The organism is Shimia sp., from assembly GCF_039969785.1.
Lineage (GTDB): Bacteria > Pseudomonadota > Alphaproteobacteria > Rhodobacterales > Rhodobacteraceae > Shimia.
In genome coordinates this window covers 1-55,648 of the sequence record NZ_JBDVNC010000014.1, presented here as the reverse complement: position 1 = coordinate 55,648, position 55,648 = coordinate 1, and the positions used below count along the sequence as shown (strand labels likewise).

Below are 55,648 nucleotides of genomic sequence, written 5' to 3'. Positions count from 1 at the left end.
ACCATTACGATCACTGGGCTCAGGTTCATGGAACGCCCCATAAGGCGCGGTTCCCAAAAATAGCCAATGCCAAACTGTGCAATGCTTAGTGCGCCAAACAATCCCATCGCCTCGATTCCAAGGCCATATTTGCCAATCGCAAACAACATCGGCAAGGCCATCGCGATCCAGCTGCCGACATAGGGAATGTAGTTGAATACCGCCGTCAACACGGCAAAAAAGGCCGCGAATTCCACGCCAAACACTGTAAAGATAACCCAACAAATCCCGCCTAACACGGCATTAATCAAGGTCTTGGTGGTGAAATAGGTGCCGATCTGTTCCGTGATCAGATCAATCGTATGCCAAACGGTTTTACGCGCGTCCTGATCCGGTACAATCGCGGCGATTTTCCCCGAAATGCTTTCACGCTCTATCAGGAACAAGATAGCGTACAAAAACACCAGCGCCATGTAACCCGCTGAATAGCTGACAGAGTTCAGAGTATATCGGATCACCGATTGTAAATCGATATTGTCAAAAACCACCCGATCCAGCGATTGCCATGTCAGCTCAACTTCGTAGTCAAACCGCGCTGTCAAGTTTGCCAACGTGCCGGACAGAGACTCGGCATATTGCGGAACCGCCCGCACGACAGGTTCCAAATTGCGGGCAAAGAACCCAACTCCTACCATCAGCACGACAAACAAAACAATGGTTGTCATTGTCATGCGCAGCCAGCCGGGAATGACCCTCGAATAAAAAGGAATACGCTCCAGCTCCCGGGAAATGCCCGCCATCAGGAATGCCAAAAGCGCACCAAGAATAATGGGGATCAGGATCGGTTCGGCCACTTTCAGAAACCAACCCACAGCAACCGTTGCGATCACCGCAAGACTGACGGCTGAAATGCGTGTCGATGTTTCCAATCTGTTCAAAGCCATGTCTTTCCTGCGGGTGCGCGGTCATCCTATCTGCTTGCCACCTCTCGGCAAGCGGCGAATGCCCATTATCCAAATAGCGCACGGCGGATCAGGTTCAATCCGGCCAATGTCAGAATGACCAATGTCGCCTTGCGAAACGTCGTCTGATCGATGCGATTGTGAATGCGGCCACCAAACCACATGCCCAGAATTGCGGGTGGCAGCAGCATCGCCGAAAACAGCGCCGTTTCGCCGCGCAATACACCTGAGCCGATATGGGCAAAGAACAAAAGCACCGCGCCAAGCCCATAAATCACGCCCTGAACGCGGACCTGTTCCGTTTTTTCGGTATCAAGGGCCGTCAGGTAGGCCACTGTCGGCGGCCCCCAGACGCCCGAGACGCCCCCGATCAGGCCAGCAATGGCGCCGATGACGGCCTCAATGCGAAATGAAGGCCGGGCCAGGCGCAGATTCACACCCAAAAGCTGCATCGCGGCAAATATGGTCACCGGCAAACCGATCACCAACAGAAACGCGTTTTGCGGTAAAAGACGCACAAACTGGGCGCTGATCACCAATGTTATGGCGCCCACGATCAAAAAGGTGCGAAACCGCACAACTGAATTCATGGCGGCACGCGGCCCTTGTCGCAATGCCTGAAACCAGTTCGAAACAATCGTAGGCAGGATCAGCCCGGCCAGTGCCCATTCCGGCGACAGAAACGTGCTCAGCCCGGACACCAGAACCATCGGCATGCCAAAGCCCACCATCCCCTTGATCACCCCGGCAAAAACCGCAATTGCCAAAGACACAAAGAACAGCTCGGCGCCAAGGTTGGTCAGAATAGCATCCATACTTTGCTATAGGCTGAAATTTCCCGCCCGGCAAAGTAATGACGCGCAATAAACTATCAAAGCATCCGCAGCATTCGTATTTATGTTGCGCTGCACCTGCAAAAGAATTATGTCACACTGCAGAAAAACGAGGATTATGATTCATGGCACATGATGGACAGGACCTGACGATGACACATTCTGTGATTCTTCCCGATTTGCTGGCGTTGACCGGTGCGGCGGTTGCCCCGGTTGAGGCTATTCTGGACACCGCAAAACAGCGGGTGCGCGAGACTGTATCAGACAATGGTAAAGTTTCCGGAAAGCTGATCGAAGAAAACCAAACCGCCGCGCATGGCCTGTCCTGGCTGGCCACATACGCCCAGTCATTGCGCCAAATGCAGGCTTGGGCTGAACGGCTGAAGGCCGACGGCAAGTTCGGCGAGATGGAACAACTGATCCACCAGATCGCATTTGGCGAATATCTTTGGCAGATCTATGGCGGCATTTCGATGAGCCAGAACGAGATTGTGCGCCTGCAGGATCTGGGTTTGGGTCAGGAAGAAATGCGCGGCCTGATGGTACCCGAGGTGATGTCCTTGTGTGATCAGGGCAATACGCAGGCAGCTCGTATGCGGCTGGTAGAGCTGATGCAGGGCAACGCAGGCCACGCCACATTTGGCGCAAGCGGGCTTGACGAAGAGCTGGAGATGATCCGCGAACAATTCCGGCGCTATGCCGACGAACGCGTGATCCCGAATGCGCATGACTGGCATCTCAAAGACGAACTGATCCCGATGGAAATCATCGAGGAACTGGGCGAGATGGGCGTATTTGGCCTGACCATTCCCGAAGAATATGGCGGGCTTGGGCTGAGCAAAGCATCGATGGTGGTTGTGTCCGAAGAACTGTCACGTGGCTATATCGGCGTCGGTTCGCTGGGCACACGGTCCGAGATTGCCGCCGAGCTGATCGAAGGCGGTGGCACAGAGGCACAAAAGGAACATTGGTTGCCCAAACTGGCCTCGGCCGAAATCCTGCCGACGGCGGTGTTTACCGAACCAAATACCGGCTCTGATCTGGGCAGCCTGCGCACGCGCGCCGTCAAGAATGATGAGGGAAACTGGGATGTTACGGGCAATAAAACATGGATCACCCATGCTGCCCGCACCCATGTAATGACGCTTCTGGCCCGCACGGACCCCAACACGACAGACCACCGTGGCCTGTCGATGTTCCTGGCAGAAAAAACCCCCGGCGATGACGAAAACCCGTTCCCGACAGACGGCATGACTGGTGGCGAAATCGAGGTTCTGGGTTATCGTGGCATGAAGGAATACGAACTGGCGTTTGATGGCTTTAAGGTCAACAAAGACAACCTTCTGGGGGGTGTCGAAGGTCAGGGCTTTAAACAGTTGATGAAGACGTTTGAAGCCGCTCGTATCCAGACCGCAGCGCGTGCAATTGGTGTGGCGCAGAACGCGCTTGAGGTGGGCATGCAATACGCCCAGGATCGCAAGCAGTTTGGCAATTCTCTGATACATTTCCCCCGTGTGGCAGGCAAACTGGCGATGATGGCTGTTGAGATCATGATCGCCAGGCAGCTGACCTATTTCAGCGCCTGGGAAAAAGACAACGGCCATCGTTGTGATCTTGAGGCCGGTATGGCCAAGCTGCTGGGCGCCCGCGTGGCATGGGCCTGTGCAGACAACGCCTTGCAGATCCATGGTGGCAACGGGTTTGCGCTTGAGTATCAGGTTAGCCGTATCCTGTGTGATGCGCGTATTCTGAATATCTTTGAAGGTGCTGCCGAAATTCAGGCGCAGGTTATCGCCCGACGCCTTTTGGACTAAAGCTTTCTCTGAGACTTTTGAACGCCCCGCACATTGCAAATGGCAAGTGCGGGGCGTTTTTGGTTGTCAGGTAAGCGTAAGCTAACTCGTTGATCTACAGCCGAAATCGCGGGTCGGCACCGCGTCGGTATTCCATCGGTAATGCGTCAGCATGAAACGCGCCAAAACCCCGCCAACTGTTACAACTGCCCACAAGCATTGATATGTGTCCGGCGCGCCCATACTTAACTAGAAAGTTAAACAGGATGGTCAATATGCGCTCAATCACAATCACATACCAATATGACGGCGACGAACTGGTCTGGCAGCAGGCGATTGACGGGTTCGTCAATGCGCTTGACGCCGATCCGGACGCCGCCCGGTTTTCCTATCAGGTGGCCGTGGCTGACGACGGGGTGACGCGCATTCACTGGGGCAGATGGGACACCCCGGAAACGCTCGAACATGTCCATGCGCAGGCATATTTCAAAACTTTTGCAGCAAAAGTCACAGAATTCTCCGGCGGAGCGCGAAACGTGACCGGAGCTGACATTAAAACCCGCACCGCCAACTGGTAGTTTTGCAACGCTGCACTGCAGCGTGACAATGCTGCACTTGCATAATGCGGATAAGCTCCGTAATTCTGCGGGCATGTCAGCAATGCGTCTCACCCCTGATCTTTGGATCGCTGCCGGTTTCAAAGCCCTGTTGGACCAAGGTCCCGCAGCCCTTAAGGCCGAGCCATTGGCGCGCAGATTGAAGACGACCAAGGGGTCTTTCTACTGGCATTTCAAAGATGTACCTGCCTTTCACGGCGCCATGCTGGCGCAGTGGGAACAACAGGCGCTGACCGATATTGAAACCGCGCTGGCAGGCGACACCACCCCTACACAAAAGCTGCGCCACCTCAGCCAGATCGCCACCAATGGCGTAGATGATTCGGTACTTGGTGCGCGGCTGGAACCGGCGATCCGGGCATGGTCACACAACGACCCAGCTGTGGCCGCTGCCGTGGCGCGGGTAGATCAGTTGCGGCTGGATCAGCTGACCACAGCATTGTCCGAAAACGGCCTGTCCAACCCGGAATTGTCGCGCATTTTATATGCGGCCAATCTGGGCATGGCGGAATTGTCGCGTCGTGACGGTCAGACAAATGACAGCGCGCTTGGCACTCTGGTAGATTTGATTCTGGCGCTATACGATTAAGGCATGCGCCTGATTGCCCTTTTACTGATTTTCCCGCTGACCGCCTGCTGGCAGGATGAAACGCTTGCCGGATACGGTGCCGCCGATCAGTTTTGGCATCTGTATCAAGTTGATGGCAACACGATCAGCGAACCGATTGAGCTTGTCTTTCATTCCAACGGCACAGTTGAAGCGACGGCCCCCTGTCACACCATGACAGCACGTCAAAGCGCGCCCTACCCGTGGTTCGTGCTTGAGAATGTGGAGATCGCGCGCACAGATTGCACCGCCCCGTCCGGGCAAGCTGCGGTTCTCAATGAGCTCCAGAAGATGACCTTGTCCGAAGTATCCGGCGACCGTCTTATCCTGAGCAACGAGGCCGGGCGCGAGATGTTGTTTACGGCTGTCCAAGGCGACGGGTGAACAGGTCAACAAACCGGCCCCGGACCTCGGGCAATGGTTTGTGGCCCATTTCCGGCGCCAGCTTTTCCGTCAGAAAATAGCCCGTTGTTCGAAATGCCTGAGCAACTTCGTCATCCGGGGCGGCGCCTTGTCCCAACATGCAAGGCAGCAACGGCAATAACCGATCGGCCCACGCACCGGCGCCTTGTTCCGACACCGCGCGTCCGGATTTGGGCGACACATAGGACAGCCCGTCACGCGCGCCTGTAACAGCACATTGCGTCAGGTCCAGACCAAACCCCATATCTTCTAATAGCGCCATTTCCCATTGCAGATATGCCAGCGGCCACACCTCGTTCTGCCCCAGCAAATCCAGCAACGGTACGGTTCTGGCATAAAGTGCGGCGTGGGCTTCGCGCTCTGGTAGGCAAAAAGACAAAAGACCGGTGACTGTGTTCAACCCGGCCAAAGCCAACCGGTCAGAAAGCGCCGCAGCCCGGCTGCGCAAAGGTTCAACCGTAAAAGATCCGATATGTTCCTCAAGCCGCGCCCGCCACGCCACATCAAGCTGTCCACCGGGTTGCAGAATGGGCGTCATCTTGCGGCTGATCCCGCCGCGCACAACCCCCGCATGGCGTCCGTGACGTTCGGTGAACATCTCAAGGATCACCGACGTCTCGCCATGTTTACGAGTGCTGAGAACAATGCCCTGATCGCGCCAGTCCAACTCACCTGCCCTTTTGCACCAGTGAACCGTGCCACCGGGTGAATTGCCAGCAAATTCCGACGTCTGGGGTCAGTCGGACAACCCGGGTTCGTCCAAAAGATGCCGACCGTTGCGGTCTTCGACCTCGATCACCCAGGCATCCGGATCAAAGCTGCGCTGACGGGCCAACGACGTGTCGACATCGGCCTCGGCCCCTTCTGACAAAACAACCCAGCGCCGCTCCCCGGTCATCAGATCAAAGCTGCGTTGAAAGACCTGCGCCTGTCCGTCCAGTGTGTTGAGCTTGATCAGCACGGCACCCGCCGTGTTGTCGCCACGCGCCACGACAAAGGCAGGGATCGTCTCAATTCGCAGGCGCGCCAGATAAGCCTGTACCCAGAATTCAGCCGTTAACTTCATAGTAACCATCCCTGATCGAAGATGATCCAAAACCCAAGAGCAGGCACGTCCGAGGCAAGGAGATTTTTATGCAGCACCAATTTCAGACGCCCAAAGGGACACGAATTCTTGTGCTATTAATGCTGGCGTTGGTTGCGTTGGACTTTAGCTGGGCGATCGAGCCTGCACAAAAGCTGCCGTTGCGCATGGCCATCGGATTGTGCGGCATCGGTGCGGTGACGTGGTTCCTGATGGCGTTCATACGTTTCCGTCTTTGAAATCCAGCCCCATCTCGGAATAGCGTTCGGATTCTTCCAGCCAGTTGGGACGCACTTTGACCTGAAGGAACAGATGTACCTTACGGTCAAGGAATTCGGTCAGCTCCTCGCGGGCCGCCTTGGAAACGGCCTTGATGGTTTCACCTTTGTTGCCCAGCACAATGCCTTTGTGCCCGTCACGCATTACATAGATGATCTGATCCACCCGAGCGGAACCGTCTTTGCGTTCTTCCCAGCTCTCGGTTTCGACCGTCAGCTGATAAGGCAGTTCCTGATGCAGGCGCAGCGTCAGTTTTTCGCGGGTCATTTCAGCGGCGATCATGCGCATGGGCAAATCGGCAATCTGATCTTCGGGGTAAAGCCAGGGTCCCTCCGGAAGTTCTTGGGCCAGCCACTGGCGCAACATGTTGCAACCATGGCCTTTTTCGGCGGAAATCATAAACGTTTCGGCAAATGGGAACCGGTCGTTCAGGTCCTTGGTCAGCGACAACAGGACTTCGGATTTAACGCGGTCAATCTTGTTGATCGCCAGCGCGATTTTGCGCCCGGATTCGATTTGTTCCAACCGTTCCAGAATAACTTCGACACCTTCAGTGATACCGCGATGCGCCTCGATCATCAGAACGATGACATCGGCATCTGCAGCGCCCCCCCATGCGGCGGCGACCATTGCGCGGTCCAGACGACGACGCGGACGGAACAGCCCGGGCGTGTCGACAAACACCAGCTGGCTGTCGCCTTCCAGCGCCACACCGCGAATACGCGTGCGGGTGGTCTGAACTTTGTGTGTCACGATCGACACTTTCGCCCCCACCATCTGGTTGGTCAGCGTGGATTTGCCCGCATTGGGCTCTCCGATCAGGGCGACGAATCCGGCGCGTGTGGTCATTGTGATTTCCTGTTTAACAGAGTCATGCCTTTAGGGCATTTGCAGGCAAAGAGCCAGCGTCGGTTAGCGCGCCAATTCGGATTGATGGCTTAACCTTTGGACAATTGCGCCAGCAGCGCCTTGGCGGCGGCCTGTTCGGCCTTGCGTTTGGAATTGTCCGACGCCTGCGCGCGTGCGCCGTTGGTCAGCACAGCAGCAATGGTAAAAACCGGCGCATGATCCGGGCCTGAACGCTCCAGCAATTCGTAAGCGGGTGGTTTCAGGCCGCGTCCCTGCGCCCATTCCTGAAGGCTGGTTTTGGGATCGCGGGCATCGTCTTCGACGGTGTCCACCCGTTTGGCCCAAAGTCGTATGACAAGGTCGCGCGCGACCTCGAAACCGGCATCCTTGTAGACAGCGGCAATCACCGCCTCCATCGCATCGCCCAACAGCGCTTGTTTGCGCCGCCCACCCGACATCATTTCGGATCGGCCCAGCTTCAGGGCATCGCCCAATTCAATGTCACGGGCCACATCGGCGCAGGTTTCTTTGCGCACCAACGCGTTGAAACGCGGTGCTAGCTGGCCTTCGCTGGCACCTTCATCGCTGGCCAGCAACGCTTCGGCCATCACCAGCCCAAGCACCCGGTCGCCCAGAAACTCCAGCCGTTGATTGTCTTCGCGCGTGGGCGAAGACATCGATGAATGCGTCACCGCGCGCAGCAATAGCTCTGGGCGGGAAAATGTGTGCCCAAGCCGCGCTTCAAGCGCTTTTAGTTCGGCCGAAAGCTTCAATTGACGCCTTTGAAAAACCTGTCAGAACGCCATGTCCAGAACGCGAACATGGATGTACCAGCAGAGGAGAACATGATGCGATCTGCGCGACCAATCAGGTTTTCATAAGGCACATAGCCAACCCCACGCGCAGCTTGCGCGACGCGGCTGTCGGTAGAATTATCCCGGTTGTCACCCATGAAAAAGTAATGGCCGTCAGGCACGGTATAGATACCGGTATGGTCAGACTGCTGATTGCCGATATTGAGAATGGAATGCGCAACGCCATTGGGCAGAGTTTCGATCTGACGTGATTTCACACAAAGACCGCCAGCACCAACCGGGCCGTTTTCACAGCGCGGTGACAAGCGTTGTGGTCCCTGAGGGCCAGCGGTTTCTTCAAACATCCCGCCATCTTCCAACTTTACCGCGTCGCCATTGATGTGCAGAACACCGGCAATCATCTGAATCTTATCTCCCGGCAAGCCGGTCAGACGCTTGATGAAATCCAACCCGGTGACTGGGTGGCGGAAAACAACAACGTCACCGCGTTCGGGGTCTCCACCCAAAAGACGCGTGTTGTCACCATCCAACCAACCGCAAAGATCCTTGGCGTCGATATTGATGCCAACCGCCGGAATGCGAACGGACGGGCAGGACGCATAGGAATATCCATAGGTCATTTTGTTGACGAACAGGAAATCGCCGATCAATAGCGTGTCCTTCATCGAACCGGAGGGAATCCAGAAAGGCTGAAAAAACAGGGTGCGGAATACGCCTGCGATCAACAGGGCATAGACGACTGTTTTGATCGTCTCGACGACGCCGCCGTCTTTCTTGGCCGTTTCTGCCATGTGTTTGTCTCTCCGGTTGTGACGGGCGTTACATGAGGGGCTGGTGGCTGGGTGTCAACCCGACGTCTGTGCAGCCGGACGCGCCTCGATCACGACAAAGGCCTGCGCCCAGGGGTGATCGTCGGTCAGGGTGACGTGAATGATGGCGTCGTGTCCGTCCGGTGTCATCTCGGCCAGACGTTTTTCGGCCCAACCAGTGACGTGCATAACTGGCTGCCCGGTGCGCAGATTGCTGACGGACATGTCCTTCCAGCTAATGCCCATAGCCAGCCCGGTGCCCAGCGCCTTGGAACAGGCTTCTTTGGCGGCCCAGCGTTTGGCCAGCGTACCGGCCTCATCACGTCGTCGCGCTGCTTTGGCCAATTCGGTTTCGGTAAACACCCGGTTGCGAAACCGGTCGCCGAACCGTTCCAGCGTGCGTGTCACCCGTTCGATATTGGCGAGGTCTGTGCCGATACCAACGATCATTGCAGGCGTGCCGTCAGGATTTTAAAGCTGGCCAGTCCAAAAAACCCGGCAAAGGCCAGATCGAACCAGCGCTGCGCACGCGCATAGGCCCGAACGGTCCGTTCAGACGAAAACAGAAACGCGTAGCCGATGAAGATTGTGATCGATCCGACATAAAGCATGGCGAAATAGGCGAAAAGCGTGGCTGGCGTGGCATTGGCGGGCGCGACAATGGCATAAATCGCCCCCCAGCTCAGGATTGCCTTGGGGTTGGTCAAATGGATCGCTGCGCCTTTGGCAAAGAGCGCGCGAAACCCACCTGAAAATGGCGTGCCCAGTGCTGCTGTATCGCCGGGCGCGACGGCGCGTTTTACCGCCTTAAGCGCCAGCCAGCCCAAATAGGCCGCCCCAATATAGCGCAACAGTTCAAACACCCACGCATTGGCCAGCATCACGGCTGACAGGCCCAGCGCGGCGGCGATGCCCCAGCTGGCCGATCCGGCAAGAATACCCGTTGCAAAGGCCAGCGCAGGTCGGCGCCCGCTGGTCATCGCCGTTCCTGCAATGCCCATTGTGGCCGGCCCCGGAGAGCCCCCGGCCAGCAACCACGCCACCCAGATGGCGGCAAACTCGGGCGTGATCATGCCCGCGCCTCGTCCATAAGGCTGCGCATTTCGTGAATGGCGGGTTCAAGCCCGGTAAAGATCGCCTCTCCGATCAGGAAATGACCAATGTTCAGTTCCATGACCTCGGGCAGCGCTGCGATGGGCTTCACAGTGTCAAAGGTCAGCCCGTGCCCTGCATGGACCTCGAGCCCCAGAGAATGCGCAAAACTGGCCATTTTGGTCAGACGCCCCAATTCGGCATCGCGTTCCTCAAACCGGCCTTCAGCGTGAAAATCGCAATAGGCGCCGGTGTGCAACTCGATCACCTGTGCCCCGATCCGGTTGGCGGCTTCGATCTGGGCCGGGTCGGCAGCGATAAAGATCGACACGCGACACCCAACGTCCCGCAAAGGTGCAATGAAATGCGCCAGCTTGTTTTCTTCGCGCGCCACTTCCAGCCCGCCTTCGGTGGTTTTTTCTTCGCGCTTTTCGGGCACGATACACACCGCGTGGGGTTTGTGGCGCAGCGCCATGGCCTGCATTTCGTCGGTTGCCGCCATTTCAAAGTTCAACGGCACGCTCAGGCAGCCCATCAGCGCATCAATGTCGCCGTCCAGAATATGACGGCGATCTTCGCGCAGATGCGCCGTGATCCCATCGGCCCCTGCCTGTTCTGCCAAAAGCGCGGCCCGCGCCGGGTCAGGATAGGCGCTGCCGCGCGCATTACGGATTGTGGCCACATGGTCGATATTCACGCCCAGACGCAACATGATGACAGCCTCTCAAACTTGTTTCCCTGCGCGACCCTATGACGACAATCCCACCAAGAAAACCGCTTTCTTAGGACTTGTCGTTTTCGGCGGCTGCAGCGCGGGCGGCTTGTTGAATGGCCTTAGCCCGGGCCTTGGCAATCTTTTTCTTAATCCGGTTCGCCCGACGTTTCTGATAGGCCCGGATCAGGGGCACAGACAGGTAATAGACAACCGTCGCCGTGATAATGCCCGGAATGATGCCGCCAATCATGTAGGGGAAAAAGACCTCGTCATAGAAAATCTTAAGCCCGCGCCAGTCGGCGGAATGACCGTCAAAGATCGACCACAGATTATGCCACAGATCGGCAAACGCATTGGCGAATTTGGCGGTAAGCGATTGATGCGCGCCTTCGTGAAATTCCGTGCCCAACAGAAAGTGCCCGGTTTTCAGCGAGACAATGCCAATCGGCAGATAGGTCAGCGGATTGCCAAAGAAGGTGCCCAAGAGCGCCGCAAGCATATTGCCGGACACAAGACGTGCCAAAACGATTGCGACCACAAAATGCAGGCTGAAGAACGGTGTAAAGGTTGTGAACACGCCGCACCAGATTCCGCGCGCGATGAATTCCGGGCTTCCCGGCAGACGATGCAGACGGTGGCGCACGTAATAAAACGCCCGCTTCCATCCGCCACGCGGATAGAAGAATTCTGCAACGATCTTGTGGATCGGCCTTCTATCACGGCGTTTGAATACCACCGGGGTGCTTCCTTTGCTGATCAGGCGTCGCTTGGTACACGAGCCTTTTCTGGGTTCCGACAGCGTTCGATTTCTGCCACATCGGTTTCTGCCTCAAGCGCCATCATCAACCGGTGCAGGTGTTTTGCATCCCGCAAGTCGACGCTGACCAGAAGACGATAGTAATCCGGCTTGCGGTCTACGAACTCTAAGTCTGAAATATTGGCCCCGTGCTCTCCGATCAATGTGCAAATACGTCCCAGTACGCCGGCATCGTTGCCAATCGTGATCCAGATCTGAACCGTGTAGATCGGACGATGCTGTCCGGCATGCCAATGCAGGTCCATCCAGCGTTCTGGCTGGTCCTCATAATCGCTAAGCACGTCGCAATCGATTGCATGCACAACCACGCCTTTGCCGCGATAGGTGATGCCCACAATCCGCTCGCCGGGCAATGGTTGGCAACAGGGCGCACGCTGAACGCTTTGATCCGGAGACAGCCCGATCACCGCACGTTCTGTTGCAACTTCGTCGGTTTGCGCAGGCGCCAGATCAGGATAGACCGCTTGCAAAACTTCACTGGCGGTGATCTCGGCCGACCCCAGACGGGCCAGAACTTCGCCTTTATCCTTCAATCTCAGATGCTTGGCTGCAACATCAAGCGCCTTGTCGGTTGATTTCTTTCCGACATGTTCAAAGGCGGACCGCGCCAGTTCCGCGCCCAGTCGCACAAACCGTTCCCGATCCATCTCGCGCAATGCCCGGCGAATGGCGGTGCGTGCCTTGCCGGTGATTGCGATATCCAGCCACGTAGCCTGAGGAGTTTGACCCTCGGCGGTGATGACTTCGACGGACTGTCCGTTCTTGATACGGGTCCAAAGCGGCACGCGCTGGTGGTCGATCTTGGCCCCAACACAAGCATGGCCAATACGGGTGTGGATGGCGTAGGCAAAGTCAATCGGCGTGGCCCCACGCGGCAATTTGACCACCTCCCCTTTGGGGGTAAAACAGAACACCTGATCCGAATACATCTCAAGCTTGACCGCTTCGAGAAAATCTTCGTGATCTTCTTCGGCGTCAAACTGTTCGCTCAGCCCGCTAATCCATTTGACCGGATCAACCGCAAACGGGTTTTCGCCACGCACACCGTCTTTGTAGGACCAATGTGCGGCCACACCGGATTCGGCGACATCATGCATTTGCTGCGTGCGTATCTGCACCTCGACCCGGCGCCCGTTTCGCCCCGACACAGTCGTATGGATCGAGCGGTAACCGTTCGATTTGGGTTGACTGATATAATCTTTGAAACGCCCCGGCACCGCGCGCCAACGTTGATGGATCGCCCCCAACACCCGATAACAGTCTTCTTCATTCTGCGTGATAATGCGAAACCCGTAGATGTCGGAAAGCCGGGAAAACCCCTGATCCTTGGTCTGCATCTTGCGCCAGATCGAATAGGGCTTCTTGGCGCGTCCGGCAACCACGGCGTCGATCTCGTGTTTGCGCAGCTCTTTCTTCATATCCGTGGTGATGCGCTCGATCACGTCACCAGCTTCTTTTTGCAGCGTGATAAAGCGGCGGATGATGGATGCACGGCCCTCGGCATTCAGCACTTTGAACGCCAGGTCTTCCAATTCGTCGCGCATCCACTGCATCCCCATGCGCCCGGCCAGCGGAGCATAGATATCCATGGTTTCACGTGCTTTTTGCACCTGTTTGTCGCTGTGCATCGCGCGGATTGTGCGCATGTTGTGCAAGCGGTCGGCCAGCTTGACCAGAATGACCCGCAGGTCCTTGGACATGGCCATAAACAGCTTGCGGAAATTCTCGGCCTGTTTGGTTTCAGTCGAGCTGAGCTGAAGATTGGTCAGCTTGGTCACACCATCGACCAGCGCGGCCACCTCTTCGCCAAACATCGTGGCGACCTCTTCGTAAGAGGCGTTGGTGTCTTCGATTGTGTCGTGCAATAGGGCGGTGATAATCGTGGCATCGTCCAGATGCTGTCCCGCAAGGATCATCGCCACTTCGATGGGATGCGTGAAATACGCCTCGCCCGAACGGCGAAACTGACCATCATGCATGTCGCGGCCATAATTATAGGCCGCGCGAATCAATGCTTGATTAGACTTGGGGTTGTAGGCGCTTACGAGCTCGACAAGGTCGTCTGCCGGGATCATGAATGTACCTGTTTTGGGAGGGCCTCAGCCCTGGCCTTGCGCTTCCATCAGGGCACGCAGCAGTTTTTCTTCGGACATGTCGTCCTCGGCAGGCGCATCGCTTTCGGCACCCATCAACAACGCCATACGATCTTCTTCGGGCTCGTCCACTTCGATCTGAGACTGGTTAGACTCGATCAGACGTTCACGCAGTTCATCGGCGGTCTGGGTTTCTTCTGCAATTTCGCGCAGAGCGACCACAGGGTTCTTATCATTGTCACGATCCAGAGTGATCGGTGTGCCGGACGAGATTTCGCGCGCACGGTGTGACGCGAGCATGACCAGCTCAAAGCGGTTCTGAACCTTGTCGACGCAATCTTCTACGGTAACGCGGGCCATGGGGCACTCCAGTTTTGAAGGATCGGATAAGAAGACGTGTATGTAAGGGGGTTTGCGGACCTTGACAAGCACTGAATCAAAGCGAAATCAAAGCGTCCCGGTCCGATTGTGGCAATTGCGCATACAATTCTTCAAAAGTCCTGCCCAGAAGCGGGTGACGCCACCCCTGCGCGATGTCACAGAGAGGTCCAAGGACAAAGGCACGGTCCTGAACGCGGGGGTGCGGCAGAATCAGTTCACCGGGCGATTGCTGTATCTGCTCCTCGATAGGAAGCGCGCGCCAGGAAGCCTGAGTATCGCGGTCCGGTAGCACCTGCTCACCATAGGCGATCAGATCCAGATCCAGTGTCCGCATGCCCCAGCGCTGAACCCGCTCACGCCCAAATTCGGCTTCGATCTCATGCAATCGTTGTAACAATTCTCGGGCAGATAACGCCGTTTTAATACATACGGCAGCGTTTACATAGTCTGGCCCAGCACCTTCCGGAAAACTGGGTGTCTGAAAGAATCGGCTCACCGCACAAAGCTGAATTCCGTTGCGATTCAGGGATTTCAACGCGCAAGCCAGAGTTTGAATTGGGCTTCCTGACGTTGACGTAAGGTTTCCGCCCATTGCTAACAGTCCAAATTCGTTCACTTTTTGTTAACCTACTCTCACGTATTGATGCAAAAGGGCCGCCATTCCCTTGAAGGCACGCCAAAATTCATTACCCTATACGGCCTGTTGCGCCTGCACTCTATTACACTCACGGGACCTTTTAAGACGCGACAGAATTAGAAAGGGCATTATTTATGTTTTACAAGGACGAGCGGCTCGCGCTGTTCATTGATGGCTCGAATCTGTATGCCGCTGCGAAATCGCTCGGCTTCGATATCGATTATAAACTCCTCCGACAAGAATTCATGCGTCGCGGTAAACTACTTCGTGCATTCTACTACACCGCTCTGTTGGAGAATGACGAATACTCACCGATCCGCCCTTTGGTGGATTGGTTGCACTATAACGGCTTTACCATGGTGACCAAGCCGGCCAAGGAGTACACAGACTCCCAGGGCCGTCGCAAGGTCAAGGGGAACATGGATATTGAGCTGGCTGTAGATGCTATGGAGCTTGCTCCGTTCGTAGATCATGTCGTGCTGTTTTCGGGAGATGGGGATTTCCGGCCACTTGTGGCGAGTTTACAGCGCAAAGGTGTACGGGTTTCGGTGGTTTCGACCATTCGCAGCCAACCGCCTATGATCTCGGATGAGCTGCGGCGGCAAGCGGACAACTTTATCGAGCTTGATGGTCTGCGAGAAGTGATTGGACGCCCACCGCGTGATCCAATCCCGGAACGCGAACCAGAGGTCGAGTTCAGCGGAGAATAAACCTTAAAGCCGGGGCCATGTGCCCCGGTTTTTCGTTATGCCGATCCGGGTGCGGCGGTTGCGGGCAGCTCGCTCTGGACCACACCAGCCGAAAGCCTTACCTATACGGTCAACAGGTTATGAGGCCCCGATCAATGTCCAACCCTCCTCTTACGATCCACCTTGCTGCGCCGCGCGGTTTTTGCGCAGGCGTTGATCGCGCTATTAAGATTGTCGAAATGGCCCTGCAAAAATGGGGCGCGCCGGTCTATGTGCGCCACGAGATCGTGCACAACAAATTTGTCGTGGATGGCTTGCGTGCCAAGGGGGCTGTGTTTGTTGAAGAGCTGGAAGACTGCCCCAATGACCGCCCGGTGATCTTTTCCGCGCATGGCGTTGCGAAATCTGTGCCCGCGGAAGCGCAAAGCCGCGAGATGGTCTATGTTGATGCCACCTGCCCCTTGGTGAGCAAGGTGCATATCGAAGCCGAGCGCCATTCAGTCGCCGGGTTGCAGATCATCATGATCGGCCATGCGGGACACCCCGAAACCGTCGGCACCATGGGGCAATTGCCCGACGGAGAGGTGTTGTTGGTTGAAACCGAAGAGGATGTGGCCAACATAGACGTGCGCAATCCCGACAAGCTGGCGTTTGTCACGCAAACCACGCTGTCTGTGGATGACACGATTGGCATTGTGGCGGCGTTGCAATCCCGGTTTCCCAAGATTGTCGGCCCGCACAAGGAAGACATTTGTTACGCCACCACCAACCGGCAAGAGGCAGTCAAAGCGATTGCACCCTTGGTGGATGCCATTCTGGTGGTGGGCGCGCCAAATTCGTCCAACTCGCGCCGGCTGGTCGAAGTTGGCGCCAAAAATGGCTGCGCCTATTCGCAATTGGTCCAGCGCGACACCGAAATCGACTGGCGCGCACTTGAGGGTATCCGGTCGGTCGGCATCACTGCAGGGGCAAGCGCACCTGAAGTGCTGGTCAACGAAGTCATCGACGCCTTTCGCGCACGGTACGACGTGACGGTTGAGTTGGTGGAAACCGCCGTGGAACGCGTGAATTTTAAGGTGCCGCGCGTGCTGCGCGATATTGAACTGGAGGCCTGAGATGATTTCTGCACAGTTTTTGCTGACCGCACTGGTTGTGGTGATCGCGCCCGGAACAGGCGTGATTTACACTTTGGCGATGGGTCTGGGTCAGGGCAGACAAGCCGCATTTTGGGCGGCACTGGGGTGTACCTTTGGGATTTTACCGCATCTGGCGGCGGCCACGCTTGGGCTGGCGGCCGTGCTGCACACGTCGGCAGTCTTGTTCAACGTGGTGAAATTCGCCGGTGTGGCCTATCTGCTGTATCTGGCCTGGCAGGCTGTGCGCGCGGGCGGCGCCCTGTCCGTCAGCGCCGAACGACAGGCACAGCCGGGATTTGCCATTGCCCGCCGGGGCGCGCTGATCAACATTCTGAACCCGAAACTGTCTGTGTTCTTTCTGGCGCTGTTGCCGCCATTTCTGTCGGGCAACCCAGCCAGTGCAACGCTGGAAATGACGCTTTTAGGGGCAATCTTTATGGCGCTGACCTTTGCCGTCTTTGTGCTGTACGGCGTGTTCGCCGCCAAAGCGCGCGATCTGCTGCTGGGCAGCGCGTCGGTGATGCGGTGGATGAACCGGGGTTTTGCCGCCATCTTTGTAGCGCTGGCCGGACGCCTCGCGCTGGAGCGCGCATGAGTGACAAGGAAACGCTGGACGCCTATGCCAAGGCCGCGCGCGCATATGCGGATGGGTTTGCCAAACCCGAAGACACGTTTCACGATCCTGACTTTGAAGCCTTTGTTGCGCTGCTGCCGCCGGGTGGGCATGTGCTTGATCTGGGCTGTGGCCCCGGGCAATGGGCCGCGCGGATGGTCGAACGCGGGCTTGTCGTAACGGCCACGGATGCGTCGCCCGAAATGGCGGCGCTGGCGTTGCAGGACTTTGGCATTCCGGTCAAAGTCGCGCCTTTTGACGCCCTGACGGATAAGGGCGTTTTCGATGGTGTCTGGGCCAATTTCAGTTTGTTGCACGCGCCGCGCGCCGATTTCCCGGCGCATTTGCAGCGGGTGCATCAGGCCCTGAAACCGGGCGGTGCATTTCACATCGGGATGAAGCTGGGCGCTTCTGAAGGGCGCGATTACCTGGGGCGTTTCTACGCCTATTACGGCGAGAGGGAACTGTGTGATTTACTGGTGCAAGCCGGATTCACAATTAAGGGCACAAGGCGCGGAAATGGCAAAGGTTTGGCTGGTGGTGTCGAGACCTTTGTCATAATAACCGCGCATGCCTGATTTGTTTGCTTATACCGATGGTGCCTGCTCTGGAAATCCCGGCCCGGGAGGATGGGGTGTTCTGATGCGCGCCTGCCAGAACGACGAAGTTCTCAAAGAACGTGAACTGTCCGGCGGTGCCGCAGACACCACCAACAACAGGATGGAGTTGATGGCGGCCATCATGGCGCTGGAAACACTGGAAACATCCAGCACCATCACGGTCATCACTGACAGCGCCTATGTCAAAGACGGCATCACCAAATGGATACACGGCTGGAAACGCAACGGTTGGAAGAAAAAGGGCGGCTTGAAAAATGTCGAGCTATGGCAACGGCTTGACGCCGCCCAGGCGCGCCATAACGTGACGTGGGAATGGGTCAAAGGCCATGCCGGGCACCCGGAAAACGAACGCGCGGACGAACTCGCCCGCGCGGGAATGGCACCGTTTAAACCCTGACCAAAAGCGGCTCTCTATTCGGCCGCAATATTCGCAGAGTCGCTCTCGGCCCAGCGCTGTTGATAATCGGTCTGATACACTTTGTCAGAGCCGTCTCCGGCACCTTCCAGCGGTTTGCGCACAGCATAGGTCAGGATCACTGGCCCCTCAGGCAGTTTGCCCTGAAGACGTGGGCGTACACCGGTTTTGTTTGGGTTCGACGTCGTCACAACCCGGTAGGCAAACATCGGCAACATCGGCTGCAACGCACATTGCAGCACCTCATAGCCCAACGTCTTTTCCCAGAACCCATAGACCATTTCCGGAGTCAGCTGATAGAACCCGTGATTGATCCAGTTGTTGCAGGGCGAATGCCCGATCAGCACCCCGCCCGGTTTCAGCATCCGGTGAATGTTGCGATAGGCGGTGGGCAGGTCGAACACATGCTCACACGTGCCCCCGTCATAGACGACATCAAAGCGCCCCATCAGATCGTCTGGCAATTCCCCGGCAAGATCCTGAACGATGGTTGCGTCTTCAAACTCCGACACATCCATGCTGTCGACCTGATCAAAGCCGATCTTGCGAAAGAACGTCTCAGAATACAGGTCATCCGGGTTTTTGAGGTCATTCTCTGTCACGTCCGGATAGAGCCTGCCCAGGGTCTCGTCAAACAGCGCTGCCGAGCGTTTGCGCCGTTTGCCAATCCAGCGCTGGCGCCCCAGCATGACAAAGTTGCCACCTAATTTGTGTTCGGCCACAACGTCCATAATGCGAACAGCAAGCGTATCGGAAATAGCCATGATTTACCCTGTAACAATCTGATGTGGTGACGTGGCCTCAGGCGGCCTTGTCCAGTTCAACGCGTTTCGCCAGATTGGCGAGAAAGTTTTTGGCCAGCGGTTGGCGACGTGCTTTGGCCGCCATGGTTTGCGCCCATTCCACAGCCTTAAGATGCTGGCGTGCCACGGCCTCGTCCCGCAACAACAGCTCTTTGATGGCAAGCGCCTTGTCAAAACGATTGGCCAGCGACAGGTCTTCGACATCATTGCGGTCGAATTTGTTCCAGTAACCCAGATCGATCTTGCCATTCACGTGGTTGGCACGGCCCCGACGCTGTTTGTTCAGAAAGGAATCCATTGACCGCAAAGCATAGTGATTAAGCTGTGCAACCTCGTAGCCGTAATCCCAGTTCACATGCAGCGCGCCCTTGATATGACGGTCGTCAAACCGCGTTCCGCCCGGCGTGATCCAGTTGATCGGCGCGGCGTCCTGCTGAATGAACGGGCGGTGCACACCCATGCGATTGAACTTGGTTTTGTCGTTCTTAAAGAGGGTCTTAAAGAACCTGTGTTCGCCCTCGCGCCCCTGGGCCGGTTGCGTGCGGGTAAATTGGTGCGGCACCGGTGTGTCGACCATCCCCTGCACGCCATCATTGCCAAATATCCGCCACACCAGCGAAATCGCGTCAACGCCGGGGAACGCATCGATCAGCGCCTGAAACGTGCCGTTGCCGACGTTGATTTGCAGGTATTCATCGACGTCCGCGACAAAGATCCAGTCGGCTTCTCGCACGACCGTTTCATGTTCGCCCCACATCAATGCACTTTTGTGCGGGCCACGTCGCATGACCCGGTTAAACCGGTGATGCACTTCGCCCATGCGGTTGAGGTTGCGCAGGATCAGGTCTGTCTGATCGCTGCAATCATTTGTAAATACGACAATATCTGTCGCGCCCAAAGCCCGATAATGCGCCACCCAGTCGAGGATATAGGCCCCCTCGTCTTTCATGGTGGTCACAACAGTTACTTTCGGCGCGGCTGTATCGCCTCCGAATCCGAAGAAAGCCACTGGTCTGCTGCCTCATATATGCTCTGCGGCTCATTTGTCGGCCGCGTTTATGAGGTCAGCTTAGCGTGCCCGGCCCGCTATCGTCTACATTTTTAAGCAATTTTTAAGAGGTGTGCCCGTGCGGACGCATCTGTGGCTATTTTCTGAAATGTGTCGGCACGATAATCAATGCGCCAACAGACGCGACAATGGCGTTCAATCCGGGGCTGCCAAAGCCGATATGGAACATGCGGCTGACCATAAAAAACAGGAATGCACCGCCCACACAGATGATGATCGACGGAATGTACCCGTTATGTGTGAACCGGCTGCGTTCGGACGCATAGCCGATGATCCCGGCGATAATCACGGTTCCAAAGAAAGCAAAAAACATCGCGCGTCCCTTTTAGAGTGTGCGGCCCGTTTCCAGCGGAAAGCCGCGCAAGAAGGTTTCGCCATCCTGAGCGCCTTTGCCCGCGCGTTGCAAGCGCAACAATTGCACAGCCCCGTCACCGCAGGCCACGCTCAGCGTATCGTCCAGGAGCGTGCCGGGGGCCGCGTTGCCTGTTGTCAGGCGCGAGGCCAGCAGTTTCACGCGCTGTCCGTCAATCTCGGTCCAGGCACCGGGAAAGGGCGACAGCCCGCGAATTTTGCGGTCAACGTCAGCGGCAGAGGCCGTCCAGTCGATCCGCGCCTCGGATTTGTCGATTTTGTGGGCGTAAGTCACGCCCTCTGTGGGTTGGGTTTGCGGCGGCAGATCGTCAATCTGCGTCAACGCCTGCACAATCAGACCGGCCCCCATATCAGACAGACGATCATGCAATTGCGCTGTGGTTTCTTCGGTCCCAATGGGCGTTTCGGCGCGCAGCAGAACCGGACCCGTATCCAGCCCGGCCTCCATCTGCATGATGCAAATACCGGTTTCAGCGTCGCCTGCCATGATCGCCCGGTGAATGGGCGCAGCACCGCGCCAGCGCGGCAGCAGGCTGGCGTGAATGTTCAGACAGCCGCGCGTCGGGGCATCCAGAATGGCCTGCGACAGGATCAGCCCATAGGCGACCACCACCGCGATATCTGCGTTCAGGGCAGCGAATGCGGCCTGCTCTTCCGCGGATTTCAGCGAAACAGGATGGCGCACCTCAAGCCCCAAATCCACGGCACGCGCATGCACCGGCGTGGGGCGGTCTTTTTTGCCCCGCCCCGCCGGGCGCGGGGGCTGGCAATACACCGCGACAATGTCATGCTCTGCGGCGACCAAAGCATCCAGCACCGGAACCGAGAAATCGGGCGTTCCCATAAAGACAATTCGCATCGGCTTTCCTATCCCAGTTTACGCGCTTTGCGCAGCAGCATGTCGCGTTTCACCTTGCTCAGGTGATCAAAATACATACGGCCATTGATATGGTCGATCTGATGCTGCACCGACGTCGCCCAGAGCCCGACAAAGTCCTTTTCGACTGTCTCGCCGGTCTCATCCATATACCCAACCGTCACCGCGCGGGGGCGTTTGATAAGGGCCGACATGCCGGGCAGATTTGGGCTGGCCTCTGCGTGCGGGCGCAGCTGGACGCTGGCATGCAAAATCTCAGGGTTGGCCATACGCACCACCTGTCCCCGGTCTTCGCTGGCATCAACCACAGCCAGTCGCAGCATCACACCAATCTGGTTGGCGCCCATACCGACACCGGGCATTGCCTCCATCGTGTCGATCAGATCCCGCCAGACCTGACGCACCTGATCGGTAATTTCTGTGACCGGTTCAGCGGCGGTGCGCAGGCGTTTGTCAGGCCATTTCAGGCAGGGTTGTACAGTCATGGAGCCTCGTATCCGGCCAGCATGTCGGCCCTGTCTGTTTCACCGAGATGATCAAGTGTCACACGCCCGTCCAGATGATCAATTTCATGTTGGATACAGCGCGCTTCGAATCCATCGAAATCACGCATGTGCATGTCCCCACGCGCGTCGCGCCATGCCAGCGTGACTGCAACCGGGCGTTCCACCGGAACCATTAGACCCGGCAAGGACAGGCAGCCCTCTTCGATGCTTTCCACGCGGGTTTCGCGCACAGTGATGACAGGGTCCAAAAACGCCTCGGGTGATGGATCGCCGTCCTTCCAGCCGATATCCATGACAAACAAACGCCGCATCACGCCAACCTGTGGCGCTGCCAGCCCGCGCCCTTTGGCAGCGTACATCGTGTCAAACATATCGCGCACCAGCGCCTCGTGATCCTCTTCGCCCACCGGCGCGCAGGCCTGAGCCAAGCGTGCGTCGGGCCAGAAGACAATCGGCAGCGCGCTCATCCCCGGGCGCGCTCGCGTTTCATCTTTTGCGACTTGCGGGTCATCATTTGGCGCTTCATCGGCCCCAGATAATCGATGAAAAGTTTGCCGTTCAGGTGGTCAATCTCGTGCTGCACACACGTGGCCCAAAGCCCGCCAAAATCGCGTTCCTGCGGATTGCCGTTCAGATCGATCCACGCAACACGCACATCTGCGGGCCGGGTGACTTCGGCAAATTGTTCCGGGATCGACAGGCACCCTTCTTCATAGGTGTTCAGATCGTCAGAGCTATGCAGCAACTCGGGATTGAACATCACCAGCGGTTCGGGGTCTACGTCTTTGACGCAGTCCAGCACAATAAGCCGTTCCAACACGCCAACCTGCGGCGCCGCAAGGCCGATGCCGGGGGCGTCATACATGGATTGCAGCATATCGTCGGCCAGCGCACGACGTTCGTCTGACAGATCATCAACAGCATCGCAGATCTTTTTCAGCCGTGGATCGGGGTGGATAAGAATAGGTCTGATCATGGCCCCCATCTAGGACAACAAGAACCTCGGTGCAACGGGGTTGCACCTGTCCATGATCTGGCTAACGTGCATTTCGACCTGACAGGAGACTTTCATGGGTTTCGACTTTGACACCATCATCGAACGGCGCGGCACAAATTCCACAAAGTGGGACAAGATGGAGCGCCTTTACGGTGTTGCGCCTGAGGACGGGCTGGCCATGTGGACAGCCGATTCTGATTTCCGCACTGCGCCCTGCGTGATCGAGGCCGTGAAACGCGCGGCTGAACAAGGTGTGTTTGGCTATTCATGGGACCACCCGACCTATCGTGCGGCAATTCAGTGGTGGATGAAGACACGGCACAGCTGGGACATTGACACCGACTGGATTGTCACCACCCAAGGGCTGGGCAATGCGATAGCCATGTCGATCACAACATGGTCCGAACCGGGTGACGGTATCGTCTTTTTCAGCCCTGTTTATCACGAATTCACCCACAAGGTTAAAAAGACCGGGCGCCGTGTTGTCGAATGTCCGCTGGTGCGTGATGGCGATACCTATGTGATTGATTTTGACGATGCCCAAAGCCGCCTGAGCGGCGACGAACGTGTGCTTCTGTGGTGTTCGCCGCAAAACCCGTCAGGGCGCATCTGGACACCCAAGGAATTGCGCGCCGTGGCCGAATTTGCAGACCGCAATGATCTGATCCTTGTCTCAGACGAAGTGCATCATGATCTGGTGTATGCCGGTCATACTTTTGTGCCAATCGACGTGGCAGCGCCTGACTATCGGCATCGTACCGTTTCGCTGACCGCCGCCTCAAAGACATTCAACATCGCCGGACAGCGCACCGGCAACATGGTCATTCCCGATGCCAAGCTGCGCGGCGAGATGAAGACCGCATTGCAAAAGATCGATTACAGCCCAAGCACATTGGGGATCGATATGGTCACTGCAGCCTATTCGCCTGAAGGTGCGGAGTGGGTAGATGCGCAGATGCTGCATCTGGAAGGCAACCGGCAAGTGTTTGATAACGCGATGAATGCGATCCCCGGGGTGCACTCAATACCGCTGCAGGCCACCTTTCTGGCATGGGTGGATTTTTCCGGGACCGGCATGACCTATGACGAAATCAGCGCCCGGTTCCGCGATGACGCGCGGATCGCTGTGTCAGCTGGTCCGGGGTTTGGCGCAGGTGGCGAATTGTTCCAGCGCATAAATCTGGCAACCCAGCGTTCCCGTGTTCAGGACGCTGCCGACCGTCTGGTCGCGGCCTTTTCAGACCTGCAATAGAGATCGGTCAACGGGGGGCTCCCGCCCCTTTTGATCCGCAGCAAAGCTGCAGACAAAAGCGTTGGGCATGGCGCGCCGTTGGCGCGCGACCCCGACATTCGCAATGGGAGCCTAAGACCCGTCGGGCCGTTCGATCAGGCCCGCGGGTACAAATTCGCCCAGTTCGAAATCAACCGGCGGTCGGTCTGTCACAGCCGTCGCCCGCTTGAACTCGTAGCGCATCTCTCCGTCTTGCTCTTCAGACGCGACAATCAGGCATTGCAGGAAATGCCGCCCACCATCGTAGAGATCGACCAATCCGCGCAAATGCGGCGCGTCTTCGACATCCAGCGTAAATCCGTCCTCCTGAAACCGCAGCACCCGAAAACTGTGCTCTCCGGTCTCAACGCGCAGTTTATTGCGCCGTCTCATGGCTTTCTTTCGGGCTGCATCCAGCCCTGCCTGAATCTCAGGCGATATATATGTCGACATGTTCGCGTTCCATCCTTGCCCCAAGGGTCCCGTCAGTTGCAGATTCGGTCAAGCCGGGTTTGGCCAAATGCGCCCGGACTGTGCAGATACGCGCAAGTCATTTGCGCAGTGTTGCGTTTTCTCCGCAGTCTCGTCAGCGTATGTAACGCCAAGATGACAACAGGAGAGCATGATGGGACATCTGAAAGACGGCCAGTGGACAAATGCCCCAATCGGCTCGGAGTCTGCAGACGGTAAATTTGTGCGCTCAGCCGCCCAATTCCGCAACTGGATCACGGCAGATGGCAGCGCGGGCCCCAGCGGTCCGGACGGGTTTGTCGCGCAAAGCGGGCGCTATCATCTTTATGTCTCCTATGCCTGTCCCTGGGCGCATCGCACGTTGATCTTTCGGGAACTCAAAGGATTGCGGGATCACATCACGGTGTCGGCAGTGCATCCGGATATGATGACCGATGGCTGGACGTTTGAAACCGATGACGCCGGTGCGACCGGTGACACGCTTTATGACAGCAAATTCGCTTATGACATCTATACCCGCGCCGATCCGGGTTATTCAGGTCGGGTCACGGTGCCCATCCTTTGGGACAAACAGCGTCAGACCATTGTGTCAAACGAAAGCTCGGAAATCATCCGCATGTTCAACAGCGCATTTGATGGCATCACCGGAAATTCGCTGGATTTCTGGCCGACTGACATGCGTGACGCCATCGAAGTGGTCAACGAACGCATCTATCACACGCTGAACAATGGCGTTTACAAAAGCGGGTTTGCCGCCTCGCAAACGGCCTATGACGATGCGGTACTGCCGCTGTTTGAAACACTTGACTGGCTCGAAGAACGGTTGTCATCGCACCGATATTTGATGGGGGATCAGCTGACCGAGGCCGACTGGCGCCTGTTCACCACGTTGATCCGGTTTGATCCGGTCTACCACCTGCATTTTAAATGCAACCGCAATCGGGTCGTCGATTTTCCCAATCTGTGGGACTACACACGCGAGCTGTTTCAGATGCCGGGAATTCGCGACACGGTGAACCTGTCGCATATCGTGCGCCATTATCACTATAGTCACGAAAGTGTGAATCCGCACCGGATTATCCCGATCAACCCGGTGCTGGATTATGATGCCCCGCACGGGCGGGTTTAAAGCAGCGCGCTAGGACGCCTGTCGCGCATTACCGTAATGTTCAACCATCGCCGCCAGATCATCCGGCGGCGTGCCGGTCGGCATAAACGCACAGACATTGGCGCTATGGTTGAAAATCGATCCGTCTGAAAAGAACGTTGTGTTAGTGACAAACACGACCTGAACATCCGGATGGCGATACGCGGCAAAGTCCGACAACGCGAGAGCCGCGCCGTTTTCCAGGACAAGATCCAAGACCATCACGTCATAGACCTCGCTCTCCAACACAGTGACGGCCGCTGCATAAGACGTCACCAGATTGGCCTCAACCCCAAGGCGCTCCATATGGCTTTGCCATATTTTGCCAAGGTCATACTCGTTCTCAACGATCAACACGCGCATTAGTTTTCCCCCTGCCAATAGTGGCAATTTGCGCAAAATTTTCAATAAATGCTGGTGACACGAGTTTCCTAACGAATGGTTAACGATACATTAACAATTCCGTCGCAAGCGATCTCTTGCCATCAGGTTGGTTTTCCGCTTCAACGCGGTCACCTTTGGGAGAGTTCGCATGTCGGTTTTGCCACACCACGCTGTTTCGCCCCCACCCCGGGATCACGGGGGCGGGCTTGATGCTGCGATCCTGCGTTGGGGCGGAACGCGGGCGGATTGGCTTGATCTGTCGACCGGGATAAATCCAGTGCCTTACCCGGTGCCTGACCTGCCTGATTGGGCATGGGAGGCGTTACCGGACACAGGCGCACAATCTGCTTTGATTGAGGCCGCACGCAGCTTTTGGAACGTCCCGGACAAGGCTGCTATACTTGCCGCACCAGGCGCTTCGGCCCTGATTGCGCGCATTCCGCATCTGGTTCCCGCGGGCATTGTCGACATCCCGTCCCCGACCTACAACGAACACGCCGCATCCTTTGTCGCGCAAGGCTGGACCGTGTCCCAAGACACACCGCAGGCACGCGTTTTAGTGCATCCCAACAACCCAACGGGCCGTTTCTGGAGCGCTGCCGACATTACAGCGCCATTCACCATAATCGACGAAAGCTTCTGTGATATTGCGCCCGATCAAAGCCTGATCGCACAGGCCGCACAGCCCGGATGCGTGGTCCTGAAAAGCTTTGGCAAGTTCTGGGGGCTGGCCGGAATGCGTTTGGGCTTTGCCATCGGAGATCCGGCACTCATCGCGCGGCTTGCGGACATGACGGGTCCATGGGCTGTCTCTGGTCCTGCTTTGTCGATTGGCGCGGCAGCTCTGCAGGATCACACTTGGGCCAAGACCTGCCGATCCCGCCTGAGCCAGGACGCGGAACGGCTGGACAAGCTGTTTACCGCAAAGGGCGCGCGCGTGTCCGGAGGAACGTCCCTGTTTCGCCTCTACGAAGTTGATGCGGCTTCAGAGTGGCAGGAAAAGCTGGCTAAACGCCACATCTGGACCCGTATCTTTCCGTATTCAAAGACTTTTTTGCGCGTCGGCCTGCCCCATCCTGAACAATGGGCACAATTGGAGAGCGCGTTGTGAATACTGCCTGCATCCTCGCCTTAGCCATGGTTCTGGACGCGACCCTGGGCGAACCGGACTGGATCTGGCGCCGAGTGCCCCACCCCGCCGTTCTGATGGGACGCCTGATTGGCTGGGCTGAAACCCAGTTGAATTCCGGCTCGGCTAGGCGCCTGAACGGATGTCTTCTGATCGCTGCACTCGTGCTTGGCGGATGGGCTCTGGGCAACATCATATCGGCCTTGGGTTGGATACTTGAACTCTTGCTCGTGGCCATCCTTCTGGCGCAGAGGTCACTGGTGGATCATGTGCGTGCCGTCGGCGATGCCCTACGGATTTCGCTGGGTGACGGGCGTCGCGCCGTTGCGCGGATTGTCAGCCGGGACACCGCACATATGGATGCCAGCGCGGTCACGCGGTCTGCCATCGAATCCGCTGCAGAAAATATGAGCGACGGCGTCATCGCCCCGGCCTTCTGGTTCCTGATTGGCGGCTTGCCGGGCCTGCTGGTCTACAAAATCGTCAACACCGCTGACAGCATGATTGGCTATCGCACCCCGCGATTTGCTGCGTTCGGATGGGCCGCCGCGCGGCTGGATGACGTTCTGAACTGGGCGCCTGCCCGGCTGACTGCCCTGTTGATTGCGGCCACACATCACGGCCTGTCAGGGTGGAATGTGATCCGTTCAGATGCGAAACTGCACCGCTCTCCCAACGCGGGCTGGCCCGAGGCCGCTATGGCACGCGCACTTGATTCCGCCATCGCCGGACCCCGGGCTTATGACGGCACATTGCGCGACTTTCCATTTGTGAATCCAAACGGTCGCAAGGTATTGGGCCCGGACGATATCGACGCCGCCTGCACAGCTTTGTGGCGCAGCTGGACGGGGTTCCTCATTATTGTGATCATACTTTCTGTGTTCTGAGTGTTGCCCTGTGGCTGCTACCTGTTAACGTTTCCAAAATTTTCTTAAGAGGTTTGCTCAATGCGTTTTCTCTCCATTCTGGCCGCTCTGACACTTTCGGCAGGCACCGCAATTGCGTCGGTGCCCTGTGGCGGGTCATTCAACAGTTTCGTCAATGACCTTAAGAAAGAGGCCATGTCCAAAGGACATTCCAAGTCCAGCGTAGATCGTTTTTTCGGGGGCGTGCGCCAAGATCCTAAAACGATCAAGGCCGACCGGTCCCAGGGCGTGTTCCAGATGCCGTTCATCGACTTTTCGAAACGACTGATCAGCCAGAACCGTATTGACAATGGCCGCAAAAAGTCCCGGCAATATGACGCTGTGTTTGACCGGATCGAGCGTCAATACGGCGTGTCACGTGGCGTTTTGCTGGCATTTTGGGCGTTTGAAACCGATTACGGCGCCTTTCAGGGGAATTTCAACACACTGAATTCTCTAGTCACGCTGGCGCATGATTGCCGCCGCCCTGCCCTGTTTCGACCTCAGGTTTTTGCCGCACTGGAACTTTACGAAAGCGGCAATTTCAACCCGGCGAAAACCACCGGCGCTTGGGCCGGCGAAATTGGAATGGTTCAGATGTTGCCTGCAGACATCATCAGAAACGGCGTTGACGGCGATGGCGATGGCAAGGTCAGCCTGAAGACTTCTGCCCCTGACGCGTTGATGTCCGGTGGTAAAATGCTCAACCATTTGGGGTGGCGCGCCAATGAACCATGGTTGCAAGAGGTGGATGTGCCGCAAAACCTCGACTGGTCGAAATCTGGCCTGAACCACCAGATGAACGCGCGCGACTGGGCCAGACTGGGCGTGAAACCGCGCGCTGGCAAATTGCCCAATCTACAAGCCTCGCTGTTGCTGCCCCAAGGGCGCAAAGGCCCTGCATTCCTCGCGTATCCCAACTACCGGGTTTATTTTGAGTGGAACAAAAGCTTTGTCTACGTGACCACCGCCGCTTATTTCGCCACCCGTCTCGAAGGCGCGCAACGGTATGACATTGGCAATCCTGATCCCGCCCTGTCTGGAAATCAGATGAAGCAGCTCCAGAAAAAGCTCAAGGCGCGCGGCCATGATGTTGGTAAGGTTGATGGCATTCTGGGCAAGCTAACTCGCGCCGCGGTGCAAAAAGAACAGATCCGTCTGGGCCTGCCCGCAGATGCATGGCCGACTAAAATTCTGTTGAACAAACTCTAAAACAACAAATCAGGTGGGGCGGCTTCGCCCTGCCTATCCCTTGGGGCGTATCGGAAACCGCTGCCCATCGGCCGTCAAAACCACCAGCTGCCCACCGTTTTCAACAATCATATCACAGCGTTCCACCCCGGTTACAAACGTCACACAGACCGTACTTTGCGCCGCTGTTTCCCAATAGCCAAACCACGTACCGCCGCCGCCATAGGTGTAGTTGTATTTGCCGTCCGCCTCATAAACTGACCGGCCCTGATCATAAAACACCAACGTCTGACCGGACAATCGCGCCGTTAATGCGTCTGCCTCAAACAGAACGTCACCATCGCGCGTCTTCCAATCCTGCGCCACCGCCGACGTTGCTGCAAATATTGCAAGAACCAAACATTTCTTCATGCTGCGCACCTCCTGCAGCCACCCTAGACCGCGCCCGGCACACAAACCCCTCACAATCAGGTGACCTGCACCTTCATTTTGCCAAAAATACTCCGGGGTGAATTGGACCGCAGGTCCAAGCGGGGCAGCGCCCCGAACGCGCTAGGCCACCAACGTCTCGGCCGCTTTCAGATCAACGGACACAAGCTGAGACACACCTTGCTCGGCCATCGTAACCCCAAACAGCCGGTCCATGCGCGCCATGGTCACGGCGTGGTGCGTGATGATCAGGAACCGCGTATTGGTGCGACGGCACATTTCGTCCAACAAGTCACAAAACCGGGTCACGTTGGCATCGTCCAGCGGAGCGTCGACCTCGTCCAGCACACAGATCGGCGCTGGATTGGCCAGAAACACCGCGAAAATCAGCGCCATCGCGGTCAGCGTCTGCTCTCCACCTGACAACAACGACAATGTCGACAGCTTTTTACCCGGTGGTTGACACATGATCTCCAGCCCGGCTTCCAACGGGTCGTCGCTTTCCACCAGAACCAGATTGGCCTCACCGCCGCCAAAGAGATGGCGGAACAATAGGGTAAAGTTGGAATTTACCTGTTCAAAGGCGGTCAGCAACCGTTCGCGCCCTTCCCGGTTCAGACTGGCGATCCCATTGCGCAAGGTCCGGATGGCCTCTTCCAGATCGGCTTTCTCGCTCACCAGCGTATCATGCTCGACCTGTACATCCTTTGCGTCTTCTTCGGCTCGCAGGTTCACGGCACCCAGGGAATCGCGTTGCCGTTTTAACCGGTTCACATCAGCTTCAATGGCGTGGGCGTCGGGCATCTGGTCCGGGTCGACCGCCAAACGTTCCAAAAGATCTGCCGGGCTGACCTCTTGCTCATCCATAATCCGTTCCGCAGCATAAGCGACAGTTTCACGGGCCGCGTCAGAGCGCGCCTCGGAACGCGCGCGGGCTTCGCGGGCTTCGCTGGCGGCGCGTTCGGCGTCCCGCTCAGCATGTTCCGCGCTGCGCAGCGCCGTTTCTGCCATGGCCAATGCCTCAGCCGCCGCACTCCGCCGCGTTTCTGCTTCCTCTATGGCTTCGCTCAGCTCTTCGCGTTTTGCCGCGATTTCTTCGGGGGCGGCACCGGCTTCGTGCAACTCTTCTTCGGAGATCTCCTTGCGCTCTGCCAACTCGCCCATGCGTTTTTCCGCTGTTTCCAACCGGTGGCGCCAGCCGGAAATCTCTTTGGTGACTTCCTGAGAGCGCTTCAGGCGCGCTTCACCCTCGCGGCGCACTTCGTCATGCACAGAGCGGCGCGACATCATCATGATCCGGGCGGCCTCAACCGTCATTTTGACGTCTTCGACCCCCTGACGGGCCGTCTCCAGATTGCCCAGATCCTGCATCGCGCGTTCGGCTTCCTGCAGTTGTGTGCGCGCAGCCAACGCGTCTTCTTCGTGGCGCGTCACGGCCAACCCCAGCGATTCCAACCGACCCTCGGCCAGATTGCGATCCGCTTCGGCCCGGCTGAGCGCCCGATTGGCATCCGCTACGGCCCGGTCGGCATCCCGGCGCGTGATGCGGGCGGCCTTGTCGATCTCGGACAAGTCCCGCAGCCGCATCTGCAAGGTTTCATGCGCCTGAACCGCGCCGTCCGTGCGCGCAGTGGCCTGCGCCATTGTCTGCTTTAATTCTTCCAGCCGGTTCAGTTGTTGCAACCGCAACGCCGCAGCACTTGGCGCGTCTTCGGCCCAGGCGCGATACCCGTCCCAGCGCCACAAATCGCCCTCAAGCGACACCAGCCGCTGGCCCGGTTTCAGCAAAGGTTGCAGCAGCGGGCCATCATCACCAGATACCAGACCAATCTGGCTCATCCGGCGCTCCAGCACTTCGGGCACCGACACATGCTGAACCAGCGACGTCACACCATCGGGCAAAGGTTGGTCCTGTGTATAGGGTGGCAAAACATACCAGCCCGACGGCCCGTCCTCGTCCACTTCGGGGGCACGCAGATCATCTGCCATCGCGGCGCCCAGCGCCTTTTCGAACCCTTGCTGAACCTGCAACCGGTCCAGAATTTGCCCGCCTTCAGCGGTGTCGCGTTCCAACAGTTTCGCCAGCGCCGTTGTCTCGGCGCGCAAGGCGTTCAACTCGCCCTCGGCTTCGGACCGTTCAGCGCGCGCGTCCGCCTCGCGCACCTGTGTTTCGGCGCGCTCTTCCTCGGTTTCGGCCAGACGTTCCTCGGCCGTTTCCGCGGCCTCAATGGCAACTTCTTCAGCTTCCTTCGCCAGATCCAGTTCTTCGGCGGCACGGGCCAGCGCCTCTTTTGAGCTGGCAACCGCTTCGCGCGCCTTTTCGCTCTCGCTCTCGCTTTTGGTCAGGGTCTTGCGGCTGTCATCCAGCATACGATGCGCTGACTGGTGCCGCGCCGCCAGACGCGCCACATCTTCGGTTAACTGGGACAGTTCCGATTCACGTTCCTGCAGCACACTGGCCGCCTCGCGCGCTTCATCGCTCGCCGCTTCGAGCCGTTCGCCGTGGCCTTCGCCCGCCTTGGCCAGCTCGCGCTGTTCCCACTCCAGACGCTCCATGGTTTCACCGGCATCCCGGTTCAGACCAGCTTCGCGTTCCATATCATGCGACAGCTGCACAATCCGATTTTTCAGTGTCTCGATAATCTGAAGCGCATGCGCTTCCTGGTCATTCAGCGAATCCCGCTGCACCTGAAGCCGTTGCAGCACAGCCGAGGCAATTGCCTCTTCTTCCCGCAACGCCGGCAAGGCATCGTCACGCTCGACCCGTTCTTTAGCTGCGGCGCGTGCGGCTGTTTCGGCCTGTGCAGCGGCGGTGGTACGGTTGCGCAATTCTTCTTCTGACGTCGCGCGGGCATCATCCGCTTCGCGCCAACGCCGATACAACAAAAGCCCCTCGGATTGGCGCAACTCTTCGCCAATTGCGCGATAGCGCGCAGCCTGCCGCGCCTGTCGGGCCAGTTGGGCAAGCTGGGTTGCCAGTTGCTCGATCACGTCATCGACCCGGGCCAGATTTGTTTCGGCGCCTTTCAGCTTTAGCTCCGCCTCGTGGCGTCGTTGATACAGCCCTGAAATCCCGGCGGCCTCTTCCAGAATGCGCCGCCGCGCCTTGGGTTTCGAGTTGATCAGCTCGGAAATCTGCCCCTGACGCACCAGCGCCGGAGAGTGCGCGCCGGTTGAGGCATCCGCGAACAACATCTGCACGTCGCGGGCACGTACATCTTTGGTGTTTACCTTGTATGCGCTGCCCACATCACGCGTGATGCGCCGAACAATCTCAAGCGCGTCATCATCGTTGAACCCCGCAGGCGCCAGGCGTTCCGAGTTGTCCAGCAACAGGTTTACTTCGGCAAAGTTGCGCGCTGATCGCGTCGCCGCGCCTGCGAAAATCACGTCTTCCATGCCGCCGCCACGCATTGCCGTGGGTCGGTTTTCCCCCATAACCCAGCGCAATGCCTCCAGCAGATTGGATTTGCCACAGCCGTTTGGACCCACAACACCGGTCAGACCATCAGCGATGATCAGATCGGTCGGATCGACAAAACTTTTGAAGCCATTCAGTCTGAGCTTGGAAAAACGCAAGGTGCGAGTGATCTCCTGATTCCGCGAGTCAGGAGAGTTTGCAAAGCCTGATGGCCCTGAGTCAACGCCTATCCACAGAATATGGCGGGACATCGCCACTTATCCACAAGATATTGATGGTGCAATTTTAAGCCTGCGACGTTCTGCTTGGCGTTTCGAGACCCCAACATGTCGGAATCCGTCTTGACCCGATGGCCCCTCACGGTCCAAACAGGAGAGGTACGGTTTCTGCGGGCATTTTTGTGCCCAATGATGAAATGGGAATGTGGAAGAGGCACCCGCCTTAGGCCACAGCCGCCCCCGCGACTGTAAGCGGCGAGCGCGCGTTCAAATCCACTGGGGGAGATACCCCGGGAAGGGAATGCACCGCGTCGACCCGTGAGCCAGGAGACCAGCCGTATGATTGAAGACCCATAGAAACCGCCCGTCGGGTGTGACGGGACAAGGAGAACAAAAAGATGACGACTAAGACTGCAAATATCGCCGCCGTCCGTTCAAATGGACTGGCCTTTATTCTGGCCATGACCGTTGGTGTGGCTCTGCTGACTGTTTCGGGCATGGCGCAAGCCACCGTGCTGCACGACGCCGCCCACGACCAGCGTCACGCAATGGCGTTCCCCTGCCACTAGGCAGACATTTGTCAATAAAATGACTAAAAATTTGCTGTCCAGCGCTGTGTTCGCTGGCCTGATAGCAGGGTTGATTGCCGCCCTGCTACAGTTCGTATTTGTCATCCCGCTTTTGCTGGAGGGCGAACTTTATGAATCCGGAACCCGGGTGCATTTTCTGGTCGACGGAATGACCCAGTCTGAAAAAGGCACACCGGGACTTGGCGGCGAATGGAGCCGTCATGCTATGACAGTTGCCTTCAATGTCGTGACCTACACCGGGTATGGCTTGCTGCTTGTGGCGGCCATGGGATTTGCACGTGATCGCACCGGACTGGCTGTTTCGGCCAAGAACGGTCTGATCTGGGGCCTTTGTGGGTTTATCGCGGTTCAACTGGCCCCTGCGGCTGGCCTGCCACCTGAATTGCCCGGCACACCAGCTGCCGAATTGGCACCGCGTCAGGTGTGGTGGATCGCAACCATTCTTGCCACCGCTGCCGGACTGGCGTTGATTGCGTTTGGGCGCGGCCTGCCTGCGCATGCGGCGGGCCTTGCGTTGATCCTGATCCCGCATCTGGTTGGCGCACCGCATCTGGACACGTATTTCGGGATTGCGCCGCCAGAGCTTTCGGCAGAATTTGCCACAATCTCAATGGGTGTGGCGATTGTTGGCTGGTGCCTGCTGGGATATTTCGCGGGCTTTTTCCTGCAACGCGGAGACAACTAAAGAAACAGAGGGGGCGTGACGTCAGATTGCTGGCACACGCCCCTTCAGACAAAATCGCAACCGCCCGGCAGGGCGCGCGTCCTCAATTACACCTCCCGGGGCATCGCGATAAAGAGTGAGCAACGCAATAACATCTTTCAGGTCCGAGCCGGGCCGCACCCCGGCAAACAGATAGGCCACCTTGCCCGGAGCACGCAGAGCCAAGGTCAGCGGTTCGTCGCACATGTTCAGGCAGCTCACCTCTTGCACTTCGAAATCAGCAACCCCGGCATCGCGCACAGCCGCCGCAAATTCCGCATCAATTGTCGCCCCGTCACCGGATGCGCATGTATTGCAAATAAAGACGGTATTGGTCATGGTGCGCCCTTCCGAAGTTAAATCTGGACTAAAGCCCGACGCGGTGCGACACAAGCACCCCATCATTTTCAAGAGGACACGGCATTGATCAAGAGCAAAGACCCTATCCGTATTGTTCCGGGCAATCCGCGTGATCGTCAGGCCACCGCCTTGTTGCAGGCCAGCCATGCGTTGATGCAATCACTGTTCAATCCCGAGGAAAACCACTTTCTGTCGATAGATGATTTGTGCGTGCCGGAAATCCGGTTTTTCATTGCCCGCCAAGGCGAAAAGACGCTGGGATGCGCCGCGCTGGCAAATCGCGGCGATTATGGTGAGATCAAATCCATGTTTGTCGACCCGGTCGCGCGTGGCAAAGGCGTTGCGCATAAGCTGATGCAACGCCTTAATGCCGAAGCGGTCGCCCAAGGTCTGGCGTCGCTGAAACTTGAAACCGGCAACAAACTGGCTCAGGCACACAGTCTGTATCGTGCCCATGGCTTTGTCGATTGCGGCCCGTTTGGCGCTTATGAAACCAATACCAGCTCTATCTTTATGACGCGGGATATCTCCTGATTTCCGCCTCTTGCGGCGTTGGTTCTAGCATTCCGCTTCAAGGTATCCGGTAGATCCCCCACTCGGCACCCAGACATCCACAACCTCACAATCCTGATAAAGCGGCACATAGCTGGCCAGGGGCGGTCGCTGTTTTGAGCCGTCACATTCCATGATTCCCAGAATGGACACCGCGTCGCCCCGGATCTCGACCACGTCGCACCCTGTAACAACCTCCATCGCGTACGCGGCCCGTTGACCAATGGGCCCCAGTCGTGGCGCGTATTGCGTGTTAACCCGCAAAGCTTCGGCCAGTCGCCCGCGCTGACGGACGTCAAAGGTGCTGCCATCGACCGTGATACGCGTCACTTCGGCAGCGCGAAAATACGGCGACGGGGCGTTGCACGCCGTCATAATCATACCCAAAATTAAGCTGATCCAGCGCATGGCGACACCATTTCATGCACCGGTTAAGAGCGCGTTAATCACGAAGCATCTCTCATGTGCGGCATTGTCACACATATATTCCATTTTCTGCATATATTATATATTCCATATGTAGAATGTATTGGAGCATCCTAATGACGACACTGACCAAACGACCCGCCGACAACTATTCGCCACTTTACTTTCTCGCCTCGCTTGGCGCGGGCGGATTGACCGTCACGTTTTTCATGTACCTGATGTTCTGGGTGCCTCACAAAGACAAACCCGTCCCCACGTTCGAGGACATTTCAGCGGCCTTTCAAACCGGTGATCTCCCGGTTCAGATCGCCATTGTGCTGGCCGTTTTGGGTATCGCCTTTTTTGCGGTGCTCAATGTCAAATCGCTGGTCTGGAACCTGACTGCTCTCTCAGGCTTTAAGAAAACCGGCGCGTATTTGAAGCTGACCCAATCCAACGCGGAATCTACGTTGCTGGCGATGCCTCTGGCGATGGCCATGACTGTGAACGCGCTGTTTATCGTTGGTCTTGTTTTCATTCCGGGGCTTTGGGGCATCATCGAATACCTGTTTCCGATCGCGCTGATCGCCTTTGCCTTGATCGCCGTGTTGGCGTTTCGCCTCATCGCCAGCTTCCTTGGGCGCGTTCTGTCCAGCGGGGGTGTGTTTGACGTGACTGCCAATAACAGCTTTGCCCAGATGCTGCCCGCCTTCTCGCTCTCGATGATTGCCGTCGGCTTTTCGGCCCCCGCCGCGATGAGCACCGCCACATCCACTGTCGGAATCTCGCTGGTGTTGTCGACCTTTCTCGGCACTGCAGCCATTGTCTATGCATTGATCGCCATCTTCACGGCCTTCAATTCGATGCTACACCACGGCACCGCCAAAGAGGCTGGTCCAACCCTGATGATCGTGGTGCCCATCCTGACCGTGCTGGGCATTATGTTTCTGCGTCAGAACCACGGGCTGCACACCACGTTCCAGGTGCACGGCACCACAGCAGAAACCCTGATGCTGCTTGCGCGTTTGCTGTCGGTTCAGGTGTTGTTCCTTGGTCTGGGGCTTTTGGTGCTGCGCCGACAGGGGTATTTCACCGATTACGTATTTGGCGCGCAAACCTCGCCCGGGTCTTATGCGCTGGTTTGTCCCGGTGTGGCGTTGTCGGTCATGACGCATTTCTTTGTGAACAAGGGGCTGGTGGGCGCAGGTATCATCGACAAATTTGGCACCGCCTATTGGTCTGTGACCGCCATCGCGTTGGTGGCACAAATGGCAATGATCGTTTTGGTCCTGAGACTGAACCGTCAACACTTTGGCAAGCCCGCATCGGGCGCAGCCGTACCGGCAGAATAAGCTTTCCTCTGCAAGAACCACCGGGGCGTCTTCGGACGCCCCGGTTTCGATAACAGGACCGACGCGATACCGACGTAATACCGACGTGTTGCCGATCCGCCTGAATTGGTCAGGTCATTGCCCCGCGCAGGACCTTGCCCAAACGGCGCATGCCCTCTTCGATCTGGTCGACATCCGGACTTGAGAAATTGAGCCGCAACGTATTTGTCCCCGATCCATCCGGAAAAAACGCTGCCCCGGGCACAAAGGCGACCTGTTCAGTACGCAACGCTTCGGCCAACAAATCGGCGCCGTTCAGACCTTTGGGCAAGGTCACCCAAACAAACATGCCGCCGTCGGGCCGCGTCCATTCCACGCCCTCGGGCATATGCCGTCCCAGCGCGCCCAGCATGGCGTCACGCCGTGCGCCATAGCTTTGTCGGACGGTCGCAACATGGTCGTCAAACATGCGGGTTGCGACGTCATGGATCACAATCTGGTTGATTGTGGGAGAGTGCAGATCACCGGCCTGTTTGGTCAGAACCAGTTGCTGGATAATCGGCTTGGCCGCCACCACCCATCCGACCCGCAATCCCGGCGACAAGGTCTTGGAAAAGCTGCCACAATAGATGGTCCGGCAATCCTCGATGTTTCCCTTGCGCGCGATTTCGAGCGCCAGAATAGGTGGGACGTCTTTGCCGTTATAGCGCAGTGCCTGGTATGCGGCGTCTTCGATCACGGCGCAATCAAGGTCGTCCGCGAGATCAAGGATATTTTCGCGCCCCTTTTGATCCACTGTTTCCCCGGTTGGGTTGCCAAAATCAGAGGAAAGATAGGCAAATTTGACTTGCCCGCCCGCCTTGTTCGCCTGTGCTGCATAGTCCTGAGAGCTGCGGTTTGCATTTATGTGCAGGCGGTCAAAACTGGGTTCATAGGCCCGAAACGCACCTAGCGCGCCCATGTAGGTGGGCCACCCCACAAGTGCTGTATCATTGGGGGACAAAAACAGTTTGCCCAGATAATCGAGCGCCTGTTGCGAACCAGAGGTTATCAGAATGTTATCAACATCGCAGGGCACGCCGATTTTGGCCATCTGAGCGACCAGCCACTGACGCAGTGGCAAGTACCCTTCGCTGACGGAATACTGCAAAGACGTCGATTGCGCCTCGGGGCTCAGCGCCCTAGCATAAGCGTCGGCAATGGCATCGGCAGGAAACAGATCGGGATCCGGGATGCCGCCTGCGAATGACAGAATTCCCGGCTGATCCAGAAGTTTCAACAGCTCGCGGATTTCAGATGCTTTCATCTGACCTGCTCGGCTGGCGAATATGTGCTCGAGACTCATGATCGATTCCCCCCTTTTTACGATGCTCAGAAATTACGCGGATTCGATTTTAAGTCAATAACACTGACCCAAGTGAAGGAATTTGTGATTGCCCCGCAGCCTTGCCCTTTGCTGTCAGGCGTGGTCAATTCATCTTACCAGTTACGCGAGGCCAACTATGCCATTTCAAAAAGTTCAGCCGGAAAAGCTCTCAACGTCCGTCGTTCGCCAGATCGAATTGCTAATCTTGCGTGGCATTTTACGCCCCGGTGAAAGGCTGCCCGCTGAACGAGAGTTGAGCGAACGGTTGGGCGTGTCCCGCCCGTCCCTTCGCGAAGCAATTTCATCTTTACAGGACAAAGGTTTACTAACCTCAAAGGCCGGGGCCGGTATCTTTGTAACAGATGTTCTGGGAGGCGCTTTTACGGGCGTCTTGGTTCAGCTTTTTGCGGCCCATGACGAAGCCGTTTTTGATTACATTTCGTTTCGCCGCGACATGGAAGGGCTGGCCGCCGAGCGCGCGGCAACGCTGGCATCCGCGACCGATTTGCAGGTCATTCAAACCGTTTTCAACAAGATGGAAGCCGCCCATTCAAAGAGAAATCCAACTGACGAAGCCCGCCTGGACGCCGATTTTCATTTGGCCATCATCGAAGCCAGCCATAATGTGATCATGCTGCATATGATGCGATCAATGTATCAGTTGCTGCGGGAAGGCGTGTTTTACAACCGCACCATCATGTTCAAACACCGTACCACCCGGTCAGAATTGCTTGAGCAACACCGCACCATCAATAACGCCTTACAGACTAGGGACGCGGAAGGCGCGCGTGCAGCTGTGGCCTCACATCTGGATTATGTGGAGCAAGCACTGTCGGACCACCAAAAATTCGAAAAGAACGAAGCCATCGCCCAACAGCGCTTTACCCACGAACTAAGCCGGTGAGGGTTCAGGACACTTTCATTACGATCTTTCCGATATGGCCGCTGCTTTCCATGCGGGCGTGGGCCTTGGCGGCATCAACCAGCGCAAATTCGCTATCCATAACGGGGGCGATCCGACCAGCATCCAGCAGAGGCCAGACCTGAGCGCGCAGCGCCTCTGCGATACGGGCCTTGGCCAGATCACTTTGAGGTCTCAGAGTTGACCCGGTGATTGTCAGGCGCCGCGTCATAAGGGGCGCGAAATTCAAATCCACCCGAGGCCCTTGCAGGAACGCGATCTGAACCAGCCGGCCATCTTCGGCAAGGGACTTGAGATTACGCGGAACATAGTCGCCGCCAACCATGTCGAGGATCAGATTGGCGCCGCCTTCGGCGCGCATCACGTCAACAAAATCCTCAGCCCGATAGTTGATGGCTTTTTCCGCGCCAAGCTGCTCGCAGGCGCGGCATTTCTCGTCTGATCCTGCTGTCGCGAATACCCGTGCACCCAGAACCCTGGCCAATTGAATGGCCGTGGTTCCAATGCCGCTTGATCCGCCGTGCACCAGAAAAATCTCGCCGGCTTGCAAATTGCCGCGCTGAAACACGTTGGACCACACGGTAAAAAATGTCTCTGGCAAACAGGCCGCTTCCTTGAGCCCCATGCCACGGGGAATGGGCAGGCAATGGGCGGCTGGGGTTAACGCGTATTCCGCATAGCCACCGCCGGGCAGCAAGGCGCACACTTCATCGCCTTCCGCCCAGTCCTGCACCCCTTCGCCCACAGCGGCGATGACACCGGATGCCTCCAGCCCGGGCAAGTCGGATGCGTTTGGTGGTGGCGCGTATAACCCGGCCCTTTGCAACGCGTCAGGGCGATTCACACCCGCATAGGCGATTTTCAACAGCACCTCGCCCGGCCCGGGTTGTGGGGTCATGCGTTGGGTTGGTTGCAACACATCCGGTCCGCCCGGCTTGGTTATCTCAATGGCTTGCATCGTTTGGGACATATGGCCTCCTGGGCGGGCTTGTTTCGTGCGAAATCAATAGCACCGGTATGCTGCGTGTGAACAGGGCGATTTGTTGCAGTTGGTCGGCGGCGGTTTTGACATGGATTGCGTCACTAGTAGTGCGCTGTGTAGCCGCCATCCACCGCCAGAACCTGTCCTGTCACATAGCTTGCGCCGGGAGATGCCAGAAACAGCACCGCATTCGCAAGCTCCCCGGGGTCTCCCCAACGCCCCAGCGCAGTGGCGGATTGTAACCGCGCGGCGATGGCCGGGTCTTTAGCGGCGGCCGCATTGGGCGCAGTGCGGAAAAAACCTGGTGCCACGGCATTCACGTTGATCCCTAACGGACCAAGTTCGGCGGCAAGTGCGCGGGTCATGCCATTGACCCCAGCCTTGGCCGATGAATAGGCGGCATCCCCTGATTGCGCGATCAAACCGGCGATTGAGCTGATGTTTACGATCCGACCATACCCAGCCGCTACCATTTGTTCCGAGGCACGCTGGCTTAGGCGAAAAGGAGCAATCAGATCGACATCCAGCAAGCGGCGCAAATCTTCGCGTGTAAATTCCGGTAGGTTTCGCCGGTCTCGCATCCCAACGTTATTCACAAGAATGCTAAGCCCGCCTGATGATTTAAGTGTGGCAAATGCTGTGTCTGCTGATGCTTCGTCAGTCACGTCAAAAGGTAACGGTGTCGCCTGCCCGCCTGCATCGTGAATACGTGCGACCGCCGCGGCACAGCGATCTGCGCTGCGGCTGTTCACCCAGACATGCGCACCAGCCAGCGACAGGGACATTGCGCTGGCAAACCCCAACCCGTCAGAAGCCCCGGTAACCAGTGCATTTTGTCCGTGCAGTGAAAAAGCTGTATCTGGCGTCATTGTGGCCTCGGCAATTTGGGAGCTTTCAGCATGAATGCTGATCGCAAAGTGTCAACCTTTGGAAACAGCACAACCTGCTTACTGTCGCATGACCATATGTTCGGCATGGATCGGTGCCTGTTGTCTCATCGGGAACACGCTGAACGACCGGAATAGCTTTGCTGCATTGCCGAAAGCCCGGGTCTGGGGTAGTCATGCCCAACCCAATAGCAAGAGACGGACCATGTCCCATATCAGCCACATTGAGATCGACGACCGCAACCTGCCGCCGCCCACGCCGGAGATAGAGCAGGAACGCAAGGTGGCGATGTTTGATCTGCTGGAAGACAACTCGTTTGATTTGCCAAAACGGGATGACCGGGCGGTTCCCGCCGGGCCCTATTCCGTGGAACTGGCCATCCGCGACAAACGTCTGGTGTTTGACGTCGAAGGTCAGAATGGCGAAAAAGCGGCTGAATTTCACCTGAGCCTGTCGCCATTTCGGCAGGTCGTTAAGGACTATTGGGCCATCTGCAAAAGCTATTTTGACGCGGTGAAGTCGTTGCCACCCAGCCAGATCGAAACAATCGATATGGCGCGGCGTGGCATCCATAACGAAGGCGCGCGCGTTTTGCAGGAACGGCTGGAAGGTAAAGCCGACGTGGACAACAGCACGGCAAGGCGCCTGTTTACATTGATCTGTGTCTTGCATTTCGGGGGCTGATCAGCGTGGGAACAGAGCTCCCTCAGTCGGTTCTATTTTGCTGCGATCATAATGCGGTGCGGTCACCGATGGCCGAAGGCATTATGAAAAAGCTGTACGGCATGGACGTTTATGTTCAGTCCGCCGGCATTCGCAATGATCTGGAAATCGACGGGTTCGCCATTTCTGTGTGTGACGAAATCGGTGTGGAACTGTCCCGCCATCGATCGCGCAGCTTTGAGGAAATGGAAAAGTGGGGCGACCAGTTGTCTTCGTTTGACCTTGTCGTCGCATTGACCCCTGCCAGCCGCCAAAAGGCCGAAGACCTGATCCAGTTCTACCATCTGGAATTGGAATACTGGCCGATTTCTGACCCATCGGGGACTGGCGAAAACCGGGAAACAAAGCTGGAAGCCTATCGTAAGTCGCGCGATGAAATTGTTGAGCATCTCGTTAAGCGGTGGGGCGGTTCGCAGCAAACCTAGGGTTTGGCCGGTTCCCTCTTTGACACTGGCCGCTATTGCGAACGGAAATACTCATAGGGTGGTGCCTTTGAAACCGAGATAAATCACCATGCAGCGATAGCCATGTCACATATCAGTGGCGCAACCGAAATTGCCCTTGTAAACCAGCGCCAATGGCCCCATTTAGGGGCATCCCGCGACTCTGGCGGGTGGCAGATAATATGGAGAGACCATGGCGAAGGAAGAACTTCTCGAATTTCCCGGTGTCGTAAAGGAACTCCTGCCGAATGCGACGTTTCGGGTCGAGTTGGAAAACGGCCATGAGATCATCGCACATACGGCAGGCAAGATGCGCAAAAATCGCATCCGTGTTCTGGCTGGCGACAAAGTCCAGGTGGAAATGACACCTTACGATCTGACCAAGGGTCGGATCAATTATCGCTTCAAGTAAGCGTTCTTGCGCGGGCAAAAAAAGCGAGGTCCGGGATGAAACTTATCCTTGGCTCAGGTAGCCCGCGCCGCCGCGAATTGCTGGCGCAAATTGGGGTGACGGCGGATGACATTCGCCCCCCTGATATCAACGAAGACCCCCTGAAAACTGAATTGCCGCGGGCATATTGCCAGCGTATCGCCCGTGAAAAGGCGATGGCCACGCGGGCGGATGCAGACGATATTGTGCTGTGCGCAGATACAACCGTTGCGTTGGGCCGTCGCATTCTGGGAAAGCCCAGCGATGCGGGCGAAGCGGCAGAGTTTCTGCTGTCCCTTTCGGGGCGCCGCCACCGGGTTATCACAGCAGTTGCCGTACGGCGCGGCGATCAAATCTGGGAACGAGACGTCGTCAGTGCCGTTAAGATGAAAAAACTCTCGAACCCGGAACTGAATGCCTATCTGGCAACCGGTGACTGGGAAGGCAAAGCAGGCGCTTATGCCATTCAGGGGCCGGCCGGGGTGCTCATCCCATGGATCAGTGGCTCTTTTACTGGCATTGTCGGATTGCCCGTCGCAGAAACCGCCAACCTGCTGCAGGCGGCGGGTTATCCACTTTATAAGGAACGCACATGAAGGGTCGCCAAATCATACTGGACCACATTCAGGGGCGCGAAGCCGCTGCGTTGATGGTCGACGGTCACCTGGATGACTTTCTGATTGATGGCGACGCGCCACGTCCGGGAACGATCTATCGTGCGATTGCTGACAGACCGGTTAAGGGACAGGGTGGCATGTTCCTGAAATCGCCGGACGGCACCGTGTTTTTACGGCAAGTCAAAGGCTTAGCCCCCGGACAGGCGCTGCTCGTTCAGGTGACCGGGTATTCGGAACCGGGAAAAGCGATCCCAGTCACGCAAAAGCTCTTGTTCAAAAGCCGATACGCGATTGTGACTCCAGAAGCACCCGGCCTGAACATCAGCCGCTCGATCCGCGATGAGGATGAACGCAATCGGTTGCTGGAAATCGCCCATGACATCGCTGGCGATACCAGCTTTGGCCTGATTTTGCGGTCCGCTTGTGATGCCGCGGAACGCGAAGACATCGCCGAAGACATCTCGGCCATGCTGAGCCTCGCTGACAAGGCAATGACAGAAAGCGAAGGTCCGGCAGCGACGATCGCCCAGGGCGATGGTCCTCACCTGACCGCGTGGCGCGACTGGTCAGACTCCGCAGAAATAGTGACCGAACAAGGCGGCTTCGAAGCCACGGGCGTGTTGGACACGTTAGAAGATGCACAGGGGCCGCATATCACCCTTGGAGGCGGCGCAGGCATGTTTGTCGAGCCCACCCGCGCACTAGTTGCGGTCGACATTAACACAGGCGGCGACACGTCTCCTGCGGCGGGCCTCAAGGCGAACATGGCCTCTGCCCGTTTGTTGCCAAGAGCATTGCGGGTCAGGGGCCTGGGCGGACAAATTGTGCTGGATCTGGCACCCATGCCCAAAAAGGAACGCCGCGCATTCGAAAGCGCGCTGCGTGCGGCGTTTCGCAAGGATGTGATCGATACGACGTTGGTCGGCTGGACGCCACTGGGCCACTACGAATTGCAACGCAAAAACGCGCGCCCTGCCCTTCGGGAGGTGCTGACGTGACGTGTCCGATCTGTCAGAAAGAAACCGTGCAAAAGTACCGCCCGTTCTGCTCTCAGCGCTGTGCCAATGTGGATCTGGGCAAGTGGTTGAATGGCGATTATTCGGTGCCATCGCATGAACCTGAAGACGTGGAATCCGCCCTAAATGAGATTGAACGCCAATCCCCGCGTTTGCACTGAGTTTTTTTGACGAATACCTCTGGACAGCCCGCCCACCCTGACATAGAACGCCCAAACCCGAACGCCAGTCGTTCACCCGTGCCCGGGTAGCTCAGGGGTAGAGCAGTGGATTGAAAATCCTCGTGTCGGTGGTTCGATTCCGCCCCCGGGCACCATTTATACTTGAAGTTATGATATTTTTCAAACGGTTAGCGCGATCCGTGCTTCACATATCCACCATTCTATCCACCAATGCGATTTCGCGGAGGCCACAGGGCGTTATTGATCTGTGATCCTGCATTATGATGGCCTCCCTGCCTTCGTCTCCGCCACCTACCTTTGTTTTTGTTGTGAAAAGTGAATGTGCGGATGGCTTACCCGCCATCCTGCCCGCCAAAAAAAGGAAAGGTCTGTTGAAAACGCTTTTCAGTATTTGGCGCTCTGTACGATATCCAGATGTTGAATGTCATTGATAACTGACCCGGTATTGTCACCGAGATTTGACCCGCTTTATTTATGTATCGGCGGCTATGCTTTGGTCAATATGGTGGCCTCCTTTGTGGTTTTCTTTGCAGCTTCTGAACTGGCCTTGAAGCGGTAGCTGTCGTTGCCTGTTTCGAGGATGTGGCATCGGTGTGTGAGCCGGTCGAGGAGTGCTGTTGTCATCTTTGCATCGCCGAAGACCTGAGCCCATTCACTGAAGCTGAGGTTTGTCGTGATGACGACGCTGGTGCGCTCATAGAGCTTGCTGAGAAGGTGGAACAGCAGTGCACCACCCGATGGGCTGAACGGTAGGTAACCAAGCTCGTCAAGAATGACCAAGTCGATTTTGGTGAGCATCTCAGCCATTTTCCCTGCTTTCCCAAGTGCCTTTTCCTGTTCCAATGCGTTGACGAGTTCGACGGTCGAGTAAAAGCGCACTTTGCGTCTGTGGTGCTCAATGGCCTGTACGCCGATAGCCGTGGCAACATGGCTTTTGCCGGTGCCGGGCCCACCAATTAGGACGACGTTTTCTGCGTTCTCAATAAACTCCCCACGATGCAGTTGTCGGACGGTGGCTTCATTGATGTCGCTCGACGCGAAGTCAAAGCCCGCGAGATCCTTGTAGGATGGAAAGCGCGCAACCTTGGTGTGATAGGCAATCGATCGCACCTCACGTTCTGCCATCTCTGCCTTGAGCAGTTGGGACAACATCGGAGTGGCGGCTTCAAACGCGGGCGCACCTTGTGCAACCAAGTCATCGACTGCGTGCGCCATGCCGTGCAGCTTCAGACTGCGCAGCATGATGACGATGGACGCTCCTGCTGGATCATGACGCATTGCGCTTCTCCTGTGTCTGCCTCAGATCGTCATAACGGTCCACGTTAGCCTTTGGGGCCGTTTCCAAAGCGAGGGCATCTGGTGGATCGATCTCTGGAAGGTCGGTCGGTTTGCGGTCAATCAACCTATGTAACAGGTTCAAGATATGCGTCTTGGTTGGCACCCCAGCTTCCAACGCCAGCTCAACTGCACGCAGCACAGCGCTTTCGTCGTGGTGTAGAACCAAGGACAGGATATCGACCATCTCGCGATCTCCACCTTCCTTACGCAGCATGTGGTTTTGCAATCGACAGAAGATGTCCGGCATCTCTGTAAACGGTGCACCATTGCGCAGGGCACCGGGCTTGCGTTGTATGACAGCCAAATAGTGCCGCCAGTCGTAGATGACCTTGCCTGGCTTACGATGAGAACGATCGATAATCCGGTCATGGATGCAAACAGTCTCGCCCTCTGCAACAAGGACAAGCTGTTCTGGATAAACATGCAGGCTCACGCGCCGGTTCGCAAAACTGGCTGGGACGCTGTAGCGGTTGCGCTCGAAGGTGATCAAACAGGTCGGAGACACGCGCTTGCTGTGCTCAACAAAGCCATCGAAGGCTGGCGGCAGAGTCATCAACGTTGGCCTCTCTGCGGCCCAAGCATCAGCGACTGTGCCGGGTAACGCGCGATGCGCGGTCTCGGACCAAAGGGCTATACAACGGTCTTCAAGCCACTGGTTCAACTCTTCCAGATCCTTGAAGACAGGCATAACCTGCCAAAGGCGGTTGCGCGCATCGCGGACGTTCTTCTCAACCTGACCCTTCTCCCAACCTGCTGCTGGATTGCAGAACTCAGGCTCAAAGACGTAATGGCTGGCCATCGCTTTGAAGCGCGCATTGACGTCGCGCTGTTTCCCGCGACCGACACGATCTACGGCCGTCTTCATATTGTCATAGATGCCTCGTCCCGGAACGCCGCCGAACACGCGGAATGCATGCCAGTGGGCATCGAACAACATCTCATGTGTCTGCAAAGGATAGGCACGCACAATAAAGGCGCGGCTGTGCGAGAGCTTCGTGTGCGCCACTTGCAGTTTAACACGTTCACCACCAATCGTGGCCCAGTCTTCGCTCCAATCAAATTGGAACGCTTCACCCGGTTGGAACACCAAAGGCACAAATGTCCCGCGTCCAGTCGTTTGTTCTGCGCGATGCCGATCAGCACGCCAAGCACGGGCAAAGGCTGCGACACGCTCATAAGACCCATCGTACCCGAGCTTAACCAGATCTTCATACATCAACTTAACGTTGCGCCGCTCTTTCCGAGATTTACGCGTCTGCGCCAAAAGCCATGCGGACAACCGATCCGCGTAAGGGTCCAGCTTGCTTGGCCTCGACGGAGTCTTGAACGACGGTTCGGCCGCGCCTTCACGCAGGTACTTCCGGATGGTGTTGCGAGACAAGCCCGTGCGCCGCGCAATCTCTCGTATCGGCATTTTATCACGCAATGCCCAGCGTCGAATGACACTCAAAAATCCCATGTCGATCACTCCAAATCTCCCTGAACAAAAACGTCAGGGCCATGTGTTCACATGGGTCAATTCTCAGTGACAATTTGGGGGGCTACCGGGTCAGTTCTCAATGACATTCAACATTCTTGCAGTTAAGCAGCAACCGTCCGCTGCCATCGGCTAGCGTCAAAGCGTTCTGCCCTTTATTGCGCTCAGGTTGACAAACCGGGCACGGTGCGGCCCCATAGCGTCGATACCACTTGCCGCCCAACTCCGTTGTCAGGGTGCGTGCGTTACTCATTAGCGCGCCCCCCATATCAACGTGGCAAGAGCATGTGCTTGGGCTTCTGTCAGGCCGTGAAGGCGACGCAGGTAAAGGATTTGCAAACGGTTCATGCAAAACCCCCTTCCACTCGAGCGCGCAACACATAACAGGCGTGAAACCCCGGATATGGTCCCTCGTGTGGCTCTGGCAGGGTTTCGATTTCCACACCGAAACTGCGAAGATTGTGAATGTAGGCGCTCCACCGGGGCGCGGGGTTTATGATCGGTGTGCAGCCCTTGCGCCCAGCACACATAAGCTGTTCCATCGCCCAACGATTGCGTCCCGCCAGTACTAAAGTGAATGATTCCCTGCCTTGAGGGGTGACGGTAAAAACCGCCCTGTTTGTTCTTGATGTCGTCATCCGATTGGACCTTTTGCCAATCGAGCGCATAAGATAGACTTCGGGTATTCCAACCCCCGATAGCTATATCCCCCGCGCCCGTGTTTCAGGGGCGCGGGGTGTCACGCGCTATTGGTTTCGCCGTTAATCCATGCTTCGATTTCGCAAGTATCCACGAAGGCAGCACGGGCAAGCTTGCGCTTGCGAATGTGCCCTTCGTTGTGCGCTTTGTCGAAGGTTGTGCGGCTTAGGCCATAGCGTTCAATCGCATCACCCAAACGGATGAGATGCTGATTTTCTGACATGGTTTACTTCTCCAGTGAGTCTGTAAACCGGAACCTGAATAAGTGCTTAAACGGGTATCATTTGCCGTTGTAAGGTAATCACATTTTAGCTGAGAGACACACTTGGGGGTTGCGAAACGCATTTTCTGAGTCCACATAATGTGAACAGCGAAGGTCGTGACCTTGGCGATGGAGGATGCAAAGGCTCGCAACAACAAGTGGGTCATTAGCTCAGACATTCAGAATTCCGGCCCCCTTTTTTGAAGGGTGTTTCGGTGTATGCAACGAAGCGGGCCGGTCGCCAAACTAGCCCCGCTTCGTTGCGGCTTTTTGCATATTAACGCAAAACAATCATAGCTATGCTTTTGCGGGTCTGGAAGGTGTCAGTCGCAATGTGGAGCACAAGAAGAATCTGTGCTTTCTGAGCGTTGCAAGGCCCTTATTTTATTGACGTTAACTGGCGTCAGGTGCAAGCAGGGGCGCTAACGGCACAAAATAATTTTCCCAGATTTTGCGGTCATGCCAAGCTAATGCCACTACAAATTGGGTCTGGTGCGAATCACCTTGCGTCACACTGCTGCACCTCGAATTGCCACAACTTCACCGCTTGCCCCGATGACGTGTTGCGCCCAGCGCTCTGCCAATAGGCGGCGTTCTTCAAGATAATCCGTGCGCAAGTAAGCGCGCGAAACCTTGGACCCGACCTTGTGCCCGATTGCCGTTTCTTTCACTTCCCATGATTGGTTGGTTTGTTCGTCCGCCCATGTCCTGAAACTGGACCGGAACCCGTGAGGGCGCGCTGTCATCCCCCGGCGCTTCATCAAGGTTGCCATCGTCATGTCGCTGATAACGCCTTTGCGCTGATCGGGAAAAAGCAACCCGTCGCGCGCTGTTTCCGTCGCGCGCTTGATCACCCGCAAAGCCTCTGGCGTAGGCGGAACGCGAAAATCCTCGGTCCTGCCTTCCTGTCCTTTCACCAAATACGCCGGGACCGTCCAAACATCGCCCTCGATTTGGTCAAGGTTCGCAAAGCGGATCGGCTTAGACCGCAATCCGCTTAGAATTAGCAACTGCAACGCCATGCCTGTTGTCCCGGATTCTTCAAGGCTTTGATAGAACGCTGGCACATCTTGCCAAGACATCGAAGGAATGGGTTTGGCCACATGCACCTGTCTGCCCAAAAGTTCCTTGGCATCGGCAACCGCCATTCGGTCAACTTCATAACCCTTGGCGCGGGCAAAGGACAAACACGCGTCTAAGCGTGTAATTGCCTTACGCGCCACGTCGGGTTGTTCGTGCCAGATGGGTCTGAGCGCCTTGGCAATCTCGTTGCCCGTGACTTCTTCAACGGGTTTTTGCCCCAGTTTGGGTAAGACATGAGTTTTCAGGGGGCTAAACCAACGCCCCGCCTTGCCACCATCCCTAAGTTGGCTTTTACGGGCTTCAAAGGCGAGTGGCGCAATCGTGGCCAGCAAGCGCGCCTTTCTTGCTTCTGGGTTCTTAGCCTCATACGCTATCTGAGTGGCCTTCTCAGCGTCCTTGCACGCCTCAATTGAGTTGCCCCCATCCTTAACGGTTGCTCGGTGCTTGTCGGCTTGCTTTCGCGCGTCGGCAAGCCGCCCATCGCGCTTCACCGGTCTGGGCCAGCCTTGGGCGTGTAGGCGCTGCACAAAGACATGAAACGCTTCTTTGTCCCACCTTCATTCGTATTGCCCTGTACACTTTTGCTAGACCGAGCGGCAAATTGGTGCCAAATCTTACTCCGTTTGGCGCGATCAATCGCTACCTAGAAAATGAAATCATCCACCGAATAGGCCAACCCTGCGCCGACATCGGTGAAGTTCACCCCATCGAGCAGGATCGAGTTCGCGCCCGCCACGATCCGCGCCGTGCCGCCTGCATCGTCGAGGTGGTTGGTGATCAGATCGTTGAAATCGGTGATCGCCGCGACGCCGGCAAGGTTGATCTTCTCGCCGTCTGCCGCCTCAAACCCAAAGATCGTGTCATTGCCAAAGCCGCTGGCAAAGACAAACCGGTCCAGCCCTGCGCCGCCGGTCATCTGGTCCTGACCCACGCCGCCGTTCAAGGTGTCGTTGCCAAGCCCGCCAAACAGCTGGTCTGCATTAGCGCCGCCCAACAACCGGTCAAACCCGACCCCGCCGCGCAGGATGTCATTACCTGCTTCGCCGAAAATGACATCGAACCCGCCACCGCCGTTCACGGTGTCATTTCCGTTGCCGCCAAACACCGTGTCGCGCCCCGCATCGCCGCCCTGCTCGTTGTCGTTGAACAGGTCAAAGCCGTTGCCCAGCCGGGCCTCGTCGCGCCCGTTGCCGCCAAGCACCGTGTCGTTGCCCAGCCCACCGAGCAGCGTGTCGGACCCGGCGCCGCCAAAGATTTCGTCAAAGCCGCCCCCGCCGAGGATCGAGTCATTGCCCGCTTCGCCCCGGAAATCATCCGCACCGGCTCCACCGTTGATCGTGTCATTGCCGTTGCCGCCGAACACCGTGTCGCGCCCGGCGTCACCGCCCTGGCCGTTGTCGTTGAACACGTCAAACCCATTGCCTAGCTGCGCCTCGTCGCGCCCGTCGCCGCCAAAGACCGTGTCGTTGCCCAGGCCACCCTGCAGCGTGTCGGACCCGGCGCCGCCAAAGATTTCGTCAAAGCCGCCCCCGCCGAGGATCGAGTCATTGCCCGCATCGCCTCGGAACTCGTCAAAGCCGCCGCCGCCATTGATCGTGTCGTTGCCATTGCCGCCAAACACCGTATCGCGACCGGCCTTGTCGCCCTGCGCGTTGTCGTTGAACACGTCCGCGCCGTCGCCAAGATTGGCCAGATCACGGCCGTTGCCGCCATCCACGATGTCGTTGCCCGCGCCCGAATTCAGCGTATCCGCGCCGCTGCCCCCCAACACGGTATCATCACCGGCACCGCCGTTCAGGAGATCGTTGCCTTGTTGACCTAAGAGAACATCGTTTCCTTCGCCACCGGAAAGTGAGTCATTTCCAACGCCACCGTATAGCGTGTCTTCGCCTAGTCTTCCTTCAAGGAGATCACTACCCTCACCACCAAATAACTCGTCATTGCCATCGCCGCCGAAAAGAGTGTCGTCACCCGCTCTCCCGTGAAACAGTACTGGTTGGTATTTAGCTTCAATTAAGTCATTCCCACCACCAGAATCGGCCACTCCTCCATTTTCCAAACTGATTTCGTTTGCGCCGTCGTCTCCAGCAACATTGCCTGCGTTACCCTTGACAGACACGTTTGGAACGTTAGGTCCAGCCGCGTAGGTGACAGGGCTGTCGCCAATGAATTCGACGTGCTCGATACCAGAGAATGCGTGGTGAAAGGCGCCGTTCTCATTTACATAAACGACACCTGTCAACGGATTTATGGTAAAGGTATAATTTGCAGTCGCCAGTCCAGTGTAGTCAATAATCAGTGTATCGTGACCCGAGCCTCCAACGATAGAGTCACCAAGTGACAAGAGCTGTACTGTGAATGTATCGTCGCCTTCACCACCAACAAGCGTGTCACGCCCCAACGCTCCGAACAGCGTGTCATTGCCTCCCAACCCGCTGAGATAGTTTGCCCCCGTCGTGCCATGAAGGGTGTCGCCAAACTGCGACCCTGTCAGATGCTCTATTCCAATATAGTTGTCTCCCGCAGAGCCGCCCGAGTTGGACCCGCTGTCCTGCAGATTGGCACTTACGAAAGTTGAGCTTGTCTCGTAGCTGACCCGATCGACGCCGAAAGCACCGTCGTCAAAGAAAAAGTCATTGCCCTGGCCGCCATAGTAGACATCGCTTCCATTGCCACCGAACAAAGCCGTCCGACCAGCGTTGCCAAATATCCGATCATTCCCTTCGCCGCCGTAAATTGCCACGGCGTTCTCTCCATCAAGTGTATCATCTCCATCGCTGCCGATGAGTTCTTCAACGTCTCGGATCGTGACGGTGGTCAAATCTACGCCTGTGACCATCCCTGAAAAATCGGCTGTGTCGTTACCGTCGCCACCATAGAGATCGTCAAGATCATCCGAAATGAGGAACGTGTCGTGACCGATGCTGCCGGCGAGTGTGTCATAACCGACGCCGCCGTTAATAACGTCGTCGCCTTCGCCGCCGTGGATCCAGTCGTCGTCATCGCCACCAAGGATTGTGTCATTTCCGGCAAAACCGGCAATCCAATCATAGTCGGCCCCGCCGATGATCTCTTCCGAGATATTGGAGCCAATGATGACATTTAGTCCGTCGCCTCCGGTTACCGCAGCGCGACCGTCAACGTTCAAAATGATTTCTTGCGCAGCGGTTCCTATGCCAGATGTGTTAACCTCGACCAGAACCCCGTCGACATAAAACTCAATGGCCTCGACATCGTAAATGTCGAGAGAAATGGTGTCGAAATATCGGGAATTGTCCGTGCCAAAATCGCCGTGCGGCGGGGAGATCTCCAAATAGCTCTGGAACAACCCCACATCCACCGCGAGGTCGGCGAGGTCATCAAGTGACGTATGCGCCAGAGAAACATGCATCTCGACAGTGTCCAGACCTGCCCCGCCGTAGAAATAGGTATTGTTCGCGCTGCCCGCGGCCTGCTCAAACCGATAGATTAGGCGATCGTTGCCTTCTTCACCGTAAAACTTGTCTTCTATTCCATTTAAGCGCGATGGGCTTGCATGAAATGTATCATCGCCAAACCCACCATAGGTACTTCCGTATCCGATATCGTCATGGAAAATATCATCCCCAGGACCAAGGTAGACCTGTCCAATAAATCCATCTGTTACAGTGAATATGTCGTTTCCCTGCCCCAAACGGTATTGCCCCGGGTTCGGCTGATCACCGTGAGAGGAGTCGACAACCAAAGTGTCATCGCCGGAGGTTCCGAACACGTCGGTGTAGGGGGTGGAAGAATGTTCGCGAATGGCCGCGGGCGTGTCGCGAGCCGGTAAATCGACGTACTGGCGGGAATATGTGTCACCTTGTTGGTCAAACAGGGTCAAATGGGCAATCTGCCGCACTTCGTAAGAGTTGGCAAAAACTTCTACGTTCGCAAATGTGATCGCCCCGTGTCCGGCCACCGAAACCACGATATCAGACTGCCAAGAGAGTAATTCACCCCGCGAGCCGTCTCGGTTTATTCGATAAGAGTTACTGTCCGCGATGACGTTTTCCGTGACTGAAAGGTCCCCGGCATCCACACCATCCGGCAGTGTTATTCGATTAAGATCATAGTGGATACGGGTTGGCTGCACATCGTAAAAAACATCATGTCCCCCCGCGTAAATGTAATCGATTGAATTTGCACCATGGATCGTGTCATCTCCAACGCCACTGGAGAAGGAAAAACCTCCTGAAATATAGTAGGTTTCGGGCGAACCATCATAATTCAGGTGAAGCGTGTCGCCAAAATCCGTGCCAACGATATAGTTCGCTCCGCGGTCACGTGCGAAATTCATGCCATGCGAACTGTCAGAGACAGAAAACCCCGCTGCATCGCGATCACCACTAGCCCTCAATGTGATTGCAGAGGACAGCCCCGAGAAATTCTGGCTGCTTTCCGAGGCTTCAATTTCAAGCTCAATGTCCAGGGTTTCGAAATAGATTTCGGGAGAATCGCCAGTTCCCCGCACCTCGATGACATCTATGCCCGATATTGTACTTCCATTGGCAAGGGTAATCAGACCATCCGCATCCACCAAAACATCCCTAGACCCCGAACCCGACCAGTAATAGTCTTCCACCGGGTCTCCGAGGATCAGCCTGTCATGGCGTCCAGACCCCGCGTCGAGTTGTACAAATGCTTCCTGCAACTGAGTCGCAAAGATGGTGTCATTCCCGCTGCCCAGCGTGATTTGCTCTACATTTGACAGGAAATCTTCAAAGCCCGCATCGCCGTTACGTGTAACCAAGATATCATCGCGTAAGGAAACGTAGCTGATCGGTTCGTCCCCTCCCATACCCCCGAGTTGCACCGTATAGGTGTCAGAGCCGCCATAGGTGATCTGGTCATGGCCCGCGTTGCCGTTGAAAAAATCATCGCCACCTGACGCAACAAGCGTGTCATTATAGGCGCTGCCATAGATATAGTCGTCGCCTTCGGCCCCTTGGAGACGGATCGCGCGATCATGTTCTGTTGCAAAGATTACATTGGCAAAACCGGGCACACCTTGAAGGTCGGCCTGGGCAGCAACGGGCATCAACCCGACATATTCGTCGGGTGTCCCGTAGGTTTGCCCCAGAAGCAGCTGGTGCCCTCCACCGAACTCACCGTAGATCGCATTGATCCCCACCTCGGGATTTGGCCCCGGATAGGCAAGTTCAAATATGATAGGGTTTTCAACTAGATCGCCGTCTTCGTCTGCCAGAAACAACACGACATCGTTGTCGTCACCGCGCGGAATGATGGCATGATTTCCACTTTGCCAACCGATCAACTCGGAAGGGTCGATATTGCCATACGCGGCAAAATCATAAAGCGCCTCGGCATCCCAGACGCTGGCAAACAGCTCTCCGTGATCGTCAGCGCCGATATCGTCCTGTCGCATCATATCAGCACGGACGATTTCGGCATCGCTGTCCACCAACAACGTCACCGCAGTATCGTAATCGCTGATCCCCGCATCGCCTTCGCCAAAGAACAATCCTTCTTCATAAAGACCGTCACCATGCACAAGGCGGATGTCGTAGGGATCAAGGTCCAACCCTTTGACCCATTTGTAGACGCCCAATATAATTGGCCCGCCGACATATTCGCCGACATATCTGCCAATCCCGTAGGCAAGCGAAGGGACAACTGAGAATGGTACAGATTCAAGCACCGTTCCCAGCAGAACTGTTCCCTCTACGAATTTATCCGAGGCCATCAACGCTGCGGGGATCGCTTGGACTAATGCATCTTCCCCAAGCTCAGCAAACCCTGGAACCAGCACGTTGCCAAGTTCATCGAGTAGATCCCCATCACGCCCAAGAG

Annotated in this window: 61 protein-coding genes, 1 tRNA gene and 1 riboswitch (1 of these 63 cut by a window edge); of the genes, 27 read left to right on the top strand and 35 right to left on the bottom strand. The window is 56.8% G+C overall.

What is annotated here, in order from left to right; translation table 11 throughout:
* Together ABJI08_RS06220 and ABJI08_RS06215 are read right to left on the bottom strand one after the other, a co-directional pair.
* A protein-coding gene (locus ABJI08_RS06220) for an AI-2E family transporter (RefSeq protein ID WP_348400960.1) crosses the window boundary here: on the bottom strand, positions 1–923 show its 5' portion. 175 nt of this gene lie to the left of the window's left edge; 923 of the gene's 1,098 nt are visible here — the first part of the coding sequence; its start codon is at positions 921–923; its stop codon lies off the left edge, out of view.
* 65 nt (positions 924–988) lie between these two features.
* Positions 989–1,756 carry a sulfite exporter TauE/SafE family protein gene (locus tag ABJI08_RS06215; protein WP_348400959.1) on the bottom strand — a complete coding sequence of 256 codons (768 nt, stop codon included), beginning with the start codon at positions 1,754–1,756 and terminating at the stop codon, positions 989–991.
* Between the two features lie 143 nt (positions 1,757–1,899).
* Between ABJI08_RS06215 and ABJI08_RS06210 the strand changes: the two genes are divergently transcribed.
* The 4 genes from ABJI08_RS06210 to ABJI08_RS06195 all read left to right on the top strand — a co-directional run bounded on the left by ABJI08_RS06210 (position 1,900) and on the right by ABJI08_RS06195 (position 5,175).
* Positions 1,900–3,588 (top strand): acyl-CoA dehydrogenase family protein, encoded by a 1,689-nt coding sequence (locus ABJI08_RS06210; RefSeq protein WP_348400958.1) that lies wholly within the window; start codon positions 1,900–1,902, stop codon positions 3,586–3,588.
* Between the two features lie 254 nt (positions 3,589–3,842).
* Positions 3,843–4,145, top strand: coding sequence for a hypothetical protein (locus ABJI08_RS06205; RefSeq protein ID WP_348400957.1), 303 nt, complete (start codon positions 3,843–3,845; stop codon positions 4,143–4,145).
* A gap of 73 nt (positions 4,146–4,218) precedes the next feature.
* Complete coding sequence (locus ABJI08_RS06200; RefSeq protein ID WP_348400956.1) at positions 4,219–4,773, top strand: TetR/AcrR family transcriptional regulator; 555 nt, start codon at positions 4,219–4,221, stop codon at positions 4,771–4,773.
* Positions 4,774–4,776: 3 nt separating this feature from the next.
* Positions 4,777–5,175: an META domain-containing protein gene (locus ABJI08_RS06195; RefSeq protein ID WP_348400955.1), complete on the top strand. Its 399-nt coding sequence runs from the start codon at positions 4,777–4,779 to the stop codon at positions 5,173–5,175.
* On the opposite strand, the gene recO is transcribed toward ABJI08_RS06195, so the two are convergent.
* Together recO and ABJI08_RS06185 are read right to left on the bottom strand one after the other, a co-directional pair.
* On the bottom strand, positions 5,150–5,881 hold the full coding sequence (gene recO, locus ABJI08_RS06190) for a DNA repair protein RecO (RefSeq protein WP_348400954.1): 732 nt from the start codon (positions 5,879–5,881) through the stop codon (positions 5,150–5,152). The two genes, ABJI08_RS06195 and recO, sit on opposite strands and share 26 nt — an antisense overlap.
* A gap of 69 nt (positions 5,882–5,950) precedes the next feature.
* Complete coding sequence (locus ABJI08_RS06185; RefSeq protein WP_348400953.1) at positions 5,951–6,280, bottom strand: DUF1491 family protein; 330 nt, start codon at positions 6,278–6,280, stop codon at positions 5,951–5,953.
* Between the two features lie 68 nt (positions 6,281–6,348).
* Here ABJI08_RS06185 and ABJI08_RS06180 point away from each other — a divergent pair, with 68 nt between their 5' ends.
* Positions 6,349–6,537, top strand: coding sequence for a hypothetical protein (locus tag ABJI08_RS06180; RefSeq protein WP_348400952.1), 189 nt, complete (start codon positions 6,349–6,351; stop codon positions 6,535–6,537).
* Here the strand turns inward: ABJI08_RS06180 and era are convergent.
* The 10 genes from era to folK all read right to left on the bottom strand — a co-directional run bounded on the left by era (position 6,518) and on the right by folK (position 14,740).
* On the bottom strand, positions 6,518–7,426 hold the full coding sequence (gene era, locus ABJI08_RS06175; protein ID WP_348400951.1) for a GTPase Era: 909 nt from the start codon (positions 7,424–7,426) through the stop codon (positions 6,518–6,520). The two genes, ABJI08_RS06180 and era, sit on opposite strands and share 20 nt — an antisense overlap.
* 89 nt (positions 7,427–7,515) lie before the next feature.
* Complete coding sequence (gene rnc / locus ABJI08_RS06170) at positions 7,516–8,199, bottom strand: ribonuclease III (protein ID WP_348400950.1); 684 nt, start codon at positions 8,197–8,199, stop codon at positions 7,516–7,518.
* A complete protein-coding gene (gene lepB, locus ABJI08_RS06165; RefSeq protein WP_348400949.1) occupies positions 8,196–9,032 on the bottom strand; it encodes a signal peptidase I in 837 nt (278 codons plus the stop codon). The genes rnc and lepB overlap by 4 nt, the downstream gene beginning before the upstream one ends.
* A gap of 54 nt (positions 9,033–9,086) precedes the next feature.
* Positions 9,087–9,500, bottom strand: a complete 414-nt coding sequence (gene acpS / locus ABJI08_RS06160) for a holo-ACP synthase (RefSeq protein WP_348400948.1) — start codon at positions 9,498–9,500, stop codon at positions 9,087–9,089.
* Complete coding sequence (locus ABJI08_RS06155; protein ID WP_348400947.1) at positions 9,497–10,123, bottom strand: LysE family translocator; 627 nt, start codon at positions 10,121–10,123, stop codon at positions 9,497–9,499. Before ABJI08_RS06155 ends, acpS begins: the two co-directional genes overlap by 4 nt.
* A complete protein-coding gene (locus ABJI08_RS06150) occupies positions 10,120–10,854 on the bottom strand; it encodes a pyridoxine 5'-phosphate synthase (RefSeq protein WP_348400946.1) in 735 nt (244 codons plus the stop codon). The genes ABJI08_RS06155 and ABJI08_RS06150 overlap by 4 nt, the downstream gene beginning before the upstream one ends.
* A gap of 70 nt (positions 10,855–10,924) precedes the next feature.
* The gene (locus ABJI08_RS06145; RefSeq protein WP_348400945.1) at positions 10,925–11,593 is read right to left on the bottom strand and encodes a DUF2062 domain-containing protein; all 669 of its coding nucleotides are present in this window, start codon (positions 11,591–11,593) and stop codon (positions 10,925–10,927) included.
* A 20-nt stretch (positions 11,594–11,613) separates the two neighbouring features.
* Positions 11,614–13,749 (bottom strand): bifunctional (p)ppGpp synthetase/guanosine-3',5'-bis(diphosphate) 3'-pyrophosphohydrolase, encoded by a 2,136-nt coding sequence (locus ABJI08_RS06140; protein ID WP_348400944.1) that lies wholly within the window; start codon positions 13,747–13,749, stop codon positions 11,614–11,616.
* A gap of 24 nt (positions 13,750–13,773) precedes the next feature.
* Entirely contained in the window at positions 13,774–14,127 is a 354-nt protein-coding gene (rpoZ, locus tag ABJI08_RS06135) for a DNA-directed RNA polymerase subunit omega (protein WP_348400943.1), read from the bottom strand.
* A gap of 76 nt (positions 14,128–14,203) precedes the next feature.
* On the bottom strand, positions 14,204–14,740 hold the full coding sequence (folK, locus tag ABJI08_RS06130; protein WP_348401019.1) for a 2-amino-4-hydroxy-6-hydroxymethyldihydropteridine diphosphokinase: 537 nt from the start codon (positions 14,738–14,740) through the stop codon (positions 14,204–14,206).
* A gap of 179 nt (positions 14,741–14,919) precedes the next feature.
* On the opposite strand from folK, the gene ABJI08_RS06125 reads away from it, so the two are divergent.
* From ABJI08_RS06125 to rnhA, 5 genes are all read left to right on the top strand, one after another.
* Positions 14,920–15,495, top strand: a complete 576-nt coding sequence (locus ABJI08_RS06125) for an NYN domain-containing protein (protein ID WP_348400942.1) — start codon at positions 14,920–14,922, stop codon at positions 15,493–15,495.
* A gap of 134 nt (positions 15,496–15,629) precedes the next feature.
* The gene (gene ispH, locus ABJI08_RS06120) at positions 15,630–16,589 is read left to right on the top strand and encodes a 4-hydroxy-3-methylbut-2-enyl diphosphate reductase (protein ID WP_348400941.1); all 960 of its coding nucleotides are present in this window, start codon (positions 15,630–15,632) and stop codon (positions 16,587–16,589) included.
* 1 nt (position 16,590) lies between these two features.
* The gene (locus ABJI08_RS06115; RefSeq protein ID WP_348400940.1) at positions 16,591–17,205 is read left to right on the top strand and encodes a LysE family translocator; all 615 of its coding nucleotides are present in this window, start codon (positions 16,591–16,593) and stop codon (positions 17,203–17,205) included.
* Complete coding sequence (locus ABJI08_RS06110; protein ID WP_348400939.1) at positions 17,202–17,801, top strand: class I SAM-dependent methyltransferase; 600 nt, start codon at positions 17,202–17,204, stop codon at positions 17,799–17,801. Before ABJI08_RS06115 ends, ABJI08_RS06110 begins: the two co-directional genes overlap by 4 nt.
* On the top strand, positions 17,794–18,240 hold the full coding sequence (rnhA, locus tag ABJI08_RS06105; protein WP_348400938.1) for a ribonuclease HI: 447 nt from the start codon (positions 17,794–17,796) through the stop codon (positions 18,238–18,240). Before ABJI08_RS06110 ends, rnhA begins: the two co-directional genes overlap by 8 nt.
* 14 nt (positions 18,241–18,254) lie before the next feature.
* Here rnhA and ABJI08_RS06100 read toward each other — a convergent pair whose 3' ends face one another.
* The 7 genes from ABJI08_RS06100 to def (ABJI08_RS06070) all read right to left on the bottom strand — a co-directional run bounded on the left by ABJI08_RS06100 (position 18,255) and on the right by def (ABJI08_RS06070) (position 22,861).
* The gene (locus tag ABJI08_RS06100; protein WP_348400937.1) at positions 18,255–19,022 is read right to left on the bottom strand and encodes a class I SAM-dependent methyltransferase; all 768 of its coding nucleotides are present in this window, start codon (positions 19,020–19,022) and stop codon (positions 18,255–18,257) included.
* 37 nt (positions 19,023–19,059) lie between these two features.
* The gene (locus tag ABJI08_RS06095; RefSeq protein ID WP_348401018.1) at positions 19,060–20,010 is read right to left on the bottom strand and encodes a glycosyltransferase family 2 protein; all 951 of its coding nucleotides are present in this window, start codon (positions 20,008–20,010) and stop codon (positions 19,060–19,062) included.
* Between the two features lie 196 nt (positions 20,011–20,206).
* A complete protein-coding gene (locus tag ABJI08_RS06090; RefSeq protein WP_348400936.1) occupies positions 20,207–20,443 on the bottom strand; it encodes a hypothetical protein in 237 nt (78 codons plus the stop codon).
* Positions 20,444–20,455: 12 nt separating this feature from the next.
* A complete protein-coding gene (gene fmt / locus ABJI08_RS06085; RefSeq protein WP_348400935.1) occupies positions 20,456–21,361 on the bottom strand; it encodes a methionyl-tRNA formyltransferase in 906 nt (301 codons plus the stop codon).
* A gap of 8 nt (positions 21,362–21,369) precedes the next feature.
* Complete coding sequence (gene def / locus ABJI08_RS06080; RefSeq protein ID WP_348400934.1) at positions 21,370–21,864, bottom strand: peptide deformylase; 495 nt, start codon at positions 21,862–21,864, stop codon at positions 21,370–21,372.
* Entirely contained in the window at positions 21,861–22,352 is a 492-nt protein-coding gene (gene def, locus ABJI08_RS06075; RefSeq protein WP_348400933.1) for a peptide deformylase, read from the bottom strand. Before def (ABJI08_RS06075) ends, def (ABJI08_RS06080) begins: the two co-directional genes overlap by 4 nt.
* The gene (gene def / locus ABJI08_RS06070) at positions 22,349–22,861 is read right to left on the bottom strand and encodes a peptide deformylase (protein ID WP_348400932.1); all 513 of its coding nucleotides are present in this window, start codon (positions 22,859–22,861) and stop codon (positions 22,349–22,351) included. The genes def (ABJI08_RS06075) and def (ABJI08_RS06070) overlap by 4 nt, the downstream gene beginning before the upstream one ends.
* A 94-nt stretch (positions 22,862–22,955) precedes the next feature.
* Between def (ABJI08_RS06070) and ABJI08_RS06065 the strand changes: the two genes are divergently transcribed.
* Entirely contained in the window at positions 22,956–24,134 is a 1,179-nt protein-coding gene (locus ABJI08_RS06065; RefSeq protein WP_348400931.1) for a PatB family C-S lyase, read from the top strand.
* A 111-nt stretch (positions 24,135–24,245) separates the two neighbouring features.
* On the opposite strand, the gene ABJI08_RS06060 is transcribed toward ABJI08_RS06065, so the two are convergent.
* Entirely contained in the window at positions 24,246–24,605 is a 360-nt protein-coding gene (locus ABJI08_RS06060; RefSeq protein ID WP_348400930.1) for a hypothetical protein, read from the bottom strand.
* Positions 24,606–24,777: 172 nt separating this feature from the next.
* Here ABJI08_RS06060 and ABJI08_RS06055 point away from each other — a divergent pair, with 172 nt between their 5' ends.
* On the top strand, positions 24,778–25,752 hold the full coding sequence (locus ABJI08_RS06055; protein WP_348400929.1) for a glutathione S-transferase family protein: 975 nt from the start codon (positions 24,778–24,780) through the stop codon (positions 25,750–25,752).
* 9 nt (positions 25,753–25,761) lie between these two features.
* Here the strand turns inward: ABJI08_RS06055 and ABJI08_RS06050 are convergent, their stop codons facing one another.
* Entirely contained in the window at positions 25,762–26,133 is a 372-nt protein-coding gene (locus ABJI08_RS06050; protein WP_348400928.1) for a response regulator, read from the bottom strand.
* A gap of 169 nt (positions 26,134–26,302) precedes the next feature.
* Here ABJI08_RS06050 and ABJI08_RS06045 point away from each other — a divergent pair, with 169 nt between their 5' ends.
* Genes ABJI08_RS06045 through ABJI08_RS06035 form a run of 3 tightly spaced genes read left to right on the top strand, consistent with a single transcriptional unit; the run spans position 26,303 to position 29,400 of the window.
* On the top strand, positions 26,303–27,265 hold the full coding sequence (locus ABJI08_RS06045; protein WP_348400927.1) for a threonine-phosphate decarboxylase: 963 nt from the start codon (positions 26,303–26,305) through the stop codon (positions 27,263–27,265).
* Entirely contained in the window at positions 27,238–28,170 is a 933-nt protein-coding gene (gene cbiB, locus ABJI08_RS06040) for an adenosylcobinamide-phosphate synthase CbiB (RefSeq protein ID WP_348400926.1), read from the top strand. The genes ABJI08_RS06045 and cbiB overlap by 28 nt, the downstream gene beginning before the upstream one ends.
* 60 nt (positions 28,171–28,230) lie before the next feature.
* Positions 28,231–29,400: a lytic murein transglycosylase gene (locus ABJI08_RS06035; RefSeq protein ID WP_348400925.1), complete on the top strand. Its 1,170-nt coding sequence runs from the start codon at positions 28,231–28,233 to the stop codon at positions 29,398–29,400.
* A 33-nt stretch (positions 29,401–29,433) separates the two neighbouring features.
* Here the strand turns inward: ABJI08_RS06035 and ABJI08_RS06030 are convergent, their stop codons facing one another.
* Both ABJI08_RS06030 and smc read right to left on the bottom strand, forming a co-directional pair.
* The gene (locus ABJI08_RS06030; protein WP_348400924.1) at positions 29,434–29,790 is read right to left on the bottom strand and encodes a hypothetical protein; all 357 of its coding nucleotides are present in this window, start codon (positions 29,788–29,790) and stop codon (positions 29,434–29,436) included.
* 141 nt (positions 29,791–29,931) lie between these two features.
* Positions 29,932–33,387: a chromosome segregation protein SMC gene (gene smc, locus ABJI08_RS06025; protein ID WP_348400923.1), complete on the bottom strand. Its 3,456-nt coding sequence runs from the start codon at positions 33,385–33,387 to the stop codon at positions 29,932–29,934.
* 205 nt (positions 33,388–33,592) lie between these two features.
* Positions 33,593–33,802, top strand: a riboswitch (cobalamin riboswitch).
* 43 nt (positions 33,803–33,845) lie between these two features.
* Here smc and ABJI08_RS06020 point away from each other — a divergent pair.
* Together ABJI08_RS06020 and ABJI08_RS06015 are read left to right on the top strand one after the other, a co-directional pair.
* Positions 33,846–34,016 carry a CbtB domain-containing protein gene (locus tag ABJI08_RS06020; RefSeq protein ID WP_348400922.1) on the top strand — a complete coding sequence of 57 codons (171 nt, stop codon included), beginning with the start codon at positions 33,846–33,848 and terminating at the stop codon, positions 34,014–34,016.
* 19 nt (positions 34,017–34,035) lie between these two features.
* On the top strand, positions 34,036–34,722 hold the full coding sequence (locus tag ABJI08_RS06015; RefSeq protein WP_348400921.1) for a CbtA family protein: 687 nt from the start codon (positions 34,036–34,038) through the stop codon (positions 34,720–34,722).
* A 21-nt stretch (positions 34,723–34,743) separates the two neighbouring features.
* Here the strand turns inward: ABJI08_RS06015 and ABJI08_RS06010 are convergent, their stop codons facing one another.
* On the bottom strand, positions 34,744–35,079 hold the full coding sequence (locus ABJI08_RS06010) for a DUF1636 family protein (RefSeq protein ID WP_348400920.1): 336 nt from the start codon (positions 35,077–35,079) through the stop codon (positions 34,744–34,746).
* Positions 35,080–35,163: 84 nt separating this feature from the next.
* Here ABJI08_RS06010 and ABJI08_RS06005 point away from each other — a divergent pair, with 84 nt between their 5' ends.
* Positions 35,164–35,634 carry a GNAT family N-acetyltransferase gene (locus tag ABJI08_RS06005; protein WP_348400919.1) on the top strand — a complete coding sequence of 157 codons (471 nt, stop codon included), beginning with the start codon at positions 35,164–35,166 and terminating at the stop codon, positions 35,632–35,634.
* Positions 35,635–35,658: 24 nt separating this feature from the next.
* Here ABJI08_RS06005 and ABJI08_RS06000 read toward each other — a convergent pair whose 3' ends face one another.
* Positions 35,659–36,060, bottom strand: coding sequence for a hypothetical protein (locus ABJI08_RS06000; RefSeq protein ID WP_348400918.1), 402 nt, complete (start codon positions 36,058–36,060; stop codon positions 35,659–35,661).
* Positions 36,061–36,194: 134 nt separating this feature from the next.
* Between ABJI08_RS06000 and ABJI08_RS05995 the strand changes: the two genes are divergently transcribed.
* The gene (locus ABJI08_RS05995; protein WP_348400917.1) at positions 36,195–37,409 is read left to right on the top strand and encodes a hypothetical protein; all 1,215 of its coding nucleotides are present in this window, start codon (positions 36,195–36,197) and stop codon (positions 37,407–37,409) included.
* A gap of 109 nt (positions 37,410–37,518) precedes the next feature.
* Here ABJI08_RS05995 and ABJI08_RS05990 read toward each other — a convergent pair whose 3' ends face one another.
* A complete protein-coding gene (locus ABJI08_RS05990) occupies positions 37,519–38,733 on the bottom strand; it encodes a PLP-dependent aminotransferase family protein (RefSeq protein WP_348400916.1) in 1,215 nt (404 codons plus the stop codon).
* A gap of 157 nt (positions 38,734–38,890) precedes the next feature.
* On the opposite strand from ABJI08_RS05990, the gene ABJI08_RS05985 reads away from it, so the two are divergent.
* A complete protein-coding gene (locus ABJI08_RS05985) occupies positions 38,891–39,658 on the top strand; it encodes a FadR/GntR family transcriptional regulator (protein WP_348400915.1) in 768 nt (255 codons plus the stop codon).
* 4 nt (positions 39,659–39,662) lie between these two features.
* Here ABJI08_RS05985 and ABJI08_RS05980 read toward each other — a convergent pair whose 3' ends face one another.
* Both ABJI08_RS05980 and ABJI08_RS05975 read right to left on the bottom strand, forming a co-directional pair.
* Positions 39,663–40,646, bottom strand: a complete 984-nt coding sequence (locus ABJI08_RS05980; RefSeq protein WP_348400914.1) for an NAD(P)H-quinone oxidoreductase — start codon at positions 40,644–40,646, stop codon at positions 39,663–39,665.
* A 113-nt stretch (positions 40,647–40,759) separates the two neighbouring features.
* A complete protein-coding gene (locus tag ABJI08_RS05975) occupies positions 40,760–41,527 on the bottom strand; it encodes an SDR family oxidoreductase (RefSeq protein WP_348400913.1) in 768 nt (255 codons plus the stop codon).
* Positions 41,528–41,750: 223 nt separating this feature from the next.
* Between ABJI08_RS05975 and ABJI08_RS05970 the strand changes: the two genes are divergently transcribed.
* The 7 genes from ABJI08_RS05970 to ABJI08_RS05940 all read left to right on the top strand — a co-directional run bounded on the left by ABJI08_RS05970 (position 41,751) and on the right by ABJI08_RS05940 (position 45,091).
* Positions 41,751–42,230, top strand: a complete 480-nt coding sequence (locus ABJI08_RS05970; RefSeq protein WP_348400912.1) for a UPF0262 family protein — start codon at positions 41,751–41,753, stop codon at positions 42,228–42,230.
* Positions 42,231–42,235: 5 nt separating this feature from the next.
* Positions 42,236–42,694, top strand: a complete 459-nt coding sequence (locus ABJI08_RS05965) for a low molecular weight phosphatase family protein (protein WP_348400911.1) — start codon at positions 42,236–42,238, stop codon at positions 42,692–42,694.
* Between the two features lie 211 nt (positions 42,695–42,905).
* Positions 42,906–43,124 (top strand): translation initiation factor IF-1, encoded by a 219-nt coding sequence (infA, locus tag ABJI08_RS05960; RefSeq protein ID WP_007205486.1) that lies wholly within the window; start codon positions 42,906–42,908, stop codon positions 43,122–43,124.
* Positions 43,125–43,159: 35 nt separating this feature from the next.
* Positions 43,160–43,738, top strand: a complete 579-nt coding sequence (locus tag ABJI08_RS05955; protein ID WP_348400910.1) for a Maf family protein — start codon at positions 43,160–43,162, stop codon at positions 43,736–43,738.
* On the top strand, positions 43,735–44,757 hold the full coding sequence (locus ABJI08_RS05950) for a ribonuclease E/G (protein ID WP_348400909.1): 1,023 nt from the start codon (positions 43,735–43,737) through the stop codon (positions 44,755–44,757). The genes ABJI08_RS05955 and ABJI08_RS05950 overlap by 4 nt, the downstream gene beginning before the upstream one ends.
* Complete coding sequence (yacG, locus tag ABJI08_RS05945; RefSeq protein ID WP_348400908.1) at positions 44,754–44,936, top strand: DNA gyrase inhibitor YacG; 183 nt, start codon at positions 44,754–44,756, stop codon at positions 44,934–44,936. The genes ABJI08_RS05950 and yacG overlap by 4 nt, the downstream gene beginning before the upstream one ends.
* 80 nt (positions 44,937–45,016) lie before the next feature.
* Positions 45,017–45,091 (top strand) — tRNA-Phe (locus ABJI08_RS05940).
* 352 nt (positions 45,092–45,443) lie between these two features.
* Here the strand turns inward: ABJI08_RS05940 and istB are convergent.
* The 5 genes from istB to ABJI08_RS05915 form a co-directional block, all read right to left on the bottom strand.
* Entirely contained in the window at positions 45,444–46,235 is a 792-nt protein-coding gene (istB, locus tag ABJI08_RS05935; RefSeq protein ID WP_348400907.1) for an IS21-like element helper ATPase IstB, read from the bottom strand.
* Positions 46,225–47,754, bottom strand: coding sequence for an IS21 family transposase (gene istA / locus ABJI08_RS05930; protein ID WP_348400906.1), 1,530 nt, complete (start codon positions 47,752–47,754; stop codon positions 46,225–46,227). The genes istB and istA overlap by 11 nt, the downstream gene beginning before the upstream one ends.
* A 757-nt stretch (positions 47,755–48,511) precedes the next feature.
* Complete coding sequence (locus ABJI08_RS05925; RefSeq protein ID WP_348400905.1) at positions 48,512–48,694, bottom strand: hypothetical protein; 183 nt, start codon at positions 48,692–48,694, stop codon at positions 48,512–48,514.
* Between the two features lie 548 nt (positions 48,695–49,242).
* A complete protein-coding gene (locus tag ABJI08_RS05920) occupies positions 49,243–50,343 on the bottom strand; it encodes an integrase (RefSeq protein WP_348400904.1) in 1,101 nt (366 codons plus the stop codon).
* A 116-nt stretch (positions 50,344–50,459) separates the two neighbouring features.
* Positions 50,460–55,648: calcium-binding protein (locus tag ABJI08_RS05915; RefSeq protein ID WP_348400903.1), on the bottom strand; the 5,189-nt coding region annotated here is incomplete at its 5' end.

Coding starts and splice junctions, on each gene's coding strand:
- ABJI08_RS05950 (WP_348400909.1), top strand. CDS start 43,735: ATGAAGGGTCGCCAAATCATACTGGACCACATTCAGGGGCGCGAAGCC.
- ABJI08_RS06200 (WP_348400956.1), top strand. CDS start 4,219: ATGTCAGCAATGCGTCTCACCCCTGATCTTTGGATCGCTGCCGGTTTC.
- ispH (WP_348400941.1), top strand. CDS start 15,630: ATGTCCAACCCTCCTCTTACGATCCACCTTGCTGCGCCGCGCGGTTTT.
- ABJI08_RS06215 (WP_348400959.1), bottom strand. CDS start 1,756: ATGGATGCTATTCTGACCAACCTTGGCGCCGAGCTGTTCTTTGTGTCT.
- ABJI08_RS06000 (WP_348400918.1), bottom strand. CDS start 36,060: ATGCGCTGGATCAGCTTAATTTTGGGTATGATTATGACGGCGTGCAAC.
- cbiB (WP_348400926.1), top strand. CDS start 27,238: ATGGGCACAATTGGAGAGCGCGTTGTGAATACTGCCTGCATCCTCGCC.
- ABJI08_RS05955 (WP_348400910.1), top strand. CDS start 43,160: ATGAAACTTATCCTTGGCTCAGGTAGCCCGCGCCGCCGCGAATTGCTG.
- ABJI08_RS06155 (WP_348400947.1), bottom strand. CDS start 10,123: ATGATCACGCCCGAGTTTGCCGCCATCTGGGTGGCGTGGTTGCTGGCC.
- ABJI08_RS06185 (WP_348400953.1), bottom strand. CDS start 6,280: ATGAAGTTAACGGCTGAATTCTGGGTACAGGCTTATCTGGCGCGCCTG.
- ABJI08_RS06060 (WP_348400930.1), bottom strand. CDS start 24,605: ATGTCGACATATATATCGCCTGAGATTCAGGCAGGGCTGGATGCAGCC.
- ABJI08_RS06065 (WP_348400931.1), top strand. CDS start 22,956: ATGGGTTTCGACTTTGACACCATCATCGAACGGCGCGGCACAAATTCC.
- ABJI08_RS06110 (WP_348400939.1), top strand. CDS start 17,202: ATGAGTGACAAGGAAACGCTGGACGCCTATGCCAAGGCCGCGCGCGCA.
- ABJI08_RS06050 (WP_348400928.1), bottom strand. CDS start 26,133: ATGCGCGTGTTGATCGTTGAGAACGAGTATGACCTTGGCAAAATATGG.
- ABJI08_RS06090 (WP_348400936.1), bottom strand. CDS start 20,443: ATGTTTTTTGCTTTCTTTGGAACCGTGATTATCGCCGGGATCATCGGC.
- ABJI08_RS05970 (WP_348400912.1), top strand. CDS start 41,751: ATGTCCCATATCAGCCACATTGAGATCGACGACCGCAACCTGCCGCCG.
- ABJI08_RS06140 (WP_348400944.1), bottom strand. CDS start 13,749: ATGATCCCGGCAGACGACCTTGTCGAGCTCGTAAGCGCCTACAACCCC.
- ABJI08_RS06020 (WP_348400922.1), top strand. CDS start 33,846: ATGACGACTAAGACTGCAAATATCGCCGCCGTCCGTTCAAATGGACTG.
- istA (WP_348400906.1), bottom strand. CDS start 47,754: ATGGGATTTTTGAGTGTCATTCGACGCTGGGCATTGCGTGATAAAATG.
- fmt (WP_348400935.1), bottom strand. CDS start 21,361: ATGCGAATTGTCTTTATGGGAACGCCCGATTTCTCGGTTCCGGTGCTG.
- ABJI08_RS06125 (WP_348400942.1), top strand. CDS start 14,920: ATGTTTTACAAGGACGAGCGGCTCGCGCTGTTCATTGATGGCTCGAAT.
- infA (WP_007205486.1), top strand. CDS start 42,906: ATGGCGAAGGAAGAACTTCTCGAATTTCCCGGTGTCGTAAAGGAACTC.
- ABJI08_RS05925 (WP_348400905.1), bottom strand. CDS start 48,694: ATGTCAGAAAATCAGCATCTCATCCGTTTGGGTGATGCGATTGAACGC.
- ABJI08_RS05980 (WP_348400914.1), bottom strand. CDS start 40,646: ATGTCCCAAACGATGCAAGCCATTGAGATAACCAAGCCGGGCGGACCG.
- acpS (WP_348400948.1), bottom strand. CDS start 9,500: ATGATCGTTGGTATCGGCACAGACCTCGCCAATATCGAACGGGTGACA.
- ABJI08_RS06030 (WP_348400924.1), bottom strand. CDS start 29,790: ATGAAGAAATGTTTGGTTCTTGCAATATTTGCAGCAACGTCGGCGGTG.
- ABJI08_RS06035 (WP_348400925.1), top strand. CDS start 28,231: ATGCGTTTTCTCTCCATTCTGGCCGCTCTGACACTTTCGGCAGGCACC.
- ABJI08_RS06100 (WP_348400937.1), bottom strand. CDS start 19,022: ATGGCTATTTCCGATACGCTTGCTGTTCGCATTATGGACGTTGTGGCC.
- ABJI08_RS05990 (WP_348400916.1), bottom strand. CDS start 38,733: ATGAGTCTCGAGCACATATTCGCCAGCCGAGCAGGTCAGATGAAAGCA.
- rnhA (WP_348400938.1), top strand. CDS start 17,794: ATGCCTGATTTGTTTGCTTATACCGATGGTGCCTGCTCTGGAAATCCC.
- ABJI08_RS06045 (WP_348400927.1), top strand. CDS start 26,303: ATGTCGGTTTTGCCACACCACGCTGTTTCGCCCCCACCCCGGGATCAC.
- ABJI08_RS06180 (WP_348400952.1), top strand. CDS start 6,349: ATGCAGCACCAATTTCAGACGCCCAAAGGGACACGAATTCTTGTGCTA.
- ABJI08_RS05985 (WP_348400915.1), top strand. CDS start 38,891: ATGCCATTTCAAAAAGTTCAGCCGGAAAAGCTCTCAACGTCCGTCGTT.
- rpoZ (WP_348400943.1), bottom strand. CDS start 14,127: ATGGCCCGCGTTACCGTAGAAGATTGCGTCGACAAGGTTCAGAACCGC.
- ABJI08_RS05975 (WP_348400913.1), bottom strand. CDS start 41,527: ATGACGCCAGATACAGCTTTTTCACTGCACGGACAAAATGCACTGGTT.
- ABJI08_RS06195 (WP_348400955.1), top strand. CDS start 4,777: ATGCGCCTGATTGCCCTTTTACTGATTTTCCCGCTGACCGCCTGCTGG.
- ABJI08_RS06095 (WP_348401018.1), bottom strand. CDS start 20,010: ATGAAAGACGAGGGGGCCTATATCCTCGACTGGGTGGCGCATTATCGG.
- ABJI08_RS06055 (WP_348400929.1), top strand. CDS start 24,778: ATGGGACATCTGAAAGACGGCCAGTGGACAAATGCCCCAATCGGCTCG.
- lepB (WP_348400949.1), bottom strand. CDS start 9,032: ATGGCAGAAACGGCCAAGAAAGACGGCGGCGTCGTCGAGACGATCAAA.
- ABJI08_RS06010 (WP_348400920.1), bottom strand. CDS start 35,079: ATGACCAATACCGTCTTTATTTGCAATACATGCGCATCCGGTGACGGG.
- def (WP_348400934.1), bottom strand. CDS start 21,864: ATGACTGTACAACCCTGCCTGAAATGGCCTGACAAACGCCTGCGCACC.
- def (WP_348400933.1), bottom strand. CDS start 22,352: ATGAGCGCGCTGCCGATTGTCTTCTGGCCCGACGCACGCTTGGCTCAG.
- ABJI08_RS06150 (WP_348400946.1), bottom strand. CDS start 10,854: ATGTTGCGTCTGGGCGTGAATATCGACCATGTGGCCACAATCCGTAAT.
- ABJI08_RS05995 (WP_348400917.1), top strand. CDS start 36,195: ATGACGACACTGACCAAACGACCCGCCGACAACTATTCGCCACTTTAC.
- ABJI08_RS06115 (WP_348400940.1), top strand. CDS start 16,591: ATGATTTCTGCACAGTTTTTGCTGACCGCACTGGTTGTGGTGATCGCG.
- def (WP_348400932.1), bottom strand. CDS start 22,861: ATGATCAGACCTATTCTTATCCACCCCGATCCACGGCTGAAAAAGATC.
- era (WP_348400951.1), bottom strand. CDS start 7,426: ATGACCACACGCGCCGGATTCGTCGCCCTGATCGGAGAGCCCAATGCG.
- istB (WP_348400907.1), bottom strand. CDS start 46,235: ATGCGTCATGATCCAGCAGGAGCGTCCATCGTCATCATGCTGCGCAGT.
- folK (WP_348401019.1), bottom strand. CDS start 14,740: ATGGGCGGAAACCTTACGTCAACGTCAGGAAGCCCAATTCAAACTCTG.
- ABJI08_RS06205 (WP_348400957.1), top strand. CDS start 3,843: ATGCGCTCAATCACAATCACATACCAATATGACGGCGACGAACTGGTC.
- ABJI08_RS06210 (WP_348400958.1), top strand. CDS start 1,900: ATGGCACATGATGGACAGGACCTGACGATGACACATTCTGTGATTCTT.
- ABJI08_RS06015 (WP_348400921.1), top strand. CDS start 34,036: ATGACTAAAAATTTGCTGTCCAGCGCTGTGTTCGCTGGCCTGATAGCA.